General features: G+C 67.8%; 54 protein-coding genes (1 of these 54 cut by a window edge). 38 read left to right on the plus strand and 16 right to left on the minus strand.

Going from position 1 to position 57,512, the window contains the following annotated elements; all coding sequences use genetic code 11:
- Positions 1 to 193: 193 nt before the first annotated feature.
- The gene (locus ACWDSI_RS11880; RefSeq protein WP_449756635.1) at positions 194 to 886 is read right to left on the minus strand and encodes a TetR/AcrR family transcriptional regulator; all 693 of its coding nucleotides are present in this window, start codon (positions 884 to 886) and stop codon (positions 194 to 196) included.
- A gap of 120 nt (positions 887 to 1,006) precedes the next feature.
- Between ACWDSI_RS11880 and ACWDSI_RS11885 the strand changes: the two genes are divergently transcribed.
- On the plus strand, positions 1,007 to 1,462 hold the full coding sequence (locus ACWDSI_RS11885) for a nitroreductase/quinone reductase family protein (RefSeq protein WP_449756636.1): 456 nt from the start codon (positions 1,007 to 1,009) through the stop codon (positions 1,460 to 1,462).
- A 28-nt stretch (positions 1,463 to 1,490) separates the two neighbouring features.
- On the opposite strand, the gene ACWDSI_RS11890 is transcribed toward ACWDSI_RS11885, so the two are convergent.
- Both ACWDSI_RS11890 and ACWDSI_RS11895 read right to left on the minus strand, forming a co-directional pair.
- Entirely contained in the window at positions 1,491 to 2,162 is a 672-nt protein-coding gene (locus tag ACWDSI_RS11890) for an NAD(P)H-dependent oxidoreductase (RefSeq protein WP_449756637.1), read from the minus strand.
- Positions 2,163 to 2,197: 35 nt separating this feature from the next.
- Entirely contained in the window at positions 2,198 to 2,515 is a 318-nt protein-coding gene (locus ACWDSI_RS11895) for an ArsR/SmtB family transcription factor (protein ID WP_449756638.1), read from the minus strand.
- 160 nt (positions 2,516 to 2,675) lie between these two features.
- On the opposite strand from ACWDSI_RS11895, the gene ACWDSI_RS11900 reads away from it, so the two are divergent.
- On the plus strand, positions 2,676 to 4,049 hold the full coding sequence (locus ACWDSI_RS11900; protein WP_449756702.1) for a DNA polymerase IV: 1,374 nt from the start codon (positions 2,676 to 2,678) through the stop codon (positions 4,047 to 4,049).
- Positions 4,050 to 4,069: 20 nt separating this feature from the next.
- Here ACWDSI_RS11900 and ACWDSI_RS11905 read toward each other — a convergent pair whose 3' ends face one another.
- A complete protein-coding gene (locus ACWDSI_RS11905) occupies positions 4,070 to 5,035 on the minus strand; it encodes an asparaginase (protein ID WP_449756639.1) in 966 nt (321 codons plus the stop codon).
- A gap of 198 nt (positions 5,036 to 5,233) precedes the next feature.
- Between ACWDSI_RS11905 and ACWDSI_RS11910 the strand changes: the two genes are divergently transcribed.
- Positions 5,234 to 5,776 carry a hypothetical protein gene (locus ACWDSI_RS11910; RefSeq protein ID WP_449756640.1) on the plus strand — a complete coding sequence of 181 codons (543 nt, stop codon included), beginning with the start codon at positions 5,234 to 5,236 and terminating at the stop codon, positions 5,774 to 5,776.
- A gap of 98 nt (positions 5,777 to 5,874) precedes the next feature.
- Here the strand turns inward: ACWDSI_RS11910 and ACWDSI_RS11915 are convergent, their stop codons facing one another.
- Positions 5,875 to 6,816: a hypothetical protein gene (locus ACWDSI_RS11915; RefSeq protein ID WP_449756641.1), complete on the minus strand. Its 942-nt coding sequence runs from the start codon at positions 6,814 to 6,816 to the stop codon at positions 5,875 to 5,877.
- A 147-nt stretch (positions 6,817 to 6,963) separates the two neighbouring features.
- Between ACWDSI_RS11915 and lspA the strand changes: the two genes are divergently transcribed.
- From lspA to ACWDSI_RS11945, 6 genes are all read left to right on the plus strand, one after another.
- Entirely contained in the window at positions 6,964 to 7,518 is a 555-nt protein-coding gene (lspA, locus tag ACWDSI_RS11920; RefSeq protein ID WP_449756703.1) for a signal peptidase II, read from the plus strand.
- The gene (locus ACWDSI_RS11925) at positions 7,511 to 8,437 is read left to right on the plus strand and encodes an RluA family pseudouridine synthase (protein WP_449747107.1); all 927 of its coding nucleotides are present in this window, start codon (positions 7,511 to 7,513) and stop codon (positions 8,435 to 8,437) included. Before lspA ends, ACWDSI_RS11925 begins: the two co-directional genes overlap by 8 nt.
- A gap of 45 nt (positions 8,438 to 8,482) precedes the next feature.
- Positions 8,483 to 9,712 carry a serine/threonine-protein kinase gene (locus ACWDSI_RS11930; protein ID WP_449756642.1) on the plus strand — a complete coding sequence of 410 codons (1,230 nt, stop codon included), beginning with the start codon at positions 8,483 to 8,485 and terminating at the stop codon, positions 9,710 to 9,712.
- 241 nt (positions 9,713 to 9,953) lie between these two features.
- Positions 9,954 to 13,535, plus strand: coding sequence for a DNA polymerase III subunit alpha (gene dnaE / locus ACWDSI_RS11935; RefSeq protein ID WP_449756704.1), 3,582 nt, complete (start codon positions 9,954 to 9,956; stop codon positions 13,533 to 13,535).
- 63 nt (positions 13,536 to 13,598) lie between these two features.
- Positions 13,599 to 15,287, plus strand: a complete 1,689-nt coding sequence (locus ACWDSI_RS11940) for an NAD-binding protein (protein ID WP_449756643.1) — start codon at positions 13,599 to 13,601, stop codon at positions 15,285 to 15,287.
- 112 nt (positions 15,288 to 15,399) lie between these two features.
- On the plus strand, positions 15,400 to 15,666 hold the full coding sequence (locus ACWDSI_RS11945; protein ID WP_449756644.1) for a hypothetical protein: 267 nt from the start codon (positions 15,400 to 15,402) through the stop codon (positions 15,664 to 15,666).
- Here the strand turns inward: ACWDSI_RS11945 and ACWDSI_RS11950 are convergent.
- Positions 15,612 to 16,580 carry an SMP-30/gluconolactonase/LRE family protein gene (locus tag ACWDSI_RS11950; protein WP_449756645.1) on the minus strand — a complete coding sequence of 323 codons (969 nt, stop codon included), beginning with the start codon at positions 16,578 to 16,580 and terminating at the stop codon, positions 15,612 to 15,614. The two genes, ACWDSI_RS11945 and ACWDSI_RS11950, sit on opposite strands and share 55 nt — an antisense overlap.
- Before the next feature lie 155 nt (positions 16,581 to 16,735).
- On the opposite strand from ACWDSI_RS11950, the gene ilvA reads away from it, so the two are divergent.
- Positions 16,736 to 18,139 carry a threonine ammonia-lyase IlvA gene (ilvA, locus tag ACWDSI_RS11955; RefSeq protein WP_449756646.1) on the plus strand — a complete coding sequence of 468 codons (1,404 nt, stop codon included), beginning with the start codon at positions 16,736 to 16,738 and terminating at the stop codon, positions 18,137 to 18,139.
- A gap of 136 nt (positions 18,140 to 18,275) precedes the next feature.
- Here the strand turns inward: ilvA and treZ are convergent, their stop codons facing one another.
- Positions 18,276 to 20,240, minus strand: coding sequence for a malto-oligosyltrehalose trehalohydrolase (gene treZ / locus ACWDSI_RS11960; RefSeq protein ID WP_449756647.1), 1,965 nt, complete (start codon positions 20,238 to 20,240; stop codon positions 18,276 to 18,278).
- Positions 20,241 to 20,473: 233 nt separating this feature from the next.
- Between treZ and ACWDSI_RS11965 the strand changes: the two genes are divergently transcribed.
- Genes ACWDSI_RS11965 through ACWDSI_RS12005 form a run of 9 tightly spaced genes read left to right on the plus strand, consistent with a single transcriptional unit; the run spans position 20,474 to position 29,916 of the window.
- Positions 20,474 to 21,304, plus strand: coding sequence for an MlaE family ABC transporter permease (locus ACWDSI_RS11965; protein ID WP_449756705.1), 831 nt, complete (start codon positions 20,474 to 20,476; stop codon positions 21,302 to 21,304).
- A gap of 2 nt (positions 21,305 to 21,306) precedes the next feature.
- Positions 21,307 to 22,173 (plus strand): ABC transporter permease, encoded by an 867-nt coding sequence (locus tag ACWDSI_RS11970; protein ID WP_449747100.1) that lies wholly within the window; start codon positions 21,307 to 21,309, stop codon positions 22,171 to 22,173.
- A gap of 10 nt (positions 22,174 to 22,183) precedes the next feature.
- Entirely contained in the window at positions 22,184 to 23,515 is a 1,332-nt protein-coding gene (locus ACWDSI_RS11975) for an MlaD family protein (RefSeq protein WP_449756648.1), read from the plus strand.
- Positions 23,512 to 24,546: an MCE family protein gene (locus tag ACWDSI_RS11980; RefSeq protein ID WP_449756649.1), complete on the plus strand. Its 1,035-nt coding sequence runs from the start codon at positions 23,512 to 23,514 to the stop codon at positions 24,544 to 24,546. The genes ACWDSI_RS11975 and ACWDSI_RS11980 overlap by 4 nt, the downstream gene beginning before the upstream one ends.
- A complete protein-coding gene (locus tag ACWDSI_RS11985; protein ID WP_449747097.1) occupies positions 24,543 to 25,532 on the plus strand; it encodes an MCE family protein in 990 nt (329 codons plus the stop codon). Before ACWDSI_RS11980 ends, ACWDSI_RS11985 begins: the two co-directional genes overlap by 4 nt.
- Positions 25,526 to 26,662, plus strand: coding sequence for an MCE family protein (locus tag ACWDSI_RS11990; RefSeq protein ID WP_449756650.1), 1,137 nt, complete (start codon positions 25,526 to 25,528; stop codon positions 26,660 to 26,662). Before ACWDSI_RS11985 ends, ACWDSI_RS11990 begins: the two co-directional genes overlap by 7 nt.
- A complete protein-coding gene (locus tag ACWDSI_RS11995; RefSeq protein WP_449756651.1) occupies positions 26,659 to 27,792 on the plus strand; it encodes an MlaD family protein in 1,134 nt (377 codons plus the stop codon). Before ACWDSI_RS11990 ends, ACWDSI_RS11995 begins: the two co-directional genes overlap by 4 nt.
- Positions 27,780 to 28,949 (plus strand): MlaD family protein, encoded by a 1,170-nt coding sequence (locus ACWDSI_RS12000; RefSeq protein ID WP_449756652.1) that lies wholly within the window; start codon positions 27,780 to 27,782, stop codon positions 28,947 to 28,949. Before ACWDSI_RS11995 ends, ACWDSI_RS12000 begins: the two co-directional genes overlap by 13 nt.
- 28 nt (positions 28,950 to 28,977) lie before the next feature.
- Positions 28,978 to 29,916 (plus strand): hypothetical protein, encoded by a 939-nt coding sequence (locus ACWDSI_RS12005; RefSeq protein WP_449756653.1) that lies wholly within the window; start codon positions 28,978 to 28,980, stop codon positions 29,914 to 29,916.
- Positions 29,917 to 29,929: 13 nt separating this feature from the next.
- On the opposite strand, the gene treY is transcribed toward ACWDSI_RS12005, so the two are convergent.
- The 5 genes from treY to ACWDSI_RS12030 all read right to left on the minus strand — a co-directional run bounded on the left by treY (position 29,930) and on the right by ACWDSI_RS12030 (position 38,468).
- Complete coding sequence (gene treY / locus ACWDSI_RS12010) at positions 29,930 to 32,242, minus strand: malto-oligosyltrehalose synthase (RefSeq protein ID WP_449756654.1); 2,313 nt, start codon at positions 32,240 to 32,242, stop codon at positions 29,930 to 29,932.
- A 3-nt stretch (positions 32,243 to 32,245) separates the two neighbouring features.
- The gene (gene glgX / locus ACWDSI_RS12015) at positions 32,246 to 34,963 is read right to left on the minus strand and encodes a glycogen debranching protein GlgX (RefSeq protein ID WP_449756655.1); all 2,718 of its coding nucleotides are present in this window, start codon (positions 34,961 to 34,963) and stop codon (positions 32,246 to 32,248) included.
- Between the two features lie 114 nt (positions 34,964 to 35,077).
- Positions 35,078 to 37,273 (minus strand): acyltransferase family protein, encoded by a 2,196-nt coding sequence (locus tag ACWDSI_RS12020; protein WP_449756656.1) that lies wholly within the window; start codon positions 37,271 to 37,273, stop codon positions 35,078 to 35,080.
- Between the two features lie 165 nt (positions 37,274 to 37,438).
- Positions 37,439 to 38,053 carry a TetR/AcrR family transcriptional regulator gene (locus ACWDSI_RS12025; protein WP_449756657.1) on the minus strand — a complete coding sequence of 205 codons (615 nt, stop codon included), beginning with the start codon at positions 38,051 to 38,053 and terminating at the stop codon, positions 37,439 to 37,441.
- Positions 38,054 to 38,120: 67 nt separating this feature from the next.
- Positions 38,121 to 38,468 carry a VOC family protein gene (locus ACWDSI_RS12030; RefSeq protein WP_449756658.1) on the minus strand — a complete coding sequence of 116 codons (348 nt, stop codon included), beginning with the start codon at positions 38,466 to 38,468 and terminating at the stop codon, positions 38,121 to 38,123.
- A 136-nt stretch (positions 38,469 to 38,604) separates the two neighbouring features.
- Here ACWDSI_RS12030 and ACWDSI_RS12035 point away from each other — a divergent pair, with 136 nt between their 5' ends.
- The 6 genes from ACWDSI_RS12035 to ACWDSI_RS12060 are packed head-to-tail and all read left to right on the plus strand — an operon-like array spanning position 38,605 to position 43,797.
- Positions 38,605 to 39,906, plus strand: coding sequence for an adenosylmethionine--8-amino-7-oxononanoate transaminase (locus ACWDSI_RS12035; protein WP_449756659.1), 1,302 nt, complete (start codon positions 38,605 to 38,607; stop codon positions 39,904 to 39,906).
- Positions 39,903 to 41,102 carry an 8-amino-7-oxononanoate synthase gene (locus ACWDSI_RS12040; protein WP_449756660.1) on the plus strand — a complete coding sequence of 400 codons (1,200 nt, stop codon included), beginning with the start codon at positions 39,903 to 39,905 and terminating at the stop codon, positions 41,100 to 41,102. Before ACWDSI_RS12035 ends, ACWDSI_RS12040 begins: the two co-directional genes overlap by 4 nt.
- Positions 41,099 to 41,836, plus strand: coding sequence for a dethiobiotin synthase (bioD, locus tag ACWDSI_RS12045; RefSeq protein WP_449756661.1), 738 nt, complete (start codon positions 41,099 to 41,101; stop codon positions 41,834 to 41,836). Before ACWDSI_RS12040 ends, bioD begins: the two co-directional genes overlap by 4 nt.
- The gene (bioB, locus tag ACWDSI_RS12050; protein ID WP_449756662.1) at positions 41,833 to 42,879 is read left to right on the plus strand and encodes a biotin synthase BioB; all 1,047 of its coding nucleotides are present in this window, start codon (positions 41,833 to 41,835) and stop codon (positions 42,877 to 42,879) included. Before bioD ends, bioB begins: the two co-directional genes overlap by 4 nt.
- 44 nt (positions 42,880 to 42,923) lie before the next feature.
- On the plus strand, positions 42,924 to 43,187 hold the full coding sequence (gene bsaP, locus ACWDSI_RS12055; protein WP_449756663.1) for a biotin synthase auxiliary protein BsaP: 264 nt from the start codon (positions 42,924 to 42,926) through the stop codon (positions 43,185 to 43,187).
- A 31-nt stretch (positions 43,188 to 43,218) separates the two neighbouring features.
- On the plus strand, positions 43,219 to 43,797 hold the full coding sequence (locus ACWDSI_RS12060; RefSeq protein ID WP_449756664.1) for a DUF2567 domain-containing protein: 579 nt from the start codon (positions 43,219 to 43,221) through the stop codon (positions 43,795 to 43,797).
- On the opposite strand, the gene ACWDSI_RS12065 is transcribed toward ACWDSI_RS12060, so the two are convergent.
- Positions 43,781 to 44,515: an NUDIX hydrolase gene (locus ACWDSI_RS12065; RefSeq protein WP_449756706.1), complete on the minus strand. Its 735-nt coding sequence runs from the start codon at positions 44,513 to 44,515 to the stop codon at positions 43,781 to 43,783. The two genes, ACWDSI_RS12060 and ACWDSI_RS12065, sit on opposite strands and share 17 nt — an antisense overlap.
- An 80-nt stretch (positions 44,516 to 44,595) precedes the next feature.
- A complete protein-coding gene (locus tag ACWDSI_RS12070) occupies positions 44,596 to 45,093 on the minus strand; it encodes a response regulator transcription factor (RefSeq protein ID WP_449756665.1) in 498 nt (165 codons plus the stop codon).
- 244 nt (positions 45,094 to 45,337) lie between these two features.
- On the opposite strand from ACWDSI_RS12070, the gene nadA reads away from it, so the two are divergent.
- The 3 genes from nadA (at position 45,338) to ACWDSI_RS12085 (ending at position 47,800) form a co-directional block, all read left to right on the plus strand.
- Positions 45,338 to 46,393 (plus strand): quinolinate synthase NadA, encoded by a 1,056-nt coding sequence (gene nadA, locus ACWDSI_RS12075; RefSeq protein ID WP_449756666.1) that lies wholly within the window; start codon positions 45,338 to 45,340, stop codon positions 46,391 to 46,393.
- Positions 46,386 to 47,294: a carboxylating nicotinate-nucleotide diphosphorylase gene (nadC, locus tag ACWDSI_RS12080; RefSeq protein WP_449756667.1), complete on the plus strand. Its 909-nt coding sequence runs from the start codon at positions 46,386 to 46,388 to the stop codon at positions 47,292 to 47,294. Before nadA ends, nadC begins: the two co-directional genes overlap by 8 nt.
- Before the next feature lie 68 nt (positions 47,295 to 47,362).
- Complete coding sequence (locus ACWDSI_RS12085; RefSeq protein ID WP_449747078.1) at positions 47,363 to 47,800, plus strand: VOC family protein; 438 nt, start codon at positions 47,363 to 47,365, stop codon at positions 47,798 to 47,800.
- Positions 47,801 to 47,811: 11 nt separating this feature from the next.
- On the opposite strand, the gene ACWDSI_RS12090 is transcribed toward ACWDSI_RS12085, so the two are convergent.
- Both ACWDSI_RS12090 and ACWDSI_RS12095 read right to left on the minus strand, forming a co-directional pair.
- Positions 47,812 to 49,365, minus strand: a complete 1,554-nt coding sequence (locus tag ACWDSI_RS12090) for an MFS transporter (RefSeq protein ID WP_449747238.1) — start codon at positions 49,363 to 49,365, stop codon at positions 47,812 to 47,814.
- A gap of 215 nt (positions 49,366 to 49,580) precedes the next feature.
- Complete coding sequence (locus ACWDSI_RS12095) at positions 49,581 to 50,036, minus strand: MarR family winged helix-turn-helix transcriptional regulator (protein ID WP_449747077.1); 456 nt, start codon at positions 50,034 to 50,036, stop codon at positions 49,581 to 49,583.
- Between the two features lie 164 nt (positions 50,037 to 50,200).
- Here ACWDSI_RS12095 and hisD point away from each other — a divergent pair, with 164 nt between their 5' ends.
- The 10 genes from hisD to ACWDSI_RS12145 form a co-directional block, all read left to right on the plus strand.
- Positions 50,201 to 51,538, plus strand: a complete 1,338-nt coding sequence (gene hisD, locus ACWDSI_RS12100; protein WP_449747076.1) for a histidinol dehydrogenase — start codon at positions 50,201 to 50,203, stop codon at positions 51,536 to 51,538.
- A complete protein-coding gene (locus tag ACWDSI_RS12105; protein WP_449747075.1) occupies positions 51,535 to 52,665 on the plus strand; it encodes a histidinol-phosphate transaminase in 1,131 nt (376 codons plus the stop codon). Before hisD ends, ACWDSI_RS12105 begins: the two co-directional genes overlap by 4 nt.
- Positions 52,666 to 53,304 (plus strand): imidazoleglycerol-phosphate dehydratase HisB, encoded by a 639-nt coding sequence (gene hisB, locus ACWDSI_RS12110; protein ID WP_449747074.1) that lies wholly within the window; start codon positions 52,666 to 52,668, stop codon positions 53,302 to 53,304. It begins immediately after the preceding gene.
- 54 nt (positions 53,305 to 53,358) lie between these two features.
- Complete coding sequence (hisH, locus tag ACWDSI_RS12115; RefSeq protein WP_449756669.1) at positions 53,359 to 54,000, plus strand: imidazole glycerol phosphate synthase subunit HisH; 642 nt, start codon at positions 53,359 to 53,361, stop codon at positions 53,998 to 54,000.
- Positions 53,997 to 54,272 (plus strand): hypothetical protein, encoded by a 276-nt coding sequence (locus tag ACWDSI_RS12120; RefSeq protein ID WP_449747072.1) that lies wholly within the window; start codon positions 53,997 to 53,999, stop codon positions 54,270 to 54,272. Before hisH ends, ACWDSI_RS12120 begins: the two co-directional genes overlap by 4 nt.
- 113 nt (positions 54,273 to 54,385) lie before the next feature.
- The gene (gene priA / locus ACWDSI_RS12125; RefSeq protein ID WP_449756670.1) at positions 54,386 to 55,129 is read left to right on the plus strand and encodes a bifunctional 1-(5-phosphoribosyl)-5-((5-phosphoribosylamino)methylideneamino)imidazole-4-carboxamide isomerase/phosphoribosylanthranilate isomerase PriA; all 744 of its coding nucleotides are present in this window, start codon (positions 54,386 to 54,388) and stop codon (positions 55,127 to 55,129) included.
- Entirely contained in the window at positions 55,126 to 55,959 is an 834-nt protein-coding gene (locus ACWDSI_RS12130; RefSeq protein WP_449747070.1) for an inositol monophosphatase family protein, read from the plus strand. The genes priA and ACWDSI_RS12130 overlap by 4 nt, the downstream gene beginning before the upstream one ends.
- 147 nt (positions 55,960 to 56,106) lie before the next feature.
- On the plus strand, positions 56,107 to 56,907 hold the full coding sequence (gene hisF / locus ACWDSI_RS12135) for an imidazole glycerol phosphate synthase subunit HisF (RefSeq protein WP_449756671.1): 801 nt from the start codon (positions 56,107 to 56,109) through the stop codon (positions 56,905 to 56,907).
- A 4-nt stretch (positions 56,908 to 56,911) separates the two neighbouring features.
- Positions 56,912 to 57,295, plus strand: a complete 384-nt coding sequence (gene hisI / locus ACWDSI_RS12140) for a phosphoribosyl-AMP cyclohydrolase (RefSeq protein WP_449747068.1) — start codon at positions 56,912 to 56,914, stop codon at positions 57,293 to 57,295.
- Between the two features lie 55 nt (positions 57,296 to 57,350).
- A protein-coding gene (locus tag ACWDSI_RS12145) for a tautomerase family protein (RefSeq protein ID WP_005179191.1) crosses the window boundary here: on the plus strand, positions 57,351 to 57,512 show its 5' portion. 18 nt of this gene lie beyond the right edge of the window; the window shows 162 of its 180 coding nt (coding positions 1-162); the start codon lies at positions 57,351 to 57,353; its stop codon lies off the right edge, out of view.

Here is a 57,512-nt window from a genome sequence, read left to right on the forward strand (position 1 = left end):
GGTGGTGGGGGTGGTTTCGACGGGCTCAACCAGCGGTGGTCGGGGTGGTTTCGACGGGCTCAACCAGCGGTGGTGGGGGTGGTTTCGACGGGTTCAACCAGCGGTGGTCGGGGTGGTTTCGACGGGCTCAACCAGCGGTGGTCGGGCAACCAGCGGTGGTCGGGTTGAGCGTGCCCGGTTTCGGGTGAGTTGGTCAGGCGAAGAGCAGCGAGAGCACCGCAGCGATCTGTGACGCGTACAGCAGATCGGGGTGGGTGAACGTGTCGGGTCCGTACTGCCCGAACACCTCCAGGCTCACCCCGCCCACCATGACCGCCCACAGCGTGGTGGCCGACGCGACGACCTCCGCGGGCAACTCGACGTCGAACTGTGCGATGACCCCATCCATGTCCGCGGCGACGGCGGGGGAGATCGCCGGTAGTTGTTTGCGCAGCTGGCCCGCCGACCACGCGCCCATCAGTTCCACGATCACCCGGGCGATCACGCGCGTACCCGGTTGCTGAGTGCGTTCTGCGGGTGCGGCGTATCCGGGTACGGGGCTGCCGTAGAGCAGTGCCCATCGCGACGGGTCGTCCACCCCCCACGCGCGCATCGTCGTCGCACCGGCCAGGATTCGATCGCGGTGCCGGTCGGAGTCGAGTGCATCGGCCGCGGCGTCCACCGCGTCGGCGAGGTCGGTGTAGCCCTCGACGAGCAGCATCGTGAGCAGTTCGTCGCGGCTGGGTACGTATCGGTACACCGCCGACGACACCACCCCGAGATCGCGGGCGATCGCCCGTAACGAGAGGCCCGCCGCGCCCTGGGTCCGCAGATGCTCGCGACCGAGCCTCCTGATCTCCGCCTCCATCGCCGCCCGATTGTCCGCGCGTGTCCTCGCCGCTCGCATACGCCCAGTATTGCAGAAACGAGAGCGGTGCTCTTGCATTTGCTCGGTAGAGGGCGCACACTCGTATTCGAGAGCGGTGCTCTCGATAATTTCCGATGACCATCACATCAGGAGAACGTCATGATCGATACGCACTACATCCCACCCGCCGGCCGTATGGACAAGATCTTCAACTCGTCCGTGCGTTGGCTCGCCGATCGCGGCATCAACCTCGCCGGCGCTCAGACGCTCACCGTCGTCGGACGGAAATCTGGTGTTCCCCAACGGGTTCCGGTGAATCCGTTGCCGATGGAGGGGGCGGAGTTCCTGGTGGCGGTGCGCGGCAACACCCAATGGGTGCGCAATGCGCGGGCGGCGGGGAGGGCCGAACTACGTCGGGGTCGTCGCGTCCGGACGGTCGGACTCCGCGAGCTGCCCGAATCTGCGCGTGTTCCCGTGATCCGTGCCTATCTGAGCAAGTGGGGCTGGGAGGTGAGCCGGTACCTTCCCGACGGCCTCACCGTCGACTCCGATGACGACACCTTCGCCACGCACGCACACGAGATCCCGGTGTTCGAGGTGACCCCCGCGGCATGAACCCGGGCGGCATGAACCCCGACGCTGCTCAGCCGCGAACGGTGTCCGGATGCGCGAGGGAGACGCGATCGATCGCGTCACGGACTCGGCCGAGGGCGGCTTCACGGTCTTCCGCGTCCATGTGCGCCGGCCCATAGGTGAGGATGGGCGGGAGGGTCGTGTAGCCGACGAACTCGAGCATTCCCCTGTGGATGTGAAAGAGGAAATCCTCGATGGCGCCGAAGGTGCCCCCGCTGCGGAACGACTCCACCGAACCGCCGGTGGTGACCAGAAGGACGGCACGCTTGCCGGCGAGAGCGGCGGCATCGAACAATCCGAACTCGCCACCGAAAGTCGCTCCCATCACAAACACGCGGTCGACCCATCCCTTTAACATCGCCGGCATCGAGAACCACCAGAGTGGGAACGACAACACGAGGAGGTCCGCGGCGAGAAGGCGGTCGAGGTCCGCGCGTACCTCGGGGGCCAATGTGTTCTGGCGGACCGCTGTCAACTGTTCGGCCTGAGGTTTGAACGGCGAATCCGGGTTCATGAACTCGTCGCGGTCGAGAACGGGCGCCCACCCACGCGCGTACAGATCGATTGTCTCGACGGCGAACCCGTTTCCACGGAGCCGTTCGCCGGCGAGTGCGGCCTGCGCCGAGCTGAAGGACGAGGGCTCGGGGTGTGCGTGAACGATGAGTGCTGTGGGGAGCGGCATGCACCGATCGTATCGACATATCCCGATACGTCAATTTATAGTGCGGAAAAGCTCTGCCCCAGGGCGCGCAGGTGGTCCTCGTTCCGGCGATAGTGGGTCCACTTGCCCACCCTGGTCGATGTCACCAAGCCGGCCTGCTCCAGCGTGGTCATGTAACTCGACACCGTGGATTGGGCCAGCCCGGTCTTGGCCTGGATGTGGGTGACGCACACGCCGATCTCGTCGCGGTCCGCGATCGGTTCGTATTCGGCGAAACTCGCCGTGGGGTCGCGAAGCCATCGGATGATCTGAAGGCGCACGGGGTTGGCGAGAGCCTTGAGTGCGAGGAGCAGGCGGTCATCGGAAATCGTCATCGCGACACCCCATTTCCGCTTCGCACCGTCGACCGTTCACGATACCTCGACAACGATGATGCCCCGGCGAATGCACGTGCGGGACCACCGTACCGGCGAGCACTAGGCTGCTGGTGTGTCCCATCCCGCGCCAGACGACGAACGCAGCGCGCGTTGGGTGATGCATCTGGACATGGACGCGTTCTTCGCCAGTGTCGAACAACTCACCCGACCCACCCTCGCCGGCCGACCGGTGCTCGTGGGTGGCACCGGCGGACGGGGAGTGGTGGCCGGTGCCAGCTACGCGGCCCGCGCGTTCGGGGCGTCGTCGGCGATGCCCATGCACCAGGCGCGGCGATTGGTGGGCCCCGGTGTGGTGGTTCTCCCGCCCCGGGGCGCGCTCTACCGCACGGTGAGTGCGCGGATCTTCGCCGTGGTGCGCGAGGCGGTCCCGGTGATCGAGATGCTGTCGTTCGACGAGGCCTTCGCCGAACCCGCCGATCTCGCCGGTGCCACCGCGGCGCAGGCGAGTGACTTCGCGCACGAGATCCGACGCCGCATCGCCGACATGGTCGGTCTGGCCGCCTCGGTGGGATTCGGCAGCGGCAAGCAGATCGCCAAGATCGCCTCCGGAATGGCCAAACCCGATGGGGTGATGGTGATTCCGCCGAGCCGCGAACGCGAATTCCTGCATGCATTGCCCGTCCGCAAGCTGTGGGGGATCGGCCCCGTGTCAGGCGATCGGCTCGCGCGCCTCGGCATCGACACCATCGGCGACCTCGCGGCGATGTCGGATGTCGAGGTGTCCTCGGTGCTCGGCGCAACCCTCGGTCCGGCGCTGCATCGGCTTGCCCAGGGTCACGACGACCGGCCGGTGACCGAGCGCGCCGCGGCCAAACAGATCAGCGCCGAGTCGACCTTCGCCCGCGACATCGTCGATCTGCCCGGGCTGCGTCCGGCGATCACCCGCGCCGCCGCCGACGCCCATCGGCGGTTACTCGGCGACGGTCGGGGAGCCCGCACGGTGGTGCTCAAGCTCAAGCGCGCGGACATGTCGATCCTCACCCGCTCGTCCACGCTGCCGGCCGCGACCACCGACCTCGACGCGCTCACCGCCGTGGCGCAGCGCATGGCACTCGACCCGGTGTCCATCGGACCGATCAGGCTTGTCGGCGTGGGATATTCGGGATTGTCGGCGGTGGAGCAGTACGCGCTCTTCGGTGAGCTGCACCTCGACCCCGATGCCGCGGCAGCCCTGCAGATCGACGACACCGATTCTCTCGCAACACCTTCCGATCGCCTGGCGGTCGAGTCGGTGCAAGCCGCGGCGCCGGCCGACGGGCTCTGGGCTACGGGAGTAGACGTCGTGCATCCCCGATACGGCCACGGTTGGGTGCAGGGCAGCGGGCACGGCGTGGTGACCGTGCGGTTCGAGACCCGCGCCACGGGCCCGGGTATCGCACGCACCTTCGGTGCCGACGACCCCGACCTGGGTCGGGCCGATCCGCTCGACAGCCTGGACTGGCCAGATCTGCCCGAGCGCCCCGACGTGTGAGCGGACGGACATGCACCGACTCAGTCCCGGGCAGGTTCGGAGGCGCGGAAGAACTCGGCCACATCCGCGCCGTCGTGTCCGGTGGAGAGCAGGGCCATCACCGCGGTCCGTGCCTGCCGTGCGCGCAGCCACCGGGAGACGATCGCGCCCGCCCGTTCGAGATCGACGGCTCCACCACCGCCGCCATAGGTCGGAATCACCGGACCGAACGGCACCCGTGTCGTGATCACCACAGAGACACCGGCCCGGCACGCGAGGGACACCTCCGCGGTGATGTCCGGATGGGTATTGCCCGAGCCGGTGGCAGCGAGAATGATTCCACCCGCCCGTTGGGCCACCGACGACGCGATCAGGCCCGGTGACACGCCCGGATAGAGGGTGAACGTGTCGACGCGCGTGATGTGGGCACCAGGCACCGGCACCGGGATGAGCGGTCTGGGCAAAGAGTCGTGCACGGTCGCGAAACCAACGGGATCCGTAGTCGAGACCTTGAACGCACCGCGCGCGGGCAGTACCGCCCCGCCGAGCACGATGAGAACTCCACTTCCCCTGCGGGCCGGTGAACTCGCCACCTCGATGGCCGCCGCGATGTTCGCCGGGCCGTCCGAGTGGGGTGAATCGGCCGGGAACTGCGCGCCGGTAAACACCACCGGGCGCGGATCGGAGGCGTGCAGGTCGGCGAGAAACGCCGTTTCCTCCATGGTGTCGGTGCCATGGGTGATCACCACCCCGGCGACGGAGGGATCGGACAACGCGTCGGCGATCGCGGCCACCACGCGGACCTGATCGGCGACGGTCATCGCCGAACTGTCCACCGACATCAGGTCGATCGTCGCGACGTCGACGTCGCCGTCGACGCCCGCCGTCGCGGGAGTACTCGACGACAGCAACTGCGTGGCAGACAGCGCGGGCATGGCGCCGTCGGCGGTGGTGGTGGAGGCGACCGTGCCGCCCGTGGTGATGAGCACGATGCGTGTCGGTGCCATGCCCTCAGGGTCGTCGGAACCCGACCGGCGCGTCAACCGTTGCACCTCCGGCGCGTCGGCGCTCGGTGGGGATATCCGCGACGCGCGGTCACACCTGGCCGGTTGGGCCTGCACCCCGCGTTTGGCATAGTGGTGTGAGCTCTGACCCCGGCATGCGCCGAACGACGCTCGAAGCCGACCTGATAGTGAGGGAGATCGTTGAAGTTTCCGAAGTTCGTAGCGGCCGCCATCATGGCCACCGCCGTGGTGACCTCAGTCGCCGCGTGTGGTGGCAGCGATGATTCCGACGACGTGCCCACCGTGGGCACCACAACCACCGCGACCACCCAGACCGGGGCCTCGGGCGCCGATGCCGGGGTGACCAACCCGAACGTCCGTCCCAGCGTCGCCACCCTCAACGACATGCTGAACACCGCGCTCGACCCGAACGTGCCGAATTCGCAGAAGACCGAACTGGTGCAGGGGTCGGAGAAGGATCCGGCGATCTTCGACAAGCTGGTGCAGGCACGCAAGGAGAACCCGGACGTCACCTACCAGATCTTCCCGCCGGTGATTCCGGCCGGACCGAAGAAGGCGACGGTGAAGGTGCAGGTCAAGCTGCCCGACAACCCGCCCACCAAGGTCGACGCACAGATCGTGTACGACGGTGGCCGCTGGAAGCTGGCCGCCGATTCGGTGTGCCCGCTGCTCTCCGGCAACAACGTCAAGAGCGCGATGTGCCCGGCTCAGCCATCGAGCTGAGTTGCGCGGGCTGACGTCCGCACCGAGCATGCCCATCCGCCCCCACCGGCTCGATCCGGTGGGGGCGGTGGTCTTCGGGCCGCCGGGTGGCCGATGCGTCAGGAACGCCAGGTGAAGGAGAACCCGAGCCGCTGGACCAGCGGGTTGGCCGGGTCGGCGCCGGTCAGTTCGCGGGCGCCGGAGAATTCGGCGTTGCCCGCCACGGGCAGCCCGCGGGACAGGTCGAGGGTCACCTGGCCCGTTCCCGAGTAGGTGTAGCGGGAGATCGTGAGGGTGGCGTCACCGCCGGGGATGGTGAACACGGAGTCGACCGGTTCCTCCTCGGTGGCGAAGTCGATGGTCACGCGGTTTCCATCCCACTTCGACAGCCGTGCGGTGATGGTCTGGGTCACCGTGGCCGCCGCCGACAGCGTGCGTTCGGCTCGCCACATCGCGCCCACCCCGACCGGCTCGGTGGGCAGCGGCACCGAGTTCTGCAGCGCCTGCACCAGCGACTGCTCCACCGCGGCGCGCGCCTCGGAGCCCGACGCCTGCGTCGGGATCAGGCGCAGCGAGATCGGTACCTGACCGGGCGCGATCGCCACACCCGCGCGCGCCCCCGCAACCGCCCCCAACGAACCGGCGAGTGCCGTATCGGGAGAGGTCACCGCCCCCAGCGTCATCTCCACGTCGGTCGGATCGGTGCAGGCGAATCGGGCGGTCATCGACGTCTGCACGGTCTGTGACGTCGTCGTCTGCGCCGACGCCACCGACGACGTGGTGCTCAGGGTGACCGGCTGCGCCGTGGCGAGGTCGGGCGTGCCGGCGGCAAGGCGACGGGGCTGGTCACCGGTGGCGGTCACCGTCACCGCGGCCGGCGGGATCGCGATCAGCTTCGCGTCGGGTTGTCCGGAGGTCGACGCGGTGGCGCACCCCGCCGGCGCTGCGGAGGACGATGCGCCGGGGCCCGGGTTTGAGGCGCATCCCGCCAGGGTGAGGGCCGCCACGGCCAGCGCACCCATCACGGTGGCTCGCCGTCGACGAGTGGCGGTAGCGGACACGGCAGTCAGCGTATTGCACGGGTCAGGGATGATGGTGGGGTGGATGAAGGAGCCAGGCCGATCGTGAATACCCCCTCGGACGACATCAGCCCCCGCGAACCAGGCGACACCGACCCCACCGGGCACGCCCCGGAGTCGACGGGGCGGTTGAGGTCGGCCGGTGCGGTGATCGGCACCCTCGTCGCCATCGCGGGATGCGTGATCGCGCTCGACATCCTCACCAAATCGCTGGCCGTGGCCCATCTGGACCCGATGCAGCCGGTCCACATCATCGGCGACGCCGTCACCCTGCGTCTGGTGCGCAACAGCGGTGCCGCGTTCTCGATGGCGTCGGGCTATACGTGGATTCTCACCCTCATCGCGCTGGCGGTGGTGGTGGTGATCATCCGGTTCAGCAGCAGGCTGCGGTCGGGGTGGTGGGTGCTCGGACTCGGTCTGGTGCTCGGCGGTGCCATCGGCAACATCATCGACCGCATCTTCCGCGCGCCCGCACCGCTGCGCGGCCACGTCGTCGACTTCGTCTCGGTGGGGTGGTGGCCGGTGTTCAACGTCGCCGACTCGGCGGTGGTGTGCGGCGCGATCCTGCTGGTGGTGCTCTCGCTGCTGGGTTTCGACTACGACGGCACACGGTCGGGCTGGGCGGCCCGGCGTACGGCTCGCCGGCCGGCGGCGACAACCGGCGAAGGGGCCGGCGATGCGTGAGGCACGCTCCCTGCCGGTGCCCGACGGGCTCGACGGCATGCGCCTGGACGCCGGGGTCTCGCGAATCCTCGGTCTGTCCCGGACCGTGGTGGCCGGACTCGCCGACGCCGGCGAGGTGAGTGTCGACGGTGTGGCCGTCGGCAAGTCGCACAAGCTCGCCGCGGGCACCTGGCTCGACGTGCTGCTGCCCGAACCCGACGAACCCCTGCGGGTGGAGCCGACGCCGGTGGAAAACCTGTCGGTGATCTATCACGACTCCGACATCATCGTGGTCGACAAACCCGTCGGGGTGGCCGCCCACCCGTCGCTGGGCTGGAGCGGGCCAACGGTCGTGGGCGCACTCGCGGCGGCCGGATTCCGCATCTCCACGTCGGGGGCGCCCGAACGCCAGGGCATCGTGTCCCGACTCGACGTCGGTACCTCGGGTGTCATGGTGGTGGCCGCCTCCGAGCACGCGTACACGCTGCTCAAACGCGCGTTCCGGGACCGCGAGGTGGACAAGCGCTACCACGCGCTCGTCCAGGGTCATCTCGATCCGCCGTCGGGCACCATCGACGCGGCGATCGGGCGTCACCGCGGCAGCGACTGGAAGTTCGCGGTGACCGCCAACGGCAAGCCGAGCATCACCCACTACGACACACTCGAGATGTTTGCCGCGGCGTCGCTGCTCGACATTCATCTGGAGACCGGACGCACGCACCAGATCAGGGTGCATCTGTCAGCGCTGCACCACCCGTGCTGCGGCGACGCCACCTATGGCGCCGACCCGGTGCTCGCGGCCCGACTCGGCCTCGAACGGCAATGGCTGCACGCTCGTTCGCTGGCATTCGCACACCCGGCCGACGGTCGTCGCGTCGAGTTCACCAGCCCCTACCCGTCCGATCTGCAACACGCCCTCGACGTGCTGCGCGAGACGTGATCTGCGCGCCTCGGTAGCGTGCGGGTGGTCGGAGGGAGAAAACAAGTGCTGGAACCGGGATCGTATGTGGCCGGGTACCGCATCGAGCGCGAACTCGGCAGCGGTGGCATGGGCGCGGTGTTTCTCGCCCGCCATCCCGAGTTACCGCGATCGGACGCACTGAAGATCCTCACCTCCGACCGCGCGGTGCGCGAACAGTTCGCGCGTCGTTTCCTGCGTGAGGCCGAAGTGGCCGCCACACTCGACCATCCGGCCATCGTGACCGTGTACAACCGCGGGCGCGACCGGGTGCGCATCGGCGACGACGTCGACGACGTGCTGTGGATCGCGATGCAATACGTTCCCGGCACCGACTGCGCGCGAGAACTCGCCGAGGTCGGCGATGGCGGCGGACTCGATCCACGCCGGGTGACCCACATCGTCTCCGAGGTGGCCAAGGCGCTCGATCACGCCCACCGCCGCGGACTGCTGCACCGCGACATCAAACCGGCCAACATCCTGCTGGCACGGGACTCCGACGACGCCACAGACGTCGGCGAACGCGTCCTGCTCACCGACTTCGGCGTCGCCAAGGCAACCGACGAGGTGGACCCGCTCACCCGTGCGGGCACTGTGCTCGCCACCCTCTCCTATGCCTCCCCGGAGCAGTTGCAGGGCGGCCCGCTCGACGGGCGCACCGACCAGTATTCGCTTGCCGCAACGGCTTTCCACCTGTTCACCGGGCATGTCCCATTCGACGACACCGTCACCTCCGACGTCATCCGGGCACATCTGAACGATCCGGTGCCGCGCGTGTCCATCGAGGTCGCCACCGTCACCCAGGTGGTGGACGCGGTGATCGCCAAGGCGATGTCGAAGCAGGCGCCGGATCGGTTCGCGAACTGCCGCGAGTTCGCCGACGCGCTCGCGATGGCGGTGCGCGGAATGTCGGGGTCCACCGCGGTCAATCCGCGCTTCGTCCGTGACCGTCCCGGTTCCGGCGCGGAAGCGCGCCCGCAGTCACCGCGGCCCGCAGCCGGCCCGTCCGCGCCGAGCGGTCCCATCGCGCACTCCGTGCCACCCGGCCCGTTTCACGCACCGCCGCCGCGGTTCTCGGGACCAGATCGGGCCGCGGCGCAGGCCCCACGTGCCTCGGGGCCGACGGGGATCTACGGTCCGCCGCCCACCGGGCCGACACCGGTGAGCGGGTCGTCGAATGCGGGCCTGATCGCCCTGCTGGTCGGACTGGTGGGCGTCGCGGTGATCATCGTGGTGCTGATCCTCGCCGCACTGTAGACCCGACCCCTGCCGGGGCGTGCGAGGCCCGATGTGTGGGGGGAGCCTGGTGTGGTGGACGAGACACGAGTGATCCGATGGACAACTCCTGTCCGGCGTTGCCCCGCGGGAGATGTCGGTGCGGGCACCTACACTGAGAGCCTGCGCGGTGCGCGGGAAGCGGGAGACGGGAGAGCATGCGGTGGCCGATGGACAGAACTCGGTGAACGATCACAGTTCGCGCAACGGTCACAGTTCGCGCATTGGTCACAGTTCATCGAGTGGATCGTTCGTTCACCTGCACAATCACACCGAGTACTCGATGCTCGACGGCGCCGCCAAGGTGGCGCCCCTGTTCGCCGAGGCCAAGCGTCTGGGAATGACCGCGATCGGGATGACCGACCACGGAAACATGTTCGGCGCCAGCGAGTTCTACAACACCGCCGTGGCCAACGACATCACCCCGATCATCGGCATCGAGGCCTACATCGCGCCTGCCTCGCGCTTCGAGACGAAACGAATCCAGTGGGGTACCCGCGACCAGAAGGACGACGACGTCTCCGGTAGCGGCGCCTACACCCACATGACCATGGTCGCCGAGAACGCGACGGGTCTGCGCAACCTGTTCAAGCTCTCCTCCCTCGCCTCGATCGAGGGGCAACTCGGCAAGTGGGCCCGCATGGACGCCGAGCTGATCGCCGAGTACGCCGAGGGCATCATCGCCACCACGGGATGTCCGTCCGGCGAGGTGCAGACGCGACTGCGGCTCGGACACGAGCGCGAGGCTCTCGAGGCCGCGGCCAAGTGGCAGGACATCTTCGGCAAGGAGAACTTCTACCTCGAACTCATGGAGCACGGCCTCGAGATCGAGCGGCGAGTGCGTGACGGTCTGCTCGACATCGGCCGCAAACTCGGTATCAAACCGATCGTCACCAACGACTGCCACTACGTCACCAAGGCGCACGCCGCAGCGCACGAGGCCCTGCTGTGCGTGCAGACCGGCAAAACGCTCTCGGACCCCACCCGATTCAAGTTCGACGGCGACGGCTACTACCTGAAGTCCGGCGACGAGATGCGGGCACAGTGGGATTCGGTGGTGCCGGGTGCCTGCGATACCACGCTGGAGATCGGTGAGCGCGTACAGAGTTACGCCGACGTGTTCACTCACCGCGACCGGATGCCCGTCTTCCCTGTGCCCGAAGGGGAATCGCAGCAGACGTGGCTGCGCAAGGAGGTCGCCGCCGGGCTCAAGCGGCGCTTCCCCGCACAGACCGGAACCGAGGGGCCGGTCGGCGAGTCGGTGCCCGAGGAGTATGCGCGCCGCGCCAACTACGAACTCGACGTCATCATCCAGATGGGGTTCCCGGCGTACTTCCTGGTGGTGGGCGACCTGATCCGGCACGCGCACGAAGTCGGCATCCGCGTCGGGCCGGGTCGCGGTTCGGCGGCCGGGTCGCTCGTGGCGTGGGCGCTGGGCATCACCAACATCGACCCGATTCCGCACGGTTTGCTGTTCGAGCGATTCCTCAACCCCGAACGTGTGTCGATGCCCGACATCGACATCGACTTCGACGACCGTCGTCGCGGCGACATGGTGCGCTACGCAACCCAGCGGTGGGGTAGCGACAAGGTGGCGCAGGTCATCACCTTCGGCACCATCAAGACCAAGGCAGCCATCAAGGATTCGGCGCGCGTGCAGTTCGGTCAGCCGGGCTTCGCCATCGCCGACAAGATCACCAAGGCACTGCCACCGCCGATCATGGCCAAGGACATCTCGGTGTCGGGAATCACCGACCCCGAGCATGAGCGGTATTCGGAGGCCGCCGAGGTCCGTGCACTCATCGAGACCGATCCGGATGTCAAGCGCATCTACGACACCGCGCTCGGGCTCGAGGGGCTGATCCGCAACGCGGGTGTGCACGCGTGCGCGGTGATCATGTCGTCCGAACCGCTCACCGACGCCATCCCGGTGTGGAAGCGCGCCCAGGACGGTGCCATCATCACCGGCTGGGATTATCCGTCGTGCGAGGCCATCGGCCTGCTGAAGATGGACTTCCTCGGGCTGCGCAACCTCACCGTCATCGGTGACGCGATCGAGAACATCAAGAACAACCGCGGCATCGACCTCGATCTCGACACCCTCCCGCTCGAAGACCCCAAGACCTACGAACTACTGGCCAAGGGCGACACCCTCGGCGTCTTCCAGCTCGACGGGGCGGCGATGCGGGAACTGCTGAAGATGATGCAGCCCACCGGTTTCGAGGACATCGTCGCGGTCCTCGCGCTGTACCGGCCCGGTCCGATGGGGGTGAACGCGCACACCGATTACGCCAAGCGTAAGAACGGTCTGCAGCAGATCAAGCCGATCCATCCCGAACTCGAAGAGCCGCTCAAGGACATTCTCGCCGAGACCTACGGCCTGATCGTCTACCAAGAGCAGATCATGCAGATCGCGCAGAAGGTCGCCGGGTACTCACTCGGACAGGCCGACCTGCTCCGGCGCGCGATGGGCAAGAAGAAGAAGGAGATCCTCGACGCCGCCTACGACGGTTTCGCCGAGGGGATGCGCACCAACGGGTTCTCGCAGGCGGCGATCACCGCGCTGTGGGATACGGTGCTGCCGTTCGCCGGGTACGCGTTCAACAAGTCGCACGCCGCCGGATACGGTCTGGTGTCGTTCTGGACCGCCTACCTCAAGGCGAACTATCCGGCCGAATACATGGCCGGACTGCTCACCTCGGTCGGCGACGACAAGGACAAGGCGGCAATCTATCTCGCCGACTGTCGCAAGCTGGGTATCACGGTGTTGCCGCCCGACGTCAACGAGTCGCAGCGCAACTTCGCCGCCGTGGGCGCCGACATCCGGTTCGGTCTCGCCGCGATCCGTAACGTCGGCGCGGGTGTGGTGTCCTCGATCCTCGCCGCGCGCGAGGACAAGGGAAAGTTCACCAGCTTCTCCGACTATCTGGGCAAGGTCGACGTCACCGCATGCAACAAGAAGGTGACCGAATCGCTCATCAAGGCGGGCGCGTTCGATTCGCTGAGCCACCCCCGCAAGGGTCTGTTCCTGGTGCACGGCGAGGCCGTGGAGTCGGTACTGGGCACCAAGAAGGCCGAGGCGATCGGCCAGTTCGATCTCTTCGGTGACGCCGGCGGTGCCGACGACACCATGGCGGAGGTGTTCGCGGTCAAGGTGCCCGACCAGGAGTGGGACACCAAACACAAACTGGCGCTCGAACGAGAGATGTTGGGGCTCTACGTGTCCGGGCATCCGCTGGCCGGTGTCGAGCATGCCATCGCCGCGCACACCGACACCTCCATCACCCAGCTACTCGAGGGCAACGTGCCCGACGGTGCGCAGATCACCATCGGCGGGATCATCTCGTCGGTCACCCGCCGGGTGAACAAGAAGGGCGAGCCATGGGCGGCGGTCACCCTCGAGGACATGGTCGGCGGGGTGGAGGTCTACTTCTTCCCGCGTGCCTTCCAGACCTACGGGATGGACATCGTCGCCGACAACATCGTGTTGGTGAAGGCGCGGGTCAATCAGCGCGACGACTCGATGATGATCAGCGCGAACGATCTCGCCGTTCCCGACCTCGCGTCTGCCGGTGCCACCAAGCCGGTGGCGCTGACGCTGGCCGCCCGGGCGTGCACACCCGACCGTGTGCAGGCGCTCAAACAGGTCCTCAGCCGCCATCCCGGTCCGGCCGACGTGCACGTCACCCTGGTCAGCGACGAGCGGTCGACCCTGCTCAAACTCACCGAATCCCTGCGCGTCACACCGAGTTCGGCGCTCATGGGTGATCTCAAAGCGTTGCTGGGACCGAGCTGCCTGAGCTGACCGGCCCCCGACGAACACGCACATAACGGGCGGGTCGGCGTGTCCGGCGAGTACGCTCCTGCAATGCCCGGTCACATCATCGTTCACGGCGATGACGCGTTGAGTGTGCGGATCAGCGAAGAACTGCGCAGCGCCGACGCCACCGTCGTGATCTTGACGTCGCCGGGGACGCTGATCGAGGCCGGGATTGCGTCCGCATCGGCGGTGGTGTGCGCCGGTACCGACGACGCCGTCAATCTGGAGATCGCCCTGCTGGCGCGCCAGCACAATCCCGATGTCCGGGTGGTGGCGCATCTGAGCAACGAGGTCCTACACGAAGCGGTGGCGCTGGGTAATGGTCCCGGCGCGATCCTCGACGTGGCGGCGCTTACCGCGCCGCTGCTGGTCGAGGCGCTCCTCGGCCGCACCACACACTCGATCACCGTGGCCGACACCGAGTTCGTGATCTCGGAGGCCCGGGCACCTGCCGACGGCACGCTGGCCGAACTCTACGGTGACCTCGCGCCGGTGGCGGTCATCCGCGATGTCGACGGCGGTGGTGACGACGCCGTCATCGCCTGCCCGAGTCGCGCGCTTCAGGTGTCCGAGAACGACTTCGTCGCGATGATCGCCACGCCGGACCGCTTGCGGGCGCAAGGAGTCAAGGTATGGCACCCGCCGCGACATCAGCGAGCCCGCCGGCACCCGGTGCTGCGGTTCGTCGGAGCGCTGCACGCATTTCGTGAGGACGTCAACCCCAACCTGTTCCGCGCGCTCGGCGCGCTGATCACCTTGCTGATCGCGGCCACCGTTCTGCTGCGGTTCACCTACAACAAGCCGGGCATGGGTTTCGTCGACGCGTTGTACTTCTCGTCGGAGACGATCGCGACGGTCGGGTACGGCGACTTCAGTTTCGTCGGTCAGCCCATCTGGTTGCGGTTGTTCTCCATCGTCCTGATGTTCGCCGGGGTGACCACAACGGCCATTCTGGTCGCGTTCATCGCCGATCTGCTGCTCTCGCGTCGCATCGAGCATTCGGCCGGGCGTCGCCGCGCGCGCGACATGACCGACCACATCGTGGTGGTGGGGCTGGGCTCGTTCGGCATCCGGGTGGCCCGCGAACTCAAAGCTCTCGGGCACGACGTGGTGGTGATCGAACACGACGAGAACAACCGGTTCCTGGCCGCCGCCGCAGAACTCGGGGTGCCGGTGGTGTTCGGTGACGCCACCCTCGCCGAGACGCTGCACGACGCGCGAATCGAGAAGGCCGCCGCGGTGGCGGTGCTCACCCACAACGACATGGTCAACATCGAGACCGGCATCATCCTGCGTGAGATTCTTGGCGACCGCTGGCGCCGCTCGGCCGACCAACCCGGGGTACCCGTGGTGATGCGGGTGTTCGACGAATCCCTGGGCGCGGCCGTGGCACGCCGGTTCGGCTTCGCCAATGTCCGCTCCACCGTCGAACTCGCCGCGCCATGGTTCATCGGCGCGGCCCTCGGACTGCAGGTTCTGGGCACGTTCTCGGTGGGCCGCCGGTCCTTCATGGTCGGTGGGGTGTCCGTGCATCCCGGCAGCGAGCTCGACGGCACGCGGTTGTCGGAGTTGTCCACCCAGACCCGGGTGATCGCCATCGCGCGCGGTCTCGGCGCGCGCGCCGTCATGCAGCCGCGGCGCGACCATCGGCTCGCCGCCTACGACACCGCCTATCTCATGGGCCCGTACCACGAACTGTTGGCGACGCTCCGACGGGGCCGCCGGCCCGAGAACTGAGGACTCGACCTGCAGCCGACACCACGTCGAGAGTTCGGCTTACCGAACATTTGGTTCCGGAGTGGGCTACACTCGGGGTCGCATCAAGCGAAGATCGACCGAGGAGTGCAGGATGAGCGTGCTGACCGAGTCCGGGCTACCGTCGAGTCGCCCGGCACGCGGCGGCACTGTCGAGGTCGCAGGCATCAGCTGGCCCGTCTACAAGCTGCACGCGCTCGCCGCGGGTGTCATCGCCGCACTGGTCACGCTGGTGCTGACCCGAGACCTCCAGATCACCGCCTGGGCATCGGGCTCCGCATTGGTGTCGGTGTGGTGGGTGGAGCGCTACTTCGGAAACGCTGCCACCGAGCCGGGCGAGAACCCGCCCGGGATCTCATAGATCCGCCCGTCGAATCCGGCGCGGAACAGCCGACCCGCGGAGAAGCCGCGGTTGCCCCTGCCGTAGCTCACCACACTCGAGAGCGGCAGTCCCGACCCCAGCACGCAGTAGCGGCCGGGGGCGTCGATGCGGACGATCTCACCGGCGGCGTTGAACGGCACCACCGGACGGTCGGCGGCATCGAGGGTGAGTCCGTCGGGTGCGGCGAGGGCGTCGGGTCCGCCGAGGTTGAGCAGACTCTGCACGAACCCCGGATTGCGCGTGGAGATACGGCTCACGCCGGGGTTGGTGAATGTCCGTGACACATAGAGGAAGCTGTCGTCGCGATTGAGTACCGCTCCGTTCGCGCTCGGTAGCCGGCCCCAGTCCGGTTGGCTCACCCCGTTCGGGAAGATGCGCCCGATGAGGTTGCCGAAGTCGTTGGTGGCGTACACGACGCCGTTCGCGGCCACATCCATTCCGTCGGCCGCCGACAATCCTGACACCCAGGGGCGAAATGCCAGGGTGTTCACGTTGAGCCGGCCGATGGCACCCGGGCGGATCGAATCGCCCAGAAACACCCGTGGGTCGGAGCCGTACCCGACGAGCAGGGTGCCGTCCGGTGTCCACGCCAGCGCGCCGGCACCTCCGCTGGGCACCTTCGCGATCGGGACGGCGGGCCCGCCGGGCGAGTCGAGGCGGAACACCCGGCCGCTCACCAGGTCGGTGGTGTAGAGCCTGCCGGCCGCATCGACGGTGAGGCCTTCGAGGGCGGCGCCGGGCACCGTACCGACCAGCCGGGCCGGTGCGCCGCCGCCGGCGCAGACCGGGGCCGCTGCGGCCGGTCCGGCGGTGGCGGTGGCAATCAGACATGACGCGGCGGCGGTGCCCAGGGCTGCGGCGAGGGAGACGAGACGGGAGAGACGTCGGGGCATGCCGACCTCCTGCGGTTCGGGTGCCGCGCACCGGGCAGATCCGGCTCCGGCTGTTCGACGCGGAGTGCCCGACGATTGCGGCGGCTGATGAGGTGGACCGAAACCGATCCTACGTCGGTCGGCCCACCGCTCGTGGCTCTTCGCGGGGTGAGAGCATGGAGGGCGTGAGTACGCAGCACGTCACCGACCATCAGCGGGGTGCGATCCCCCCGGAGTCCGCGCTATCTGCCGACGCGATCGAGAGTGCGGCGACGCGGATCCAGTCGGCGGTCGCGCGTACCCCACTCGAGGCGTGTCCACGCCTGTCGCGTGACGTCGGGGCGCGCGTGCACCTCAAGCGTGAGGATCTGCAAACGGTTCGGTCGTACAAGATCCGGGGCGCCTACAACGTCATGGCCCAACTGTCCGCCGAGGAGCTCGCGGTGGGGGTGGTGGCCGCGAGCGCCGGCAATCATGCGCAGGGTGTCGCCTACGCGTGCCGCGTGATGCAGGTACCCGGCCGGATCTACGTGCCGACCACCACACCGAAGCAGAAGCGTGACCGAATCCGTTGGCACGGGGGCGATTTCGTCGAGCTGATCGCGGTGGGCGACACCTACGACGCGGCGGCGGCGGCGGCGCAGGACGACGTGATGCGTACGGGCGCGGCGTGGATTCACGCCTTCGACGATCCGCGCACCGCCGCAGGTCAGGGCACCATTGCGTTCGAGATGGTCCAGCAACTCGGTCGGGTGCCCGACGTGGTGGTGGTACCCGTGGGCGGCGGTGGCTGCCTGGCCGGGATCGCGACGTACCTGCGTGCCCGTTCGGAATCGGTGGCGATCGTGGGTGTGGAACCGACCGGTGCGGTGTCGCTGTCGGCGGCGCTCGTCGCCGGCGGTCCGGTGACACTCGATTCGATCGACCCCTTCGTCGACGGGGCCGCCGTGAAACGGATCGGTGCCCTCGGCTACGGGGTGATGGCCGAGATGCGGGCGAGCGTCACCGACCATCCGGTGGTGCGTGAGTTCGCCGCGGCGGGCGGGACGGCGGCACCCGTGCTGCCCGACGAACCATTCACGCCACCTCCCGGATCGACCCGGATCATGCACGTCGACGAGGGTGCGATCTGCTCGACGATGCTCGACCTCTACCAGAACGAGGGCATCATCGCCGAGCCCGCCGGTGCGCTGGCGGTGACCGCGCTGGCGCGCCTGCAGATCCCGTCGGACGCCGACGTGGTGTGTCTGGTGTCCGGTGGCAACAACGACGTCTCCCGCTATGGGGAGATCATCGAGCGGTCACTCGTGCATCAGGGGCTCAAGCACTACTTCCTGGTGGATTTCCCGCAGGAGCCGGGCGCGCTGCGTCGTTTCCTCGACGAGGTCCTCGGCCCCGACGACGACATCACCCTGTTCGAGTACGTCAAACGCAACAACCGCGAGACCGGGGCGGCCCTGGTGGGCGTGCAACTCGGCGCACCCGAGGGGCTGGCCGAGCTGATGGATCGGATGGCGCATTCCCGGTTGCACTGCGAGCGCCTCGAACCCGGCTCGCCGGCCTACCGCTACCTCACCTGAGGTTCGCGGTCTGCCGTGCCGCGGCGGAGGGCACGCTCGACGCGGATCTGGGCACGCTCGACAGGGATGTGGGCACGCTCGACAGGGATCTGGGCACGCTCGACGCGGATGTGGGCACGCTCGACGCGGAAGTGTTCTATGTTCGGGTGCCGACGACGACGTTGTGTCCGGGACTGCGGAGGCCCCCGCCGGTGATCTCGGGTTCGGCCCAGCTCAGAATCGGGCTCACCGCCAGCGGGACGTCGACGGGATCGGATCCGAGTACGCACACCACTGTCCAGTCGCCGCGATGCATCGCGAACCAACCCGCCGTCTCGTCGTACTCGACCGACACGCCGGCGAACGTCGAGTCCGTGAAATCCTTGTGGGCCTTGCGAAGTGCGATCAAGGCCCGGTAGAAGTCCAGGACTCGGGCATGATCGGGTGCCCCACGTTCGTCCCAGTCGAGCCGTGAATCGATGAAGGTCTGCCGATCCTGCGGGTCGGGGATCTCCTCGGTGTTCCATCCGTGTGCGGCGAACTCGGAGCGTCGCCCCGTCCGAACCGCTTCGGCCAGTTCGGGTTCGGGATGGGACGTGAAGAACGCGAAGGGTGTCGAGGCGCCCCATTCCTCGCCCATGAACAGCATCGGGGTGAACGGTGAGAGCAGCACCAGTGCAGCCTTGATCGCCAGCTGACCACCCGAGAGATAGGCGCTGGGCCGGTCGCCGATGGCGCGGTTGCCGATCTGATCGTGATTGCACGTGTAGGCCACCAGCGAGGTGGCATCCACCAGGTTCGTCGGGATCGGCCTGCCGTGGTGGCGGCGTCGGAACGACGAGTAGGTTCCGTCGTGAAAAAAACCGCCGCGCAATACTTTCGCCAGCGCAGCCAAGCTCCCGAAGTCCCGGTAGTAGCCCTGCGTTTCGCCGGATACCACCGTGTGGATCGCGTGATGGATGTCGTCGTCCCACTGCGCGGTGAGGCCGTAGCCACCGACGTCGCGGCTGACGATGAGTCGCGGATCGTTGAGATCGCTTTCGGCGATCAGCGACAGCGGCCTACCCAGCTGCGCCGACAGGGCGTCGGTGGCGATCGCCAAGGCCTCGAGGATCGGGACCGCCCGATGGTCCACCAGCGCGTGCACCGCGTCGAGCCGTAACGCGTCGATGTGAAACTCGGCGAACCAACGCAACGCGTTCTCGAGAATGTAGCTCCGCACGGCGTCGGAATCGGGTCCCGACAAGTTGATGCCGTTGCCCCAGCCCGTATCGGCGGCGCTGAGATACGGACCGAAATCGGGCAGGTAGTTGCCCGACGGCCCCAGATGGTTGTACACGACGTCGAGCACCACGCCCAGCCCGCGGGCGTGGCACGCGTCGACAAATCTCACCAGGGCGTCGGGTCCGCCGTAGGCCTCGTGTACCGCATACCAGTCGACCCCGTCGTACCCCCAGTTGTAGACCCCGTTGAAGGCGTTGAGCGGCATGAGTTCCACGAAGTCGACACCGAGATCCACGAGGTCGTCGAGACGCTCGATGGCGGTGAGCAGGGTGCCGCCGGACGTGAAGGTGCCGACATGCATTTCGTAGATCACCGCGCCGTGCACCGGGCGTCCCCGCCACTGCGTGTCGGTCCACATGGCCTCGTCGACACGGTAAAGCGCGGAGAGTTCGTGCACGCCGTCGGGTTGGCGGACCGTACGCGGGTCGGGCAGCGTCTTCGTGGTGGTGACGGACGTACCGGAGGTGTTCGCATCGGACTCGTGGTTGCCGGACGCCCTGTCGGTGTCGGGCTTGTCGAGGCGGAATCCATAGCGACGCCCGGCGGCGTCGTCGCGATCGTCCGCGCACGTCGGGTCTGCCATCCACCAGCCCTCGGCGTCGGGATCGGGCAGCATCGGTGTCTGCGGGCCGTCGGCCGAATCGGTGACGATCCGCACGGCAACCGCCTCGGGCGCCCACACCCGTAACTCCGAGATGCGGCGGGGTGGGGAAAACGGTGTTGCCTCGGGTCCGGTGCGGCGGTTCGCGCCACTTTGGTCGGTCGACCCAGTTATCGTGACACCGTCCTCGCCGGAAACGCTGACGACGGACTCGGGACCACGCGTCGGTTCGGTCACCACTCCCACGGTAAGCGGCAACGGGGGGAGGCGCAGACCCGCCCGAGTGTGACCCGTCGCACAAATGGGGTCGTGAAGAGATGTATATTACCGCGCAGTAGATTCGCGCCGGAGTTGACGAGGAGGTCGGTCGCTGGGTGTCCGCGTCACGCGTGACGTGACGGCTGTCGAAACTGTCGGGGGTTTGTGATGAGCGAGGTCGAGCGGTGAGTGCCGATACGGCGACCCGCGACGTGGCCGCGGGCCGACCGTCGCGCCGCAACGGTGTGGTCGCCTGGTTCGACGATCACATCGTCGCGTCCTTCGACACCTTCGGCCGCCAACTCGGCATGTTCGTGGAGGTGTTCCGCACCCTGGTGGTGGACATCGCGCGGCGGCGGTTTCCGTTCGGCGAGTTCATCCGTCAGTGCGCGTTCATGGCGAGCACCTCGGTGTTTCCCACGCTGCTGGTGGCCATCCCCATCGGGGTGATCGTGTCCATCCAGGTCAGCAACATCGCCGGCCAGATCGGCGCCACCTCCTTCGCCGGTGCGGCCACCGGCCTCGGTGTGATCCGGCAGGGCGCGCCGCTGGTCACCTCCTTGTTGCTGGCGGGAGCGGTCGGGTCGGCGATCGCCGCCGACCTGGGCTCGCGCACCATCCGCGACGAGATCGACGCGATGCGGGTGATGGGTGTCAATCCGATCGAACGCCTCATCTCGCCGCGGCTGCTGGCCACCATGGTCGTGAGTTTTCTGCTGTGCGGATTCGTCTGCTTCGTCGGATTCATCACCGGCTACGTCTTCAACGTCTACTTCCAGGGCGGCACCCCGGGCAGCTACACCGGAACATTCGCGTCGTTCGCGTCGGTCGCCGACCTCTCGTTCGCGCTGATCAAATCCGTCATCTTCGGCGCGATCGTGGCGATCGTCGCCTGTGACCGGGGGCTGTCGACGAAGGGCGGACCCGCGGGCGTGGCCAATTCGGTGAACGCGGCGGTGGTGAACTCCGTGCTCTTGCTGTTCACGGTCAATGTGGTGCTCACCCAGCTCTTCGCGATCCTCGTCCCGGCGAAGGTGGTGTGAGCATGGCCGCGTCGCGGTACACGCCGCCGATCCTGCGCCCGTTGGCGGCCGCCAAGGTCGTCTACCGGGCACCGCGCGACGGTGTGGCAGGCATCGGGCATCTGATCACCTTTCTGGTGCGCTCCATCGGCGCGGTGCCGCTTGCGTTCACGCACTACCGCAAGGAGGTGTGGCGGCTGCTCTCCGACGTGGCGTGGGGCAACGGCGCCATCATCGTGGGCGGCGGCACCGTCGGGGTGATGGTGATCCTCGGCATCATGGGCGGTGCCACGGTGGGCATCGAGGGATACACCGCACTGAACCTGCTCGGCATGTCCCCGGTGACCGGCGGCTTGTCGGCCTTCGCCACCACCCGCGAGATCGGACCTCTGCTCGCCGCAACGGCGTTCACCGCGCAATCGGGCTGCCGATTCACCGCGCAGCTCGGGTCGATGCGGATCAGCGAGGAGATCGACGCACTGGAATCGATCGCGATCCGCCCGCTGCCGTACCTGGTGACCACCCGCATGTCGGCGGCGGTGCTCGCGATCGTCCCGCTCTACTCGGTGTCGCTGGCCGCCAACTACATCGCCTGTCAGGTGATGTTCCAACTGCAGAGCGGACAGGGTGCGGGCAACTATCTGGCGTACTTCGACTCCTTCATCAGGTCGCAGGACGTCGTGTTCTCCTTCATCAAGGTGATCGTGTTCGTACTGCTGACCACGTTCGTCCAGTGCTACTACGGCTACTTCGCCTCGGGCGGACCCGAAGGCGTCGGGGTGGCCGCGGGCCACGCCATCCGGTTGGCGATCATCGTCATCGTGTTCGCCAATCTCGTGATGACACTGGTCTTCTGGGGGCTGTCGTCCGGAGTGAGGATCTCGGGATGAGGGGGCCGCGATGAACATCGCCACGGGTGGACGCGACCCGTCGTTGACGACCTACGTGCTGCGTGGACTGGTGTTCCTGGTGGTCCTCGCTGCGGTGTTCGTGCTGTTGTTCATGCGTTACCAGGGCGCGTTCACCTCCACCGTGCCCGTCACCGCGTCACTCTCGGACATCGGTGACGGGCTGGTCGATGCCGCCGACGTCCGCTACAACGGCCTGATCGTCGGTGAGGTGAAAGCGATCCGGCTCTCCGACGACATCGGGCGCGGCGGTGTACAGCTCAAACTCGTCGACATCGACATCGCGCCGGCCCAGGCGTCGGGGATTCCGGCCAATGTCACGGCGCGGACGGTGCCGTCGAACCTGTTCGGGGTGAACTCGGTCGAACTGGTGCAGCCCGCGCAGCCCGCGTCGGCGCGCCTGACGGCCGGCGCCACCATCCCGGCCGATCAGACACTGGCCACCATCAGATTGCAGGACGCGCAGAACGAATTGCGCACCCTGCTGCAGGCGGTACCGCCCGAGCAACTCGCCGACGTGCTCGGCACGCTGGCTGACGCCCTGCGCGGCGGTGGTGCGGTCTTCGGAACCTTTGTGCCACTGCTGAACAACTACTTCGAGTCGATCAACGCGAAGTTCCCGCCGGGGGACCCCGGAGGTTTCGGCAACTTCAACCGTTCGGTCCAGGGACTCGCCCAGTCCACCCCTGCGCTCCTGGATACCCTGGGGCGCAGCGTGATCCCCGCGATGACCATCGCGCAGCGTCAACGCGACATCACCGCGCTGCTCGTCGCGGCCCAGGACATCACCGATCAGGCGCAGACCCTGTTCGCGCGCAACGGTGACGTCGGTAAGCGCATCGTGCCCGACCTGAACACCACGCTCGGCGCGGCCGTCCTCGAGCCCGATGCGCTGCCGCAGGCGTTGACCGCGTTGTCGACCCTCGCGGGCAAGGCGATCACGGTGTTCACCGGCACCAACGGACACGTGCAACTGAATCTGGGCCTGAGTTTCGGTGCGTTCAATCGCTACACGAGGCAGAACTGTCCGGTGTACAACGGAGGGCCCTACGGTCAGCTGCGTGGTCCGGGCTGTGTGGGACCGGGAACCGGCACCGGACCCACGAGTTCAGGGCCCCTGATGATCTATCCGTCTCCGATGCGCGGCGTCTCCCCGGCCGGGATGGTCACCACCGGCACCGACGAGCACACGTTGCGCACCGCGCTCAACCGGGCGCCCAACGCCGCCGACACGTTGATGCTGGGTCCCCTCGTCCAGGCGGCGTCGGTCACCACCGCGTCAGGTACGGCACCGGGCGCCACACCACAGGGGGGTGGACGATGAGCGTCGGGAATTCCTCGATTCGCAAACCGCTGATCGGCTTCGCACTGTTCACGGTCGTGGCGCTGTTGCTCACCTACATCATCTACTCCACGCTGGAACGATCCGTGCCCGGAAAGACCCACGGTTACACGACCTACTTCACCGACGCGTCGGGACTGCACACCGGTGACGACGTGCGGATGGCGGGGGTCCGGGTGGGTCGTGTGTCGAGCATCGATCTCGACTCGGGCCGCGCCCGCGTCGTGTTCGACGTCAGCGATTCACAGCCGATGTTGACCACCACCAAGGCGTCCATCCGGTATCAGAACCTCATCGGACAGCGCTATCTCGAGCTGTCCCTGCAGCCCGGCGCCGAGGGTGCCCCGCTACCCGCCGGATCGACGCTCAAGGTGCCCGCCGAGGATTCGTTCGACGTGACCAAGCTGTTGGCCGGTTTCCAGCCGGTGTTCGACACGCTCAAACCCGAGCAGGTCAATTCACTGTCGAACGGGTTGTTGCAGGCATTCCAAGGCAACTCGGTCTCGTTGAGCACCACGGTCGCCGAGGTCGGTCGCCTCGCCGCCGACATGTCCGACCGGGACGCGGTGATCGGGGCGATCATCAACAACCTCAGCGGCGTGATGCGCGATCTCGCGCTGCAGGGCGATCAGGTGGGAACCGTCATCGCGAGTGTCAGCACTCTGATCGAGAATCTCAACGCCAATTCGGCAGCCTTCGGACGTGCGGTCACCCAGGTCGGCCAGACCGCGGCCGGCTTCGCCGACGTTCTCACGCGCAGCCGCACCGACCTCGTGGCCGCGTCGAACAACACGCAGGTGGCCACCAACGAGCTCATCGCGAACGGAGCCAAACTCGATCAGACGGCCCGGATTCTGCCCGGCTTCCTCGCGCTGCTGCCCAAGACGATGCAGGACGGCGCCTACCTCAACATCTATTTCTGCGATCTCGACATCTCGTTCGGCAACGTGCTGTTCCCGCCCGGACTGATCAACAAGATCGGCGGGACCCGATTCTCGGATGTGTGCCGATGAGCCGGATACGACGCAGCTATTCCGCCCACCGCCGGGCATGGCTCGGCGTCGCCGGCGCCGTGGTGATCGTCGTGGTGCTCGTCGGCGTCTCCGGTATCGCCGGCGCCCATCTCGGCAAGAAAACCTACGTGGCCGAGTTCGCCCAGGCGGGAGGCATCCGGCCGGGCGACAAGGTGCGGGTTGCGGGAATCGACGTCGGCGAGGTCAGCGACACCCAACTCGACGGGAACCACGTCACGATCACGATGAAGGTCGATCGCGACGTGAACGTCACCTCGAACGGTTCGGCGGAGATCAAGCTGTCCACCCTGCTCGGGCAGCGCTACATCGATGTGCGCCAAGGTGATTCGCCACAACCGGCACCCGACGGCCGGATCGTGCGGACAAGCGTGCCCTACGACCTGCAGAAAACGCTCGAGAAGGGCACCCCGGTGATCGCGGGCGTCAACGACGAGGATCTCGCGCAGAGCATCCGGACGCTGAATCAGCAGCTGGCCGGCGCGCCGGCCATCGCGAAGCCCACCATCGACTCACTGACACAGATGTCGCAGATCATCACCGATCGACGTGACCAGATCACCCAGCTTCTCGCCGACACCAAGTCGGTGACCGCAGTGGTCGACGACTCCCAGACGCAACTGTCGCTCATCGTCGGTCAGGGCCGTCAACTCGCCGACAAGATCATCGCGCGTGAGGCCCTGGTGACCAGAATGCTCGACGGCATCGCCTCCCTCACCGAACAGGCACGCGCGGTGGCGGCCGAGAACCGCAACACCTTTGCTCCGATACTGATGAACCTCAACACGATCAGTCAGGGGTTGCAGAAGAACCGCGACAACCTCCGCAAGCTCCTGCAGATCCTGCCGGTCAGCGCGCGCCTGACCAACAACATCCTCGGTAGCGGTCCGTACGCGACCAGCTATCTCCCGTGGGGGCTGTTTCCCGATAACTGGCTGTGTCTTGCACGGGTGGTGGACGGATGCTGACCGACATCGTCCGTGCGCGCGGGCACGGGGGAGTCCGCGGCCGGAGGCGGCCGATCATCTTCCTGGGCGTCACACTGCTCGCGGTGTCGCTGCTGTCGGGCTGCTCCCTGATCCCGGCGAGTTGGAAGGCGGCGTTCGGCTCGGCGATCGAGGTGACCGCATATTTCCCGAACGTGGCCGGACTCTATGAGAGCAACGACGTCTCGGTCCTCGGGATGCCCGTGGGCCGCGTCACCTCCGTGCAGCAGCAAGGCAACCGGGTGAAGGTGCGGTTCACCGTCGACAAGGACGTCCCGATCCCGGCCGATGCCACCGCGGCCATCGTGAACACATCGGTGGTCACCACCCGCCACATCGAACTCACGCCCACCTACTCCGGCGGACCCAAGCTCGCCGACAACGCGGTGCTCCGCAACGAGGGAAAAGCCCCGGTGTCGATCGACCAACTCTTCGATGCGGTTGACGGCCTGGTGAATTCGCTACGCTCCGAACAGCCGGGCGAGGGCCCCATCGCCGACATGGTGGACATCACCTCGGGCATCACCAGCGGCAACGGTGACCGGCTGCGCCTGGCGATCAACCAACTCGGCGACGCCTCGCAGGTGGTCTCGGGCAACGGTGATGCGATCGTCGACATCATCAAGACCATGCAGAGCCTCACCGCGACGCTGGTGACCAACTATCCCAAGATGAAGGAGTTCTCGTCGTCGGTGAACTCGGTGGCCACCGTACTCGGACGACAGGCCCCCGGACTCGTCGCGACACTCGCCGACCTCAACCAAACCCTCACCAACACCACGGATTTCCTGCGCACCAACTCCGGCACCATCAGCACCTCGACCCAGCAACTCGCCGCGCTCGCCGAGAATCTGAGCGACTACTCGCGACAGGTGGTGGAGACCATCGATCTCGGACCGTTGCTGTTCCAGAACCTCGCCAACTCGGTGTCGGTGGAGCAGGGAGCCTGGCGGGTTCAGGCGCTGGTGGACAAATCCCTGATCGACGGTGAAGCGCTCAACACCTTCTGCCAGGCCATCAATCTTCAGAAGAACGGCTGCCGCACCGGGCAATTGAAGGATTTCGGACCGGATCTGGGAGTCTTCTCCGGATTGTTGGAGCTGAGCCGATGAGCGTCGTCCGCCGAATCCACAGCCGCAGGTGGCGGGTGCCGACACTGCTCACCATGTTGGTGACCATCGTGATCGGGGTGTCCGGTTGCGGTTCGCTGCCCGGCCTGACCGTCGAACAGATACCATTGCCCGCCCCGGGAAATATCGGCGATCGCATCACCCTGACCGCCACCTTCGCCAATGCGCTCAATCTCCCGTCGCGGGCCAAGGTGAAACTCAACGGCACCAACGTCGGCGAGGTCACCGACCTGCGCGCCGAGAACTACCGGGCCGTGGTGACGATGAAGGTCAGCAAGAACGCGAAGGTGCCGGTGGGCACCGGCGCCGAATTGCGTCAGGCCACCCCGCTCGGTGACGTGTTCGTCGCGCTGCTGCCCCCGACGCCCGCCTCCACCACCTACCTCGCCGACGGCGGGACCCTGACCGGCCCCACCTCTGCGGCCGCCACGGTGGAGGACCTGCTGGTGAGCCTGGCGGCGGTGACCGACGGCGGCACACTGGGCTCCGCGCAGCAGATCATCACCGAGCTCTCGGCCGCGGTGTCGGCGGGTCCCGACACCCCCGCCGACCTGTCGGGGGCGATCTCCGGATTCACCACCGCGATTACCAAACTGAACCGCAACGCCGCCGAAGTCGACACGGCGCTGGCCAACACGCGGGTGCTCACCGGCCAGTTGTATGCCGGGCGCGCACAGATCATGGCGTCGATCAACAAGCTCGCACCGGCGATCGACGCCGTCAACAGCCAGATCGGACTCATCCTGACCACCGTCGACAAGACCAACACGGTGACCGCGGCCACCAATGACTTTCTCGCGGGCAACACCGAGAACGTCATCGACCTGATCGGGCATCTGCGTACGGTGGCCGAGGCGCTGCGCGCGGGTGCCCCCACACTGGGTACGTTGTCGGACCGGCTGGCCGTCCTCGCGCCCAAGTGGGCGCACTCGGCGCAGGGCAATTCGGTTGCGCTGTCGTCGAAGCTGTACTGGCTGACCACCGGATTCGGCTTCGACAACGCCAGCAGGCTGCCCGAGTTGGCCGACGTGGACGAGGGCGCCCAGTCGCTGCAACAGACGCTCACCCGAATCCTCGCCCAGCTCACCGCGACCAAGGGGTGCTGCGGATGAGCGGCTGGCTGCGTAAGCACTCGATTCTGCTCGGCAACATCGCGCTGGTGGCCGTGATGCTGGTGGGACTGGCCTACCTGGCCTTCGGCTCACTGGGGTGGCGGCCCCTGCAGGGCACCTATCAGCTCACCATCGACTTCCCCAGATCCGGTGGCCTGCAGCAGGCCTCGCCGGTCACCCTGCGCGGCGCGCGCGTCGGGGACGTCGAGGAGATCGCGGTGCAGCCGACATCGGTGCGGGTACGTGTATCGATCGACGACAACGTCGAGATCAACCGCAATGCGGTGGTGTCGGCGCTCAGCCTGTCGGCCGCCGGCGAACAGTACGTCGACTTCGTGCCCCCCACCGCCGACGGACCGTACTTTCACGACGGCGACACCATCTCGGTCAACCAAACACACGTCACCGCACCGTTTCCCGCGTTGCTGGAGTCCTCGCTCGACGTGATCGACCAGATCGATCCCACGAAACTGCGCGACATCGTCGCCAACCTCGACGTCGCCCTGGTGTCCGACACCGGCACCAACGATCTGCACGCACTGTTCAACGCCGGCGGCGCGATCTTCGCCGACCTGTACCGGGTGCTGCCGCAGACCACCAAACTGATCTCGCAGACCGGCACGATCCTGGCCACCACCGCCGACATCCAACCCGACCTCGGCACCACGGTGGCCGCGGGCAGCACGATCGTGAACGCCGCGGTGGCCGCCGACGCGGAGATACGGACGCTGCTCGGTAGGGGACCCGCCCAGTTCACCAGCCTGGCCGGATCCCTCGGACAGATCCGCGACCCGGTGAGCGACGTACTCAAGCAGTTCGCCGACATCGCGCGCCAGGGCGCGTTGCGGGCACCCACCGTCGCGAGCCTGTTGCCGTCGATCCGCGACTCGTCGGGCACCGCCGGCGCCATGTTCCACGACGGCGCCTGGTGGGCGTTGGCCGCGATCTTCCCCCGGCCGTATTGCAACTACGCGGTCACCCCGATCCGGCCCACCAAGATCCTCGAATCGACCATTCCGACCAATCTGTACTGTGTCACCGAGGATCCGAACCAGCAGATCCGGGGATCGGCCAACGCGCCACGCCCCCCGGGCGACGACACCGCGGGTCCGGCGCCGGGCGCCGACCCGAACGAACGCACCGTCCCGCTGGGATGACCTGCACCGCCGAGACATTGGACTGTCGATGACCACCGAGAACACCACCGACGACAGCTCGACCGACGAGCGTGCCCAGAATCCGGTCGAGCGTGCCCAGAATCCGGTCGAGCGTGCCCAGGATCCGGTTGAGCGTGCCCAGAATCCGGTTGAGCGTGCCCAGAATCCGGTTGAGCGTGCCCAGGACTCCGAGATCGTCCGCGCACCGAGGACGAAGGCGGCCCGAAAAGCGTCCACCCGTCGAGCCGCCGGCCAGAAGGATTCTGCCCAGCCGATCGCCGATGCCACAGACGATGCCGTGACCGACTCGTCCGGCGAGGCAGTCACCGACCCCGACACTCCGCAGAAAACCTCGCGGGGACGCGAGATCTCCTTCACCATCAACAGCGCGACCGTGGGCCGGGTGGTACTTGCACTGCTCGTCGTCGCGGCGCTGGCCGGAGCCGGCATCCTCGGTTGGGCGTATCACCGCGATCAGCAGCGGCTTGCCGCGTTCGACGACGCGAAGACCGCCTCGAGCGAGTTCACCCTCAAACTCGTCAGCACGATGAACTCCGTGAACGTCGGCGACATGAAGTCGCTGCTCGGACCGCTCAGCACCGGTGAGTTCGCCAAGAACCTCGACCGGGAACAAAACGACGGCGCCAAGGTGATCCGCGACCTCAACGTGAAGGCCACGCCGACCATCAAGTCGGTGTCGGTGGAATCGTTCGACGCTACGCGGGCCTCGACCAGCGTTCTGGTGGAGGTGTCGGGCACCAGCAGCATCGCGCCCTCCGGCGGCAAGGAGTTGATGCTCGTGTGGTTGGACCTGGCGAACGAGGACGGCACCTGGAAGGTCGCGAAGCTCAGCGGAGCCCAGGCAGGTATCGGTGACCGTCAGGGCGGCGATGCCGGTGGGCAGAACCCGGCACCCACCGCAACCCCCGCTCCGGCACCGGCACCGGCACCGGCACCGGGAGGCTGATCGGTCACGCCGATCAGTCGCGCAGCAGGATCGCCACCGGCTCTTCGGCCCGTAACTCGGCGAGATCGACCGTTCCGGTGAAGGTGGCGCCGGTGGTGGCGCGCCACGAACCGGCCGGCAGATCCAGGAACGTCGCGTGCGCGTCCTCGATGAGGCTGTGCGTGAAGCGCGCCGTGACGATCACGACCTGCGCTTGCCCGCCGAATCCGCGGGCAAACGCCACGGTGTGGTCGGATCCCGGTCCGTCGGCGTGCAGCGGCAGGTACTCGCCGTCCTGCCCGAACGCGTCCGGGTGCGTGCTGCGCACTCGCAGAGCCGTGCGGATGAGCCGCGCCTTGGGATGATCCAGCGACCGGTCGTAGTCGACGGGCCGACGGTTGTCGGGATCGACCAGTGAATCGTCCCACCATTCGGTGCCCTGATAGATGTCCGGCACACCCGGGCCGAGAAGAGCAATCGCCTTGCGGGCCAACGACTCCTGTTCCCATGCCGACGCGATGCGAGCGACGAACCGGGAAATCGAATCGCCGGCGGCGCCCGAGGTCACCTGGTCGATCCACTCACGGGTCTGGGTTTCGAATTCGTCGTTGATCTCGGTCCAGGTGGTGTGCAACCCGGCTTCGCGGGTCGCCTTCTGCGCATAGTCGTGAAGTCGTTCGCGCAGTTCGTCGGTGGCCTCGGCGGATCCGGGGGGGTCGCCGACCGGCCACACCCCGATGATGTTCTGCAGGAGGAAGTATCCGGTCAGGTCGTCGGGGGGAGGGCACTCCGACCACAATTCGTCCACGAGCAGGGACCAGCGCTGCGGCACCTGTGCGAGCAGCGCGATCCGCGCCCGCACGTCTTCGCCCCGTTTGGTGTCGTGGGTGGTTCCCGCCGACATCGACCGCGGCCAATCACGGGCGCGAGCAATGTTGTGCGCGTGAAAATCCGACAGACTCATCGTCGGCTCCGCGGGACTGCCGCCCACCTCCTGCGACGACACCAGACGCGCGGTCCGGTAGAAGAGACTGTCCTCGACGCTCTTGGCCGTCACCGCACCGCAGGTCTGCGCCAGCCGCGAACTCGCCGCACCCGGGTGACGCGTGGCGGCAACGATGATGTCGAGTGCGGCGGCGAGATCGGTTCTGCGGCTGCCGATCTCGTTGGCGCAGGACACGAGCCGGGAACGCAGGGAGGGATAGTCGGCGCGGTAGACGCCGAGATCGGCGATCAGCTCGGCGGTCGCAGCGGCGACCGCCTCGACGTCGGCGTCCGGATCCGAATGCGTGATCGCCCGCACCAGTCGACGGTGTTCGGCCGGGAACTGGGCGTGCAGCGTGGCGAGCTTGCGTTCACGCTCGGCCGCGTGCAGCCAATGGGAGTCACCGGGCATCCCGGTGACGCGTTCATGGATCTCGTCGAGTTCCACCACACCCGAGGGTGCGGTGAACAATGCGTCGATCACTCGCATCTGGTCGTATCCGGTGGTGCCCTCGACGGGCAGTTCGGGTTCGAGGGGTTCGTCGGCGGAGAGGATCTTCTCGATGTAGAGCAACCGTTCGGGTCCGACATCGCCGCGCAGACGCTCGAGGTAGCTCATCGGCGACCACAACCCGTCCGGATGATCCACCCGCACCCCGTCGAGGAGATCCTCCTCGATCAGATCCTGCAGCCAGGCGTGCGACGCCGCATAGACGGCGTTGTCCTCTTGGCGCAATCCGGCGAGTTCGTTGACCGTGAAGAAGCGACGATAGCCGATCAGCCCGCTGTCCCAGGGCACGAGGCGATAGTGTTGTCGCGCATGAACATCGGTGGCCGAGCCGCCGAGCGTGCCCGGGGCGGTGGGATAGGCGTGATCGTAGTACCGCAGGATGCCATGAGCGTCGACCGTGAGCGGTGACAGATCGCCGTCGGACGCGAGAACGGGCAGGGCGAGTTTCCCGTCGGCGCCGTTGTCCGCCGAGAAGTCCGCGTCGAAGTAGGACGCGAATCTCGACCCCGAGCCGTGGCGCAGCAGGTCGGTGAACCACGGGTTGCGCAGCGCCTCGGCCACCCCGGTGTGGTTGGGCACGATGTCGACGATGATCCCGATGCCACGCTCCCGCGCTTGGGCTCGCAACTCGCGCAGTCCGTCGACGCCGCCCAGCACGCGTGACACCTGTGGCGGCGGCACCCAGTCGTATCCGTGCGTCGATCCGGGCATGGCGGCACCGATCGGCGACAGATAGATGTGGCTGATGCCCAGGGCCGCAAGATGATCCAGGACCGCCGTGGTCTGCGCGAAACCGAAATCGGGGGTGAGCTGCACGCGGTAGGTGGCTACCGGTTCCGGGCGTGGTGGCATGGCTCAGGTGGTTGCCCGAAGGACGAGGAGCGATCGCGCGCCGATGGTGACCGTTCTACCGTACTCGGCATCGATGACGTCGGAGTCGCCGGTCGGATGTGCGGTGTCCAGGACGCCCTGCCACTCGCGCGCCAGATGCTCCGGCGGCAGGGTGAAGTCGATGTCTCCGTAGTGCGCGTTGAAGAAGATCATGAAGCTGTCGTCGGAGATCCTCTCACCGCGCTCGTTGGTTTCGGCGATGCCGTTGCCGTTGAGGAATACCGCAAGACTCTTGCCGAAACCGCTGTCCCAGTCGGCGTTGGTCATCTCCTCCCCGTTGGGGGTGAACCACACGATGTCGAGGGCGTCGTGCCCCCAGCGGATGGGGCGCCCGGCGAAGAACCGCCGGCGCCGGAACACCGGATGTGCGGCCCGCAACGCGATCGCCTTGCGCGTGAACTCGAGGAGGTCGGCGTTCTTTTCCGCCAGCGACCAGTCCATCCACGCCAACGGGGAGTCCTGGCAGTAGACGTTGTTGTTGCCCAGTTGGGTGCGGCCGATCTCGTCGCCGTGCGCCAGCATCGGGGTGCCCTGCGACAAGAACAGTGTGGCAAGGATGTTCCGTTGTTGGCGGGCTCTCAGCTCGAGGACCTCCGGGTCGTCGGTCGGACCCTCGACACCGCAGTTCCACGACCGGTTGTGGCTCTCGCCGTCGCGATTGTCCTCCCCGTTGGCCATGTTGTGTTTCTCGTTGTAGGACACGAGATCACGCAGCGTGAAACCGTCGTGGGCGATGACGAAGTTGATGCTGGCCGACGGCCGCCGGCCGGTGGCCTCGTACAGATCCGACGACCCCGTGAACCGGGACGCGAACTCGCCCAGGGTGGCCGGCTGGCTGCGCCAGTAGTCGCGAACGGTGTCGCGGTACTTCCCGTTCCACTCCGTCCACAACGGCGGGAAGTTGCCCACCTGGTATCCGCCCTCACCGATGTCCCACGGCTCCGCGATCAGCTTAACCTGGCTCACCACCGGATCCTGTTGCACCAGATCGAAGAACGACGACAGCCGGTCCACGTCGTGGAGCTCACGTGCCAGCGTGGATGCCAGGTCGAAACGGAAGCCGTCCACGTGCATCTCGAGTACCCAGTACCGCAGCGAATCCATGATGAGCTGAAGCGTGTGCGGGTGACGCCCGTTGAGACTGTTTCCGGTTCCGGTGTAGTCCATGTACATCTCGGGCTGGCCGTCGACAAGGCGGTAGTAGGCGGCATTGTCGATGCCGCGGAAGCAGACCGTGGGCCCGAGGTGATTGCCTTCTGCAGTGTGGTTGTAGACCACGTCGAGGATGACCTCGATGTCGGCGTTGTGGAACGCGCGCACCATCGCCTTGAACTCGGTGACCGCACTGCCCGGCTGATCCGGGTTGGACGCGTACTCCACATGGGGGGCGAAGAACCCGAATGTGTTGTAACCCCAGTAATTGCGCAATCCCTTGTCCTGCAGGACGAAATCCTGCATGAACTGGTGCACGGGCATCAACTCGATCGCGGTGACACCCAGCGACTTGAGGTGGTCGATGATCACCGGGTGACACAACCCGGCATAGGTGCCGCGCAGGTGTTCGGGGATGTCGGGGTGGGTGGCGGTCATGCCCTTCACGTGGGCCTCGTAGATCACCGTCCGGTGATACGGGCGTCGCGGCGAGCGATCGTGTTGCCAGTCGAAGTACGGGTTGATGACCACCGACAGCATGGTGTGCCCGAGTGAATCGAGTTGGGGCATCGAGTCATTCGGCTCGATCAGCTCGATCTCGCCGGTGATCGCGTACGCCGGGTCCTCGTTGATCTGCGGGTCGAAGACCTCGGCGCCCGTGCTCCCGCCCGATTCGCCGGTATCCGATTCGATCTCGCCCGATTCGTCGGCGTCGGTTGCGGCGGTGACCGATTCGGTGGTGTCCGATTCGTCGGATTCCGCCGAAGTGTCCGGCGTGTCACCGTCATTGGCCACACCGGTGGCGACGTCACTGGTGGGTGCGTCGTCGGATCCCGGCGTCGTGTCGTCTGCGGCGGCAGCAGACGAATCGTCGGCACCGTCGGCTGCCGGCGAACCCTGCTCCTCGACCCACTCCGGGGTCGGGGGCGCCTCGGGCGGAACCGGTTCGGGTATCGGGTAGGAGAAGAGCGACGCGTCGCCGTCGAACTCGCCGTGAAAGGCTTTGCCGTACGGATCGAGCAACAGTTTCGAGGGATCGCACCGCAGGCCGCGCGAGGGGTCATAGGGTCCGTAGATGCGATAGCCGTAGAACTGACCGGGTCCGATGTTGGGCAGGTAGCAGTGCCAGCAGTAGCCGTCGACCTCGTCGAGAACGATGCGCCGTTCCTTGCCGTCACGGTCGATCAGGCACAACTCCACCGCGTCGGCGACTTCGGAGAACAGCGAAAAGTTGGTTCCCACACCGTCATACGTTGCACCGAGCGGATACGGCGACCCGGGCCAGACAGGGATCGGGGTCGGTTCGGGTTCGATCAGCGCCTCGGCCTGTTGCGGCGTGGCCGGCGGTACCCCGGGCTCTGGCGGTACCTCGACCGCGGTGTGAGGTGGCCGGGCCGTCGTCGCGTCGGCGACGCGACCCGATGCCTGTGCGTCCGTGCCCGGTGCCGGTTCCGGCGTGGACGTGCTGGAGCGTGGGGTTTCGGATGCGGGGTCGGCGACGGGCTGCTCGCCGCCGGTGGGTGATGTCATACCCACCTTCCTGAGAGGGTCATGTACCGACACTAGCGGCGATCGTGGCCGACGACATCTCGGAGCCACGCTCGCCGGGGGTGGGGCGTCGCTCGACCGGCGACGCGGCGCAGGTCAGCGCGGGGCGGGGCCTGTCCACGGCAGGGCGCGCGCCATCTGGGCGCCCAGACCGTCGGTGAGACTTCGCACATATGTCGCGCTCAGATGGTGCCAGTCCTTGTAGACGATGATGTTTCCCACCACCGCCGGGCACAGTGATTCATTGCAGATCCCGTCCGAGAGATCCAGTGAATGGAACAGCGGCTTGCCCTCGGCGAACTCGTCGGCCGGATTGGTCGGGGAGAGCACACGTGCGCGCGCCGATCCGCACGAGATGGCGTCGCCGCCGTTGGCCAGGCACGTCGGGGTGTCCAGGGAACCTCCCGGCCCCATCGGCCACGGTGTGTCGCGCATCCCGAGCACGGGGATGCCGGCGTCCATGAACTCGGTGAAGATGGGCTTGTAGTCGTCGGGCATCCAATCGCCGGCCTGCAAATCGCGGGGCCGGGTGGAGTTGGTGAACACCGCATCGGGTTTGTCGGCGATGATCCTCGCCATCACACGTTGCACCCAGTCGTGGCACTGGGGGTAGGGCACACCCCGCTGTTTGGGCACCAACTCGGTGGACAGCGGGCACCCCATCTTCACGTAGGTCGTCACCTTGAAGTGGTTGCGTTTGCCGAGTTCGTCGAGGGCGGTGATCCAGAATTCGGCGTGTGAGCCGCCGGCGAGCGCCACTGTTCTCTTGGCCGACGGATCGCCGTAGACGCCGACGTGGATGTCCGGGTCCTCGAACGAGCTCATGAAGCCGTCGGTCGAGGTCGCCGGAAAATCCTTGAGCACCGCCAGCGGCGTGGGCTGCGGATCGAGGGCAGGCACCGGCCAGCCGTCGAGCAGCGCGCGTGCCCCGGGGAACGAGTGGGGGTCGAGGTTCGCCGTGTCGACCACCGTGTTGGTGACGTGGCGATCCCATGCCCGGATGCCCACCCCGACGACCAGCGTGGCCGCCACCAGCACCGTTGTCACCACCGAGGTGTAGCCCAGCCAGCGGGGCCGTCCCTGCCGGTCACCCTTGGGCAGCCGCGACCGGTCGCCGGTACGCAACGGGTCCTCGACATATCGTTTGGTGAGCCACGCCAGTCCGATGGACACGCCCAGCAGCCCGACACCCTCGACGAAGTTCGCGTGATTCTTGCCGCGCCAGGTGAGGTAGAAGATCAGCAGCGGCCAGTGCCACAGGTACAACGCGTAGGCGATCGTGCCGAGCCACACCGGCCATCGACCGGCCAGCATCCGGTTCACCGCGGGCTGACCCTGCGGTGAGATGCGGGAGTGTCGCGGTTGTTGTAGCGCGGTCGCGCCGGCCCAGATGATCAACAGGGTGGAGCCCACCGGCACCAGTGCCCACGGTCCCGGGTAGGAGTCGACGCCGTCGATCCACCAGCCGCAGGTGACGATCAGACCCAGCGCGACAGCGGCGACGACGTTACGCAGCCAATTGGGTACCCGCACCGACGGCAACCAGATGGCCAGAAGGCCACCCGCCAGTGGCTCCCACAGGCGCGAGAACGTGTCGTAGTAGTTCCACTGCTGATTGATGCCCATGCGCATGTGCGCCCAGTAGAACGAGAACGCGGCGATGCCGAGTAACGCCAGGCCCACCAGGAGTCTGATGGTCTGCGGCCGGGCGATCGGCGCGATCGCCGTGGCGGCGAGTTTGATCAGCCCGGCGGCGAGCATCGCGAGCAACAGGGTGCCGAGGAAGAACTGGCCCTGCACCGACATCGACCAGATGTGTTGCAGGGGACTGTTCGCCGAACTCGCCGCGAGGTAATTCTGGGAGTTCAGCGCCAGATACCAGTTCTGGTAGTAGAGCGCCGACGCCTGCAACTCCCGGCCGATGTTCACCCACCGCGTCTGCGGCAGCACCACGACGGTGAGCACCGCCACCGCGATCAGCACGGTGAACAGGGCGGGCAACAAACGGCGAAGCAGCCGCTTGAGTCGGGGCCACGGGTTGACGGTGTCGAAGAAGGTGACGTGCGGTGCCTGGCTGTTGATGGTGTGCCGCAACAGCGACCCGATGAAGAAGAACCCCGACAACGCCAGGAACACGTCAACACCGCCGGAGACGCGGCCGAACCAGATGTGGAAACACGCCACGAGGGTGATCGCGATGCCGCGCAGGCCGTCGAGGTCTGTGCGGTATGCGGGAACCGGCGGGACGGATGTCGTCACTTCCGGCGCGGCTACACGTGTCGGGGCTGCCACGGGGTCGAGCGGTCCTTCGGATCGGGAATGGTGGTTGAGCGGCCGAATGAGGTGGATCCGGATCACCGGAGACGGTCTTCGGTCGCGTTGCAATCTACCCGGAGAAGCTGTGAAAACCCGATTCGTGAGGCCGCCGACACACGCCCCAAAACCTGGTGGCTTTCATTATTCGGGCAATTCGGCCGCGGCCGGTCCCGGTCCGGGATCGAGGTGTGTGCTGCGCATCCGGGCGCCATCTATCAGGACGCCGAGGGCATCGGTGAACTCGGCGTCGAAATCGCGGCCCGACGGCCCGGTCACCCCCAGCCGCTCCATCTGTGCGCGGGTCTGTTCTTCGATGGTCAGGCCGATGATCAGCTGACAGATGGCTGTCGACACCGCGTGTGCGTCGCGGGTGGAGAGTCCACCCGCGCGTGCCGCGGCGGTCAGGTGGTCGGCGACGGCGCGGCTTGCGAGGCCGCTCGCCCAGGCCGAGGACACCACCTCGGCGCTGTCGGGGACGCGGAGCAATTGTCGACGCATCGCGACGGCGATGTCGGCGAGGCCCCGATCCCAATCGACGGCGTCCCATTCGGCGGTGTCGGCCGTGGGGGAGACGTCGTGCAAGATGTCGTCGGCGAGTGCCGCGAGCAGCGTCTGCTTGTCGGGGAAATGCCAGTAGAGGGCGTTGGGGCGAACCCCCACCTCCGTCGCGAGCCGACGCATGGACAGGTCGGCGAGGCTGTGGTGCACGAGGATCTCGCGTGCCGCGCGCAGGATGTCGGCTCGGGTGGTGCTCACCGCGGGCCACCGGTCGACGGTGGGGGGTGATCTGTCGACGGTCGGTGATCGCCGGTGGGTTGCCCGCTCACTCGGCCGGGGCCACGCAGAACTGGTTTCCGTCGGGATCGGCGAGGACCGTCCACGCGAACCCGGGCATCTCCCGATCGGCCACCTTGGCGGCGCCGGCGGCCAGCAGGTGCTCGACCTCGGCGGCGGGGTCGGGGGCCGACAGGTCGAGGTGAATCCGGTTCTTGCCCTCAGTGGGGTCGTCGACCTTCTGAAATGACAGACGCATTCCCGACGGCAGGCCCACCACCACGTACCACCCCTCGTTCTCGGTGAGGACGTTCCCGCCGGTCTGCTCGGCCCACCAGTGCGCGAGGGGGATCGGATCGGTGGTGTCGACGGTGATCATGCCGAGCGTCAGTGCCATGGACTTCACCCTAGGACACCCGGGCGCTGGTATCGGCGGTGGTGGTGGGCGACCGGATCGGCGCTCCTGTACACCGTCCAGGCCCGCCTGTACAGTGTCCAAGACCTGCCCCGGCCCCCTGGAGGACGACCCGACCGTGGACCCCGCGACCATCAGCCGCATCGATGCCGAGCACATCTGGCATCCCTACGGTGCGGTGCCGTCGGCGTCGTCGCCGCTGGTGGTGACGTCGGCGAGCGGTGTGCGGCTGCAGCTGGCCGACGGTTCTGAGGTGGTCGACGGCATGAGCTCGTGGTGGGCGGCCATCCACGGCTACCGGCATCCGGTGCTCGACGCGGCCGTGCGCGGCCAGCTCGACTCGATGAGTCACGTGATGTTCGGCGGCCTCACCCACGAGCCGGCCGCGCGACTGGCGCAACTACTCGTCGACATCACTCCCGCACCACTCGACAAGGTGTTCTTCAGCGACTCCGGTTCGGTCGCCGTGGAGGTGGCCGCGAAGATGGCGTTGCAGTACTGGCGGGGTCGCGGGCAGCCGCGTCGAACCCGGCTGCTCACCTGGCGCGGCGGCTATCACGGTGACACGTTCACGCCGATGAGCGTGTGCGATCCGGTCGGCGGGATGCACGCGATGTGGTCGGGCGTGCTCACCGAGCAGGTGTTCGTGCCCGCGCCTCCCGCCGACTTCGACGCCGACTACGTGCGCGAGTTCGAGGCGACGGTCGCCGCCCGCCGTGACGAACTCGCCGCCGTCATCGTGGAACCGATCGTGCAGGGCGCCGGCGGCATGCGTTTTCACCCCAGCGCCTACCTCGCCGAATTGCGCCGCATCTGCGACGAGCAGGACGTACTGCTCGTCTTCGACGAGATCGCCACCGGATTCGGACGGACCGGAACGCTGTTCGCCGCCGATGCGGCCGCGGTGAGCCCGGACATCATGTGCGTCGGCAAGGCGCTGACCGGCGGGTACCTGAGTCTGGCAGCCACCCTGTGCACGACGGAGGTGGCCGAGGTGATCGGTGCGGGTGAGGCCGGCGGGCTGGCGCACGGACCCACCTTCATGGCCAATCCGCTGGCGTGTGCGGTCGCCGCCGCATCCACCGAGCTGTTGCTGTCGGGACCATGGCAACGCCGCGTCGCCGACATCGAGTCGGGCCTGCGGCGTGGTCTGGCCCCGCTGGTCGACGCCGACGGGGTAGCCGACGTGCGAGTACACGGAGCCATCGGCGTCGTCGAACTCGACCGTGCTGTCGACATGTCCGCGGCCACCAGCGCCGCGGTGGCATCCGGTGTGTGGTTGCGCCCGTTCCGCAACCTCGTCTACGCGATGCCGCCCTATGTGTGCACCGACGACGACATAGCCACCATCACCGCGGGTATGCGGTCGGCGGTGGCGGCTGCGACTCGCGATCTGCGGACCGTCGGGGCCGCTCGATGACCACCCTGCACCCGGTGCCCCCCGGGATTCGTGCCGGCGCGGGCGGACCGGAGTCCGCGCTCGACTGGCTGACCGATGCGGCAGCGGTGCGCGCATCGCGCGGGCTGCACCGCGAACCGGTGATCCGCGACGCCGCGCTGCTCAACCTCGCCTCCAACGACTACCTCGGTCTGTCCGCCCATCCCGACGTGCTCGCCGGCGCGCATGCCGCCTTGGCGCAGTGGGGTGCGGGCGCCACCGCGTCGCGACTCGTGGTCGGCACCACGGGGCTGCACACCGATTTCGAGGACGACTTCGCCGACTTTCTCGGTTTCGATGCCGCCCTTGTCTTCTCGTCGGGATACCTGGCCAATGTGGGTGCCATCACGGCACTGGCCGGCCGGGGTGACCTCATCGTCTCCGACACCGGCACGCATGCCTCGCTCATCGACGGGTGCCGCCTGTCGCGGGCGCGGGTGGAGGTGGTCGAGCGCGGTGACGTCGACGCGGTCGCCGCGGCGCTGCGCAACCGCGCCGAGAAGCGAGCGCTGGTGGTCACCGATTCGGTCTATTCGATCGACGGGGAGCCGGCACCGGTCGCCGCGCTGTACGCCGCGGCGCGAGAGCATGGCGCGGTGCTGCTGGTGGACGAGGCACATGCCGTGGGTGTGCGGGGGCCGGGCGGCCGTGGCCTGGTGGCCGAGGCGGGACTGTCCGGGGCCACCGACCTCGTGGTGACCGCGGTGTGCTCGAAATCTCTTGGCGCACAAGGTGGAGCAGTGTTCGGTACGCCCGCAGTGCGTGCCCATCTCATCGACACCGCGCGACCGTTCATCTTCGACACCGGCCTCAACCCGGCCGCCGTCGGTGCCGCGCGCGCCGCGCTCGGGGTGTTGCGGCAGCGCCCCGACCTGCCGGAACGGTTGCACCACAACGCTCTTCGGATGGCGCGCGGACTCGGCGCGCCCGCTCCGGCCGCCGCGGTGATCTCGGTGATCCTCGGCGAGCCGCGCGATGCCGTCGCGGCCGCCGCGACGTGCCGCGACCGCGGTGTCCTCGTCGGATGCTTCCGGCCGCCGTCGGTACCGGTGGGCACCTCACGGCTGCGGATCACCGTGCGCGCCGATCTCGATGACTCGACCGTCGACGAGGCCGCGGCCGTGATCGACGGCGTCGTGCGGTCCTATGCGCAGAACTCGTCGGCGGTGAGCCGATGAGCCGCATCCTGACGGTCGTGGGAACGTCCACCGACGTGGGCAAGACCATCGTGACGGCGGCGGTGGCGGCGCTGGCCCGACACGCCGGGGCGCGGGTGGCGGTGTGCAAGCCGGCGCAGACCGGCATGGCGCCCGACGAGCCCGGCGACCTCGCGGTGGTCGAACAACTCTCGGGTGTGCACAGCACCCTGGAATGCGCCCGGTACCCCGAGCCGCTCGCACCGGAGACGGCCGCGATTCGTGCCGGCTTGCCGCAACTCGACCGCGCCGAACTGGCCGACGCGGTGCTGGACCTGGCCGTCGGCCACGATCTGACCCTGATCGAGGGTGCCGGCGGTGTGCTGGTGCGGCTGGCCACCGACCTCACGATCGTCGATGTCGCGCAAGACGTGGCGGCCGAGGCGGTCGTGGTGGTGCCCGCGGGCCTGGGCGCACTCAATCACGCGGAACTGACCGTCACCGCACTCCGATCGGCGGGGGTGCGTCCCGCCGGCCTGGTCATCGGCTCATGGCCGGCCGACCCCGACCTGGCCATGCGCTGCAACCGCATCGACCTGCCCCGGCTCACCGGCGTCGACGTGGTCGGGGCGATCCCCGCGGGGGCGGGCACGCTGCCGCCCGAGCGGTTTCGCGCCGCCGCACCCACCTGGTTCGAGCCCGGTTTCGCGTCGAGCGTGCCCACATCCGCGTCGAGCGTGCCCACATTCCAGCCCATCGAAGGAGTTCATCCATGACCCAGGCCCCGGTCGACCCGCTCGCCGCGTCCACCACCACCCCGGCAGGCGGCGACATCCTCGACGTCGCCCGCGTCCGCGTCCTCGAGCGCGGCGAGGCACTCGACCGAGCACAGGTTCTCGAGGTGCTGCGCCTACCCGACGATCGCCTGACCGAACTGCTGCAACTCGCCCACGACGTCCGGATGCGTTGGTGCGGGCCGGAGGTCGAGGTGGAGGGCATCATCTCGCTCAAGACCGGCGGCTGCCCCGAGGACTGCCACTTCTGTTCGCAGTCGGGGCTGTTCGCGTCGCCGGTGCGCAGCGCCTGGATCGACATCCCGTCGCTCGTCGAGGCGGCCAAGCAGACCGCGAAGACCGGGGCCACCGAGTTCTGCATCGTCGCCGCTGTCCGCGGCCCCGACAAGCGGCTGCTCAGCCAGGTCGCGGCGGGCATCGAGGCGATCCGCAACGAGGTCGACATCCAGATCGCCTGCAGTCTGGGCATGCTCACCCGGGAGCAGGTCGACGCGCTACGCGACATGGGCGTGCACCGCTACAACCACAATCTGGAGACCGCGCGCAGCCACTTCCCCAACGTGGTGACCACCCACACCTGGGAGGAGCGGTGGGACACGCTGCGCATGGTCCGCGACGCGGGCATGGAGGTGTGTTGCGGCGGCATCCTCGGTATGGGGGAGACCCTCGAACAACGTGCCGAGTTCGCCGCCGACCTCGCTGCCCTCGAACCCGACGAGGTGCCGCTGAACTTTCTCAACCCCCGACCGGGCACACCTTTCGGCGATCTCGACGTGCTCCCCGCGGCCGAGGCGCTCAAGGCGGTGGCCGCATTCCGGCTCGCGCTGCCGCGCACCATCCTGCGCTTCGCGGGTGGACGGGAGATCACGCTGGGCGACCTCGGCGCCAAGCAAGGCATCCTGGGTGGTATCAATGCGGTGATCGTCGGCAACTACCTCACCACGCTGGGGCGGCCCGCCGAGGATGACCTCGACCTGCTCAACGATCTGTCGATGCCGATCAAAGCGCTCAACGACAGCATCTGACGACGGCCGCAGTCCGTGGACCCGGTACGTGAGGAGACACCCCGATGACCCCACCGGCCGCCACCGATCGCCCCATCGACGTCCCGGGGCCGCTACACGAGCCCCGTAGGTACGGGCTCTACACGGGCATCCAACTCGAGGTCGAGTCCCCCGACGCGGTGCCTGCCGCCGCCCGCCTCGGTCTGGAACCACCACGCTTCTGCGGGCAATGCGGCCGCCGGATGGTGGTGCAGATCAGGCCCGACGGGTGGTCGGCGCGCTGCTCGCGGCACGGCAGCGTCGATTCCGCCGAAATGAGCCGACGATGAACCGGGGCCGACGATGAATCGGGGCAGGACGATGAACCGGGGCCGGCCCGCCTCTCCGATTGTCGCCGTCGCGGCATCGGTCCTGCTGCTCGGCGTGGTTGCCGGCGCGGTATGGGCGGTGACCACACCCGCGATGGCCGGCTCGGTGACCGCCGAAGGTCCGGCCGTACCGGCCGGACAGCTCGGCGAGGAATTCGCCGGCGTGGGCGCGTTCTGTCTGCTGATGTTCGGATACGGCGTGGTCTCGGCGATCGTGGCATGGGTCGCCGCCCGTCGCTGGCGCGGGGTGGCGGGATTCGGCGTGCTGTTCGTCGCGGTGCTCGCCGGGTCGGCCATCGCGGGCTGGGTGGGTACCCGGATCGCGCATCTGCACTTCACCGACCCGCACTCGGCCGCGGTGGGCGAGACGTTCCGCGTGGTGCCCGACCTCTGGTCCGACGGTGTGACCAGCGCCGGATACACGGCGCCGTGGATCGTGCTCATCTGCGCGCCGCTCGCCGCGACACTGGTCTATCTGCTCTGCACGTTGGCCACCCGTAGCGCCGACCTCGGCGTCGGCGACGGAGCCGAGGAGACGATCCCCGCCGAATCGGTCACATCGGGGGCTTGAGCGTCGCGAACTCGTCGGTGACCCGTAACTCGTTGTCGGCGAACGCATACAGTGCCGGCGGTCGCCCACCTGCGCGACCGGTCCGACCCAGGGTGCCGGTGGCCACCACCACGCCCCGGCGACTCAGGACCCGCAGCAAATTGGTGGTGTCGACGGGGTACCCGAGTGCGGCGCCGTAGATCTCCGAGAGCTCCGACATCGGGAACCGAGCCGGCGCGAGCGCGAACGCGATATTGGTGTAGGAGAGTTTCGCCGCCAGACGATGGCGCCCGGCGGCGATGATGTCGGCGTGGTCGTAGGCAAGTCCGCTCAACAACGAGTCGACCGGATGCCACGACGCGGTCGACGGCAGCGAGGCCGGCGCGTCGGTGGGTACCAGCCCGAGGTATGTCGATGCGATCGTTCGGGTCCCGGGAACCCGCTGTGGGTCGGAGAACACCGAAAGCTGTTCCAGGTGAGCTACTTTGCGCACATCCATCTGCTCGGCGAGTAGGCGGCGCGCGCATTCGGCGAGCGTTTCGTCCGGTGCCACGTCGGCGCCGGGCAGCGCCCAAGGACCAGAGGGCGACCGTCGCCACACCAGTACACACAGTGCGGGCCGGGCCTCGGCGTCGGTGCGTCGCACCTGAAACACCGCACTGAGAACCTCGACGTGCAGCGGGTTCGGGTGGTGTCCGCCCTCCGTCCCGGACGACGGGTCCCCAGGAGCGGCAGGCAACGACATGGCGTCGATTGTATGGGTGTCGCAATCCCGTCCGGCGCCGCACCGGCACGCGGTGGACGTCGACGCACCTGCCCTCAGAGTTCGTCGAGCTTCACCATGCCGTCCTGGATCGCGCGAGCGACCAGCGCGGCCTTGGTGCGCGCCGGGCGGCCCGCGTCGGCGTACTTGGCGCGGATGCGAGCGAGATGAGTGTTGACCGTGCCCACCGAGATCACGAGGCGTCGGGCGGCGACCGACTTGGAGTCGGTCAGCAGCCAGGTGCGCAGCACCTCGACCTCACGTGAGGTCAACGGCACCGGGGTGTGGCTCTGGGCCGACGCCGACGACGTGTCCGATGCGGGCTCGGTGATCGGACGCAGGTGGGTGCCGCGGTGGCCGGGTGGGCTCGGAGCGATGACGCGTCGTGCTGCGAGGCTTTCGAGGGCCTCTTGCCGGCGGCGGACCGCTTCGAGTGGCGTCGAATATGTGGTGCGACGGCCGAGGCTGGGGGAGATCACCGTGGGTGAGAGCGGCCGGGGGGTTGAGCCCGTGCTGCTGTTGTCGCCTGTCGATGTGTCAAGTGTCGAGGTCATGGCGGTGTCTCCCTGAGGATCAGGCATGGATGTCGGCGGGATTTGCTGACACGTACGACGCTAGGTCTCGAATCGGACACGCAAACGCGTAGTCCACTACTCGAATCGCAACAGGGAATGCGCGCGTTACACCGGGTGTTGCGATGAGTAGTGTTTTCGACCTATAGTCGAAAACCTGATCCGCGGGCCGACCCGTTCCGCGGGATGACCGGCCCCACCAGGGCTGATGTTTCAGGAGTGGCAGATGAGCATCATCAGTGAGCGTCCCGCAGGCTTCGGTCCGGACCTGCTGCACGCCGAATACAGCGATGGGCCCGGCGGTTACACGGGGGTCGAGCCGACCCGGGAGTGGGCGCAGGAGGTTCGTCGCCTCGCGCGTGCCCGGAACGCGACACTGCTCGCGCACAACTACCAGCTGCCCGCCATCCAGGATGTCGCCGACCACGTCGGTGACTCGCTCGCGCTCTCCCGCATCGCCGCCGAGGTCGACGCCGACGAGATCGTGTTCTGCGGCGTGCACTTCATGGCCGAGACGGCCAAGATCCTGAGTCCGGACAAGCGGGTGCTGATCCCCGACGCGCGGGCCGGCTGCTCGCTCGCCGACTCGATCACCGCCGACGACCTGCGCGCCTGGAAGGCCGAGTACCCCGACGCGGTGGTCGTGTCGTATGTCAACACCACCGCTGAGGTCAAGGGGCTCACCGACATCTGCTGCACGTCGTCGAACGCCGTCGATGTGGTCGCCTCCATCGATCCCGACCGTGACGTCCTGTTTCTGCCCGACCAGTTCCTCGGAGCGCACGTCAAGCGCGAGACCGGACGCGACAACATCCACATCTGGGCCGGCGAATGCCACGTGCACGCGGGGATCAACGGTGACGAGCTCACCGCGCAGGCCGAGGCGCATCCCGACGCCGACCTGTTCATCCACCCCGAGTGCGGTTGCGCCACCTCGGCGCTGCATCTGGCCGGGGAGGGAGCGGTGCCCGACGAGCGGGTCAAGATCCTGTCCACCGGCGGGATGCTCGACGCCGCCCGCGAGACCGGTGCCAAGCAGGTCCTGGTGGCCACCGAGATCGGCATGCTGCACCAGTTGCGCAAGGCTGCACCGGGGATCGACTTCCAAGCGGTCAACGACCGCGCATCCTGCCCGTACATGAAGATGATCACCCCCGCCGCGTTGCTTCGCGCGCTGCGCGAGGGCCGTGACGAGGTGTTCGTCGCCGACGACGTGGCCGACCGTGCCCGCAAGAGCGTCGAGCGGATGATCGCGATCGGCAACCCCGGTTCCGGTGAGTGAGGCGTCGGGGGCCTTCATCGGACAGGCTGAGGCGCCCACCGAACTCGACCTCGCCATCACCGACGAGATCCGCGCCCTGATCCGCACCGCACTCGACGAGGATCTGCGTTACGGACCCGATGTGACCACCATGGCCACCGTCGCGCCCGGGAGCTCGGTGGACGCGGCAATCGTCAGCCGTGCCGACGGTGTTCTCGCCGGACTTCCGGTGGTGCTCGCGGTGCTCGACGAGGTGATCGGCGTGGGCGCCTACGAGGTCACCGAGTGCGTCGCCGACGGCAGCCGGATCTCGGCGGGCGACGCCGTTCTGTCCGTACACGCGCCGACGGCCGCGCTGCTCACCGCCGAGCGCACCGCACTCAACCTCGTGTGCCACCTGTCGGGGATCGCGACGGCGACCTCCCACTGGGTCGACGCCGTCGACGGCACCCATGCCCGGATCCGGGACTCGCGTAAGACATTGCCCGGCCTGCGTTACCTGCAGAAGTACGCGGTCCGCGCGGGCGGTGGGGTCAACCACCGGATGGGACTCGGCGACGCGGCGCTGATCAAGGACAACCATGTGGCCGCGGCGGGATCGGTGGCCGCTGCCCTGAAGGCGGTCCGCGCCGCCGCACCCGACCTGCCGGTCGAAGTGGAGGTCGACTCGCTCGATCAGCTCGACGAGGTGTTGGGTCTTGAGCCGCAGTTGGTTCTGCTCGACAACTTCGAGGTGTGGGCGACGCAGATGGCGGTGCAGCGCCGCAACTCGCGCGCACCGCAGACCAAGCTGGAGAGCTCCGGCGGACTGAGCCTCGACGTCGCCGCCGATTACGCCCGCACCGGTGTCGACTATCTGGCCGTGGGGGCACTGACCCACTCGGTCACCGCGCTCGACCTCGGTCTCGACATTCCCGCATAACGGACCGTCGTCGTCCGCGAGTGGTGCGACGCTGGTCCCAGCACGCGAGGGCGACGTGAGGAGACGAGATGACGCGCGAGATCCAAGTGACCTTCGACTGCGGTGACCCCGCGGCGCTGGCCGCATTCTGGGCCGAGGTCCTCGACTACCGACTGCAGGATCCGCCGCCCGGCTTCGCATCGTGGGACGCGGCGCTCGACGCCATGAACGTCGCGCCGGAACACCGCAACGACCGCTCGGCACTCGTCGATCCGGCCGGCGTCGGGCCGCGTATCTTCTTTCAGCGGGTTCCGGAAGGAAAACAGGCGAAAAATCGCCTCCATCTGGACGTCCGCGCAGCTCCGGGCCTTGTCGGGGACGAGCGGATGGGCGCGCTCGAGGCGGTCTGCGCCGAGTTGGTGTCCCGCGGCGCAGACCGCGTCGAGCGTTTCGAGCCGCAACCGCCGCTGCAGGCGGGTCACATCGTGATGTCCGACCCCGAGGGCAACGAGTTCTGTCTCGACTGACCGGCCGACGGTCAGTGCGTGGCGGCCACGCTTTCCGTTTCGCCGGTCATCTCGGCGCGACGCTGCTCGTCGACACTCTGCGTCTTGAGCGCCACCTCGCGGATGAAGGTGATCGCGACCAAGCCGATCGCCGCCATGATCCCGGCGATCAGGAACACCCGGGCGATGCCGTCTCCGTAGGCGCCCCGGACGACGTCGGCAACAGGTGCCGGCAGGTCGTTGAGGCCCGCGAGGCTTGCGCCCTGCCCACCTGACTGCGCGGGGTTGATGCCCATCGCGGCGAGACCCTTGGTGATCAGGTCGGTGACATGACTGGCCAAGACGGCACCCAGGACCGAGACTCCCGCTGCTCCGCCGAGTGACCGGAAGAACGTGACGGTCGACGTTGCGGCGCCGAGTTCGGCTGGAGACACATTGTTCTGTACCGCCAGCACCAGGTTCTGCATCGTCATGCCCATGCCCAGACCCAGAATGAACAGGAAGGCCCCGATCACCACCATGTCGGTGTGTGCCCCGATCGTGGAGAGCAGGAAGAAGCCGACGGTCATCAGGGCGGCACCGGCAACGAGGTAGCCCTTCCAGCGTCCGAATCGGGTGATCAGCTGACCCGACACGGTTGCCGAGAGCATCGACCCGATGATCATCGGGAGGGTGAGCAGCCCGGCCGCGGTGGGCGAGTAGCCGCGCGCGATCTGGAAGTACTGGCCGAGGAACACCGCGCCGCCGAACAGGGCCACGCCGACCGACACGCTGGCGATGGTGGCCAATGTGATGGTGCGGTCGCGGAAAAGGGTCAGCGGGATGATCGGGCTCTGCGCCCGTGACTCCACCCAGAGCGCGACCGCCAGCAGCACGACGCCCAGCGCGACGAGTCCGAACGATGTCGCCGAGACCCACGCGAAGCTGTTGCCGGCGAGGGTGACCCAGATGAGCAGAGTGCTGACCCCGGCGGCGATCAGGAACGCGCCGAGATAGTCGATGCGGACCTGCTTGCGCACGACCGGCAGGTTGAGTGTGCGCTGGATGACCAGCAGGGCGATCACCGCGAGCGGCACGCAGACATAGAAGGTCCAGCGCCAGCCCAACCAGCTGGTGTCGACGATCACGCCACCGATCAGCGGCCCGGCGACGGTGGCCAGCGCGATGACCGCGGCGATCGGGCCCTGGTAGCGGCCCCGCTCTCGCGGACTGAACATGGACGCGATCACGATCACGACGAGGGCCTGCAGACCGCCGAGACCCAGGCCCTGCACCGCGCGGAAGCCGATCAGCATGCCCACCGACTGGGACAGGCCGGCGAGAACGGACCCCAGCGTGAACAGTGTCAAGGCCACCTGCACGAGCAGCTTCTTGCTGATCAGGTCCGACAGCTTGCCCCAGATGGGAGTGGTGGCCGTCGAGGCCAGCAGAGTGGCGGTGACCACCCAGGTGTACTGGTCCTGGCTGCCGTGCAGATCGGTGATGATCACCGGCAGCGCGTTGGAGACGATGGTCGAGGACAGGAAGGCGACGAACATGCCGAGAAGTAGTCCGACGAGCGCTTCGATGCGCTGTCGATGGGTCATCGGCGTATCCGTGTCGGCCACGGTTGAGTCGTTTCGCTGAATCGGCGAACTCATGGGACCTCCTACGGCACGGCGGGACCGCGGCAGGGTCCCGATGAGAAGTGATCAGAAAATAGTTGAGATACGCAACTATATGGACAGATAGTTGTAACACGCAACTACTCGGGATCATTCCCCGAGAGGCTGTCCGCTCGGGTGGGGGCCGTTCTCGCCGGTCAGTTCCGACCGTTGGGGCCAGTGCTCTGCGGCTCGTCGACCAGCCGTTTCAGCAGTGTGGTGAGGGTGCGGATGTCGTCGGGTTCCCAGGTCGCCAGGCGTTGGCGCCAGTCGGCGTTGGCCGCGGCAGACACCTCGGCCACCCGGGTGCGGCCGGCGTCGGTCAGCGAGATCACGCGGGCGCGGGCGTCGGCGGGGTCGGGTCGACGTTGTGCCAGCCCGAGCCGGACGACCGCGTCGATCTGTCGGGTCACCGTCGACTTGTCCAGGCCCAGTGCGGCCACGAGCTGCGACATCGGAACCGAATCGTGCCGGCCCAGCATGACGATGAGGGGGTAGTTCGCCGGGTCGAGGCGCGGATCGATGGCGAATGCCTGCCGCCGGGTCCGGATTCGTCCCTGTCGGATCAGGTCGGCGAACCCGTTTTCGAGGTCGGTGATCGGATCGTCGGTCACCGCGTTCACGCTACCGGCAGCGATGCGTCGGCGAGCCCGCGCCACGGCGGCGGCCGGGGTGGGTCCGACCGCATTTCAAAACCGCTGGCATCACCCCATATCCTGGAAACACCGAGTCGGACCGGCGCTGCCGGCCGACGGGATCCGATGACCAGGAGACATTCATGCTCGCCCGAACCGACCTGCGCGGTAGCAATCCGACGCTTGCGCAACTGCGTCGCGCCCTGCCGCGTGGGGGCACCGACGTCAACGCCGTACTCGACACGGTGGCGCCGGTGGTTCACGCGATCGCCGAACGCGGTGTCGACGCGGCGCTGGAGTACGGCGAGAAGTTCGACGGTGTGCGACCGGCGTCGGTGCGGGTGCCCGCCGCGGTGATCGCCGACGCCCTCGCGCGGCTGGACCCCTCGGTGGCCGACGCGCTGCGTGAGTCGATCGCCCGGGCGCGTCTCGTGCACGCCGACCAGCGGCGCGTCACCACCCGCACGCAGGTGGTCGACGGCGGCGCGGTCAGCGAGAAGTGGATTCCGGTGCGTCGCGTCGGTCTCTATGTTCCCGGCGGCAACGCCGTCTACCCGTCGTCGGTGGTGATGAACGTGGTGCCCGCCCAGGAGGCGGGCGTGGGTTCGCTGGTGGTGGCCTCGCCGCCGCAGAAGGACTTCGACGGCTGGCCGCACCCGACCATCCTGGCCGCCTGCGCGCTCCTCGGGGTCGACGAGGTGTGGGCGGTCGGCGGCGCGCAAGGTGTCGCGCTACTCACCTACGGTGGCACCGACACCGCGGCCGGTGGCAGCGCGGTACTCGACCCGGTCGATCTGATCACCGGCCCGGGCAACATCTATGTCACCGCGGCCAAACGGCTGTGCCGCGGCCTGGTCGGCATCGACTCGGAGGCCGGGCCCACCGAGATCGCGATCCTCGCCGACGATTCGGCCAGTCCGGTGTTCGTCGCCGCCGACATGATCAGCCAGGCCGAACACGACGTCCTCGCGGCGTCGGTGCTGGTCACCGACAGTGTTGAACTCGCCGACGCCGTCGACGCCGAACTCGAATCGCAGGTGGCGCAGACCAAACACCGCGAGCGCGTGAGCGCCGCGCTGAGTGGTCGACAGTCCGGTGTGGTGCTGGTCGACGACATCGATGCCGGCCTCGACGTGGTGGACGCCTACGCCGCCGAACACCTCGAGATCCAGACGCGTGATGCCGCGCAGGTCGCCGCGCGGGTCCACAACGCGGGCGCGATCTTCGTCGGCGACTACGCCCCGGTCAGCCTCGGCGACTACTGCGCAGGCTCCAATCACGTGTTGCCGACGTCGGGTTCGGCTCGTTTCGCCTCGGGGCTCTCGGTGCAGACCTTCCTCAAGGGAGTCCACGTCGTGGACTACAGCGAGGACGCGTTGCGTGACGTCGCCGATCAGGTGGTGACCCTCGCGCAGGCCGAGGACCTCCCCGCCCACGGTGATGCGATCACGCGGCGCTTCGGCGCCGGGGTCGCGCGGTGACCGTGGTCGGGGTGCCGGGGTCGGGAATCACGGTCGCCGATCTGCCGCTGCGTGACAACCTGCGCGGCAAGAGTGCTTATGGCGCACCGCAATTGCGCGTTCCGGTGATTCTCAACACCAACGAGAACCCGCACCCGCCGTCGCCGGAACTCGTCGCCGACGTCGCCGCGTCGGCACAGTCGGCCGCCGCCGCGCTGCACCGCTACCCCGACCGGGACGCGGTGGCGTTGCGCACCGACCTCGCCGATTACCTCACTCGCGCCACCGGGGTGCCGCTGTCGGTCGACAATGTGTGGGCCGCAAACGGTTCCAACGAGATCCTGCAGCAACTGCTGCAGGCCTTCGGTGGGCCCGGACGCAGCGCCATCGGGTTCGTCCCGTCGTATTCGATGCACCCGATCATCTCCGACGGCACCGACACCACCTGGCTGCAGGCGCCACGCGCCTCCGATTTCTCGCTCGACATCGCCTATGCCGTCGCCGAGGTGACCAACCGGGCGCCCGATGTGGTGTTCCTGACCTCGCCCAACAATCCGACGGGACAGTCGATCCCGAATGACGGATTGCGCGCCGTGATCGCGGCCGCCCCTGGCATCGTCATCGTCGACGAGGCGTACGGCGAGTTCTCCGAACAGCCCAGCGCCGTGGAACTCATCGACGAGTTCCCGACGAAGGTGGTGGTGAGCCGCACGATGAGCAAGGCATTCGCCTTCGCCGGTGGCCGGCTCGGTTATCTGGCCGCCGCACCGGCGATCGTCGAGGCGCTGCAACTCGTGCGGCTGCCCTATCACCTGTCGGTGCTCACGCAGGCTGCCGCCCGGGCTGCGCTACGGCACTCCACCGAGACGCTCGCGGGCGTGTCCGCGATCATCGCCGAGCGCAAGCGAGTGACCGCCGAACTGGCCGCAGCCGGTTTCGACGTCGTCGACTCGGATGCCAACTTCGTGTTGTTCGGACGTTTCGCCGACGCGCCCGCGTCGTGGCGGGATTACCTCGACCACGGCGTGTTGATCCGTGACGTCGGGATTCCGTCGTACCTGCGTGTCACCATCGGGCTGCGGGCCGAGAACGACGCCTTCCTCGATGTCAGCCGATCCCTCGCAACCACCAACCTGGAGAGACGCTAAGTGGCCACCACACCGGAGCCGACCACCGCGCCGCGCATCGCGCGAGTCGAACGCACGACGAAGGAGTCGTCGATCACCGTCGAGTTGAACCTCGACGGCACCGGCGTCACCGACATCTCCACCGGCATCGCGTTCTTCGACCACATGCTCACCGCCTTCGGTGCGCACGGCAGCTTCGACCTGTCCGTGTCGGCCACCGGCGACGTGGACGTGGAGGGTCACCACACGATCGAGGACACGGCGATCGTGCTGGGTCAGGCGTTCGGTGAGGCGCTCGGCGACAAGAAGGGCATTCGCCGCTTCGGCGACTGCTACATCCCGATGGACGAAACCCTCGCCCACGCCGTTGTCGACGTCTCCGGACGGCCGTACTGCGTGCACACCGGCGAACCCGAACACCTGCTCACCGCGGTGATCGGGGGATATCCGGGGGTGCCGTATTCGACGGTGATCAACCGGCATGTGTTCGAGTCGATCGCGCTCAACGCACGCATCGCGCTGCATGTGCGGGTGCTCTACGGGCGCGATCAGCACCACATCACCGAAGCCGAGTACAAGGCGGTGGCGCGTGCCCTGCGGCAGGCCACCGAGCCGGATCCGCGGGTCAGCGGTGTGCCGTCCACCAAGGGTGCCCTGTGAGCGCAGCGAACGTGGGGATGTCACGGTGAGCGCAGCGAACGTGGGGGTGTCACGGTGAGCGCAGCGAACGTCGTGGTCCTCGACTACGGGTCGGGCAATCTGCGTTCGGCGCAGCGGGCACTGGAACGCACCGGCGCAACCGTCACCGTGACCGGCGATTTCGCCACCGCGCTGGATGCCGATGGCCTCGTGGTCCCCGGGGTGGGGGCGTTCGCCGCGTGCATGGACGGCCTGCTGGCCGTGAAGGGCGACCGCATCATCGGGCGGCGGCTCGCCGGCGGCCGCCCGGTGCTCGGTATCTGCGTCGGCATGCAGATCCTCTTCGACCGCGGCGTCGAATTCGGTGTCGAAGCGGCCGGATGCGGGGAATGGCCGGGCACCGTCAGCCGTCTGCCCGCACGCGTCCTGCCGCACATGGGCTGGAATACGGTCGCCGCACCAGCGGATTCGGTGCTTTTCGACGGACTCGACGCGGACACCCGCTTCTACTTCGTGCACTCCTATGCCGCGCAATCGTGGGAGATGGACCACGAGGGTTCACCGCTGGCAGCGCCGCGGCTGACATGGGCCGAACACGGCGGACCGTTCCTGGCGGCGGTGGAGAACGGTCCGCTGTCGGCCACCCAGTTCCATCCGGAGAAATCCGGTGACGCCGGTGCGCATCTGCTGCGCAACTGGGTGGGGAGCCTGTCATGAGCGAACCGGTGCCACCGTCGTCGCCCGATCCGGGCTATCGCTTCTCCTACGGGCGGTTCGTGTTCTTCACGCTCGGCGCGGGTGTGTTGGCGCTGGTGGTGGGCGTGCCGATCATTCTGGCGCTGGCACACTGGACCCCGGTGGCCGGCTTGGTGGCGGCGCTTGTCACAGTGCTCGCGATGATCGCGGCGATCGGCCTGACCGCGCGTCGCCTGCTGGCCGCCGCCGAGGCGCAGATCCGCAGCGGACGCGACCAGTCCGGACCGCGATGACCCCGAGCCGGCGCGGATCAGCTGCCCGCACACCTGATATGCCGCACACCCCTCATACACGGCGGCTACTCGATACACAGCCATCACTCGATAGACAGGAAGTCATTCACCCCATGGGTCACACCCTCGAACTGCTCCCTGCCGTCGACGTCGCCGACGGACAGGCGGTGCGTCTTGTGCAGGGCGCCGCAGGCACCGAAACGTCCTACGGATCGCCTCGCGATGCCGCCCTCGCCTGGCAGCGCGACGGCGCCGAATGGATTCACCTCGTCGATCTCGACGCCGCCTTCGGTCGCGGCAACAATCGGGAACTCCTCGCCGGGGTTGTCGGCGAACTCGACGTGAAGGTGGAACTCTCCGGCGGCATCCGCGACGACGAGTCGCTCGCTGCGGCGCTGGCCACCGGGTGCACCCGCGTCAATCTGGGCACCGCCGCCCTCGAACACCCCGACTGGTGTGCGCGGGCGATCGCCGAGCACGGTGAGCGCATCGCGGTGGGTCTCGACGTGATCCGCGACGGCGAGTCCTATCGTCTGCGCGGGCGTGGCTGGGTGACCGATGGCGGTGACCTGTGGGAGGTGCTCGACCGCCTCGACCGCGACGGCTGCGCCCGCTATGTCGTGACCGACGTGTCCAAGGACGGGACGCTCGCGGGCCCGAATCTCGAGCTTCTCGCCGAGGTCGCCAAGGCCACCGACGCGCCGGTCGTCGCCTCCGGTGGGGTGTCGGCGCTCGACGACCTGATCGCCATCGCCGGTCTCGTCGATCGGGGAGTGGAAGGCGCGATCGTCGGAAAGGCGCTCTACGCAGGACGATTCACGCTTCCCGAGGCATTGTCGGCGGTCGGTGGGCGGTGACCGCACGTCCCGACCCCGAGCCGGCACGGTTGCTCGACGTCGCCGCCGACATCCTCGACGGTGCCGCTGAGGCGTTCGTCGCGGGTCTCGGTGCACCCAGCGCGGTGAGCAAGGGTGCCACCGACTTCGCCACCCAGGTCGATCTGGACCTCGAACGCCGGATCCGGGACGAGCTGGTCGCCCGAACCGGCATCGCGGTGCACGGCGAGGAGTACGGGGGGCCGGCGGTCACCGACGGACCGGTGTGGATTCTCGATCCCGTCGACGGCACCTACAACTACTCCACCGGGATGCCGCTGGCCGCCATCCTGCTCGCGCTCGTGGTCGACGGTGAGGCCGTACTCGGGTTGACCTGGATGCCGCTGCTCGGGCGTCGCTACGCCGCGCACGTCGACGGGCCGCTGCTGCTCAACGGCGCGCCGGTGCACCGGCCGCCCGCCGCACCCCTGCAACGGTCCGCGGTGGCCTTCGGCCCGTTCAACGTGATGCACGGTGGTCGTTATCCCGGTGCGCGGCGTGCCGCGCTGCTCGAGGCGCTGAGCTCACGGGCGGCCCGGCTGCGCATGACCGGGAGCACCGGCGTCGACATGGCGTTCGCCGCCGCCGGCGTGTTCGGGGCCGCGATCGCGTTCGGTGGGCATCCCTGGGACAACGCCGCCGGTGCGGCCCTGATGCGCGCCGCCGGTGGGGTGGCCACCGACCTGAGCGGGGCTCCCTGGACCGTCACGTCGCCGTCGTTGGTCGCCGGTGCGCCGGGCATTCACGCGGAACTGATGGCGTTGATCGACGAGGTGGCCGGTGACTGGTCGGCCGGAGAGGGGAGTGCGTGATGACGCTGGCAACCCGGGTCATTCCCTGCCTGGACGGTCACATGGCGGACGCCTCGGCAGGGAGGACTTCACGATGACCCTTGCGACCCGAGTCATTCCCTGCCTCGACGGTGACGTGGCGGACGCCTCGGCAGGGAGGACTTCACGATGACCCTTGCGACCCGAGTCATTCCCTGCCTCGACGTGGACGACGGCCGCGTGGTCAAGGGCGTGAACTTCCAGAATCTGCGCGACGCGGGCGACCCGGTGGAGTTGGCCGCGCGCTACGACGCCGAGGGGGCCGACGAACTCACCTTTCTCGACGTGACGGCGTCGAGTTCGGGTCGCGCCACCATGATCGAGGTGGTGCATCGCACCGCGGACGCGATCTTCATCCCGCTCACCGTCGGCGGTGGCATCCGCACCGTCGACGACGTGGACGCGATGCTGCGTGCCGGTGCCGACAAGGTGAGCGTGAACACCGCCGCCATCGCCCGCCCGGAGGTGCTCGGCGAGATGAGCCGACGATTCGGGTCCCAGTGCATCGTGTTGTCGGTGGATGCGCGCACGGTGCCCGCCGACGGCGAACCCACCCCGTCGGGGTGGGAGGTCACGACTCACGGTGGTCGCAAGGGCACCGGCATCGACGCCGTGGAGTGGGCGCGGCGGGGTCAAGAACTGGGGGTCGGCGAGATCCTGCTGAACTCGATGGACGCCGACGGCACCAAGCGGGGATTCGACCTGCGCATGCTGGCCGCGGTCCGGGAGGTGGTCGAGGTTCCGGTGATCGCCAGCGGCGGCGCGGGCAAGGCCGCCGACTTCGCGCCCGCCGTGCACGCCGGCGCCGACGCGGTGCTGGCCGCATCGGTGTTCCATTTCGGTGAACTCACCATCCCCGAGGTCAAGGACGCGATGGCGGCGGACGGGATCGTCGTGCGGACCGCACGCGACACCGAGGGAAAGGTCTGAGCCGATGGCACTCGACGCCGAACTCGCCGCGAAGCTCAAACGGAACGCCGACGGCTTGTTCGCCGTGGTCGCCCAGGAGCGTTCCACCGGCGACGTGCTGATGGTGGCGTGGATGGACGACACCGCGCTCGACCGCACCCTGCGCACGCGACGCGCCACCTACTACTCGCGATCACGACAGGAGTACTGGGTGAAAGGGGAGACCAGCGGACACACACAGTACGTGCACGACGCGCGCCTCGACTGCGACGGCGACACCGTCCTGCTGGTGGTCGACCAGGTGGGCGCGGCGTGTCACACCGGAAACCACAGTTGTTTCGACACCGAGTCGCTGAGGTTCGACCTGCCCGGCGACGACGTGAATTCCAGCCCTGGGACAATCGGGTGACGGACCGATCGACGGCCCGTTGCACGGGCCAATCCACGAAGGCGGTGACTCACCGATGCCCCTGATCCAGATCTCGCAGACCCCGGGCCTGAGCGATCGGGTGAAACGCGAGACGATCGCTGCGGTGACCGAGGCGTACGCCAAGGCCACCGGAAAGAACCCCGATTCGGTCTGGGTGACGATCACCGAGGTCCCGCGGTCGCAGTGGGGTGTCGGC

The sequence above is a fragment of the Gordonia sp. NPDC003429 genome, assembly GCF_053588575.1.

Bases quoted from the DNA above. Each gene is read 5' to 3' on its own strand.
- ACWDSI_RS11980 (WP_449756649.1), top strand. From the start codon at position 23,512: ATGAGCGTCGGGAATTCCTCGATTCGCAAACCGCTGATCGGCTTCGCA.
- ACWDSI_RS11880 (WP_449756635.1), bottom strand. From the start codon at position 886: ATGCGAGCGGCGAGGACACGCGCGGACAATCGGGCGGCGATGGAGGCG.
- ACWDSI_RS12120 (WP_449747072.1), top strand. From the start codon at position 53,997: ATGAGCGAACCGGTGCCACCGTCGTCGCCCGATCCGGGCTATCGCTTC.
- bsaP (WP_449756663.1), top strand. From the start codon at position 42,924: ATGACCCCACCGGCCGCCACCGATCGCCCCATCGACGTCCCGGGGCCG.
- hisD (WP_449747076.1), top strand. From the start codon at position 50,201: ATGCTCGCCCGAACCGACCTGCGCGGTAGCAATCCGACGCTTGCGCAA.
- ACWDSI_RS11990 (WP_449756650.1), top strand. From the start codon at position 25,526: ATGCTGACCGACATCGTCCGTGCGCGCGGGCACGGGGGAGTCCGCGGC.
- hisF (WP_449756671.1), top strand. From the start codon at position 56,107: ATGACCCTTGCGACCCGAGTCATTCCCTGCCTCGACGTGGACGACGGC.
- bioB (WP_449756662.1), top strand. From the start codon at position 41,833: ATGACCCAGGCCCCGGTCGACCCGCTCGCCGCGTCCACCACCACCCCG.
- ACWDSI_RS11885 (WP_449756636.1), top strand. From the start codon at position 1,007: ATGATCGATACGCACTACATCCCACCCGCCGGCCGTATGGACAAGATC.
- ACWDSI_RS11925 (WP_449747107.1), top strand. From the start codon at position 7,511: ATGCGTGAGGCACGCTCCCTGCCGGTGCCCGACGGGCTCGACGGCATG.
- treY (WP_449756654.1), bottom strand. From the start codon at position 32,242: ATGCCACCACGCCCGGAACCGGTAGCCACCTACCGCGTGCAGCTCACC.
- ACWDSI_RS11900 (WP_449756702.1), top strand. From the start codon at position 2,676: ATGCATCTGGACATGGACGCGTTCTTCGCCAGTGTCGAACAACTCACC.
- ACWDSI_RS11890 (WP_449756637.1), bottom strand. From the start codon at position 2,162: ATGCCGCTCCCCACAGCACTCATCGTTCACGCACACCCCGAGCCCTCG.
- ACWDSI_RS11940 (WP_449756643.1), top strand. From the start codon at position 13,599: ATGCCCGGTCACATCATCGTTCACGGCGATGACGCGTTGAGTGTGCGG.
- ACWDSI_RS11995 (WP_449756651.1), top strand. From the start codon at position 26,659: ATGAGCGTCGTCCGCCGAATCCACAGCCGCAGGTGGCGGGTGCCGACA.
- ACWDSI_RS12030 (WP_449756658.1), bottom strand. From the start codon at position 38,468: ATGGCACTGACGCTCGGCATGATCACCGTCGACACCACCGATCCGATC.
- ACWDSI_RS11950 (WP_449756645.1), bottom strand. From the start codon at position 16,580: ATGCCCCGACGTCTCTCCCGTCTCGTCTCCCTCGCCGCAGCCCTGGGC.
- glgX (WP_449756655.1), bottom strand. From the start codon at position 34,963: ATGACATCACCCACCGGCGGCGAGCAGCCCGTCGCCGACCCCGCATCC.
- priA (WP_449756670.1), top strand. From the start codon at position 54,386: ATGGGTCACACCCTCGAACTGCTCCCTGCCGTCGACGTCGCCGACGGA.
- ACWDSI_RS12005 (WP_449756653.1), top strand. From the start codon at position 28,978: ATGACCACCGAGAACACCACCGACGACAGCTCGACCGACGAGCGTGCC.
- ACWDSI_RS11945 (WP_449756644.1), top strand. From the start codon at position 15,400: ATGAGCGTGCTGACCGAGTCCGGGCTACCGTCGAGTCGCCCGGCACGC.
- ACWDSI_RS11970 (WP_449747100.1), top strand. From the start codon at position 21,307: ATGGCCGCGTCGCGGTACACGCCGCCGATCCTGCGCCCGTTGGCGGCC.
- ACWDSI_RS12070 (WP_449756665.1), bottom strand. From the start codon at position 45,093: ATGACCTCGACACTTGACACATCGACAGGCGACAACAGCAGCACGGGC.
- bioD (WP_449756661.1), top strand. From the start codon at position 41,099: ATGAGCCGCATCCTGACGGTCGTGGGAACGTCCACCGACGTGGGCAAG.
- ACWDSI_RS11975 (WP_449756648.1), top strand. From the start codon at position 22,184: ATGAACATCGCCACGGGTGGACGCGACCCGTCGTTGACGACCTACGTG.
- ACWDSI_RS11985 (WP_449747097.1), top strand. From the start codon at position 24,543: ATGAGCCGGATACGACGCAGCTATTCCGCCCACCGCCGGGCATGGCTC.
- nadA (WP_449756666.1), top strand. From the start codon at position 45,338: ATGAGCATCATCAGTGAGCGTCCCGCAGGCTTCGGTCCGGACCTGCTG.
- ACWDSI_RS12060 (WP_449756664.1), top strand. From the start codon at position 43,219: ATGAACCGGGGCCGGCCCGCCTCTCCGATTGTCGCCGTCGCGGCATCG.
- ACWDSI_RS11895 (WP_449756638.1), bottom strand. From the start codon at position 2,515: ATGACGATTTCCGATGACCGCCTGCTCCTCGCACTCAAGGCTCTCGCC.
- ACWDSI_RS12090 (WP_449747238.1), bottom strand. From the start codon at position 49,365: ATGACCCATCGACAGCGCATCGAAGCGCTCGTCGGACTACTTCTCGGC.
- ACWDSI_RS12040 (WP_449756660.1), top strand. From the start codon at position 39,903: ATGACCACCCTGCACCCGGTGCCCCCCGGGATTCGTGCCGGCGCGGGC.
- hisI (WP_449747068.1), top strand. From the start codon at position 56,912: ATGGCACTCGACGCCGAACTCGCCGCGAAGCTCAAACGGAACGCCGAC.
- ACWDSI_RS12085 (WP_449747078.1), top strand. From the start codon at position 47,363: ATGACGCGCGAGATCCAAGTGACCTTCGACTGCGGTGACCCCGCGGCG.
- ilvA (WP_449756646.1), top strand. From the start codon at position 16,736: ATGGAGGGCGTGAGTACGCAGCACGTCACCGACCATCAGCGGGGTGCG.
- ACWDSI_RS11905 (WP_449756639.1), bottom strand. From the start codon at position 5,035: ATGGCACCGACACGCATCGTGCTCATCACCACGGGCGGCACGGTCGCC.